Genomic DNA, 55,393 nt, shown 5'->3' with positions numbered 1-55,393 from the left:
CACCAGCCAGCACTACCTGCTGCTCGACGAGTTCTACCGCACCGCCATCTGGCTCGGCGGGCGCACGCCGCTGTGGTGGCTGGTGCCGGAATACGAGGAAGGGCGCTATCGCGACTACGTCGAGCAACTGCTGAGCAAGCGCTTCATCCGCCACGAGGAAGTCCTCGACCTCGGCCACCTGGCGCACATCCCGCCCGGCGAGTTCGTCGGCTCGGGCATGTGGCAGTTGTTCAAGGGCATCACCTCGCCCTACAAGGCGGTACTCAAGCTGCTGCTCAGCGAGGTCTACGCCAGCGAGCACCCGCAGGTCGCCTGCCTGGCCCTGCGCTTCAAGGCCGAGGTCTACGCCGGGCGCCTGGAACTGGACGAGCTGGACCCGTACATCCTGCTCTACCGGCGCCTGGAGGAATACCTCCTCGCGCGCGGCGAGCAGGAACGCCTGGAGCTGGTGCGCCGCTGCCTGTACCTGAAGGTCGGCAAGAAGCTCAGCCGCCGCCCGCAGCAGGGCCGCAAGAGCTGGCAGCGCCTGCTGATGGAGCGCCTGACCGGCGCCTGGGGCTGGGACGGGCGCGTGCTCGGCCTGCTCGACTCGCGCAGCCAGTGGAAGGTGCGCCAGGTCACCCTGGAGCGCCGCGCCCTGGTCAACGAGCTGACCTACAGCTACCGCTTCCTCTCGCGCTTCGCCCGCCAGCAGCAGGCCGCCAGCGGCATCGACCCGCGCGACCTGGGCGTGCTCGGCCGGCGCCTGTACGCCGCCTTCGAACGCAAGGCCGGCAAGGTCGAGCACATCAACCCGGGCATCGCCCCGGACCTGGGCGAAGACCTCCTCACCCTCGCCCGCCTGCCCGCCGGCAACGCCGCCGAGGGCGGTTCCTGGGCGCTGTTCCCGGGCAACCTGACCGGCGCCGAGCTGGCCGACTACGCGCCGCTCAAGCGCGCCCGCGAGCTGATCGAGCTGCTGGCCTGGAGCCACCGCAACGGCGTGATCGATGGCGGCACCCGGCTGTCGCTGCAGCCCGGCGACAGCGACCTGAGCGAACACGAACTGGGCAACCTGCTGCTCGGCCTGCAGCAGGCCATGCCCATGCCCCTGGAAGAAGTGGCCGAAAGCGCCCTGCTGCGCCCCAGCGCCCCGGCCAGCGTGCTGATCCTGGTGAACGTCGGCCTCGACCCGCTGCGCCAGCACAGCCAGGCCAACCTGCACATGACCAGCGGGCGCACCGACTCGCTGGGCTACTCCGGCATGCGCGACAACCTGGTGCTGACCCTCGACCAGGTCACCCTGAACAGCTGGAACGAACTGCTGGTCAGCCGCTACGCCGGCCCCGGCGCGCTGCTCGACTGCCTGCGCGACTACCTCAACGCCCTGCCCGCCGACACCGCGCCGCCGCGCCTGCTGGTGCGCTGCTTCTGCCGCAACCGCGCGGCGGCCATCGCCCAGCGCGTCGAGGAACTGTTCCAGGACGCCTACGCCCAGCTGGCCAGCGGCAACGGCGGGCGCTACCTGCTGCAGATCCGCCAGCAGTACCACCTGCTGCGCCTGCAGCCGGGCCAGGTCAGCCACCAGAGCCTGGCCGACCTGCCGGCCCTGCTCGAACACCTGGGCGAACGCCAGGGCGCCTATAGCCCGCTGCACCTGGACCGCCACGCCCTGGAAGGCGAGGACCTGGCGCTGCTGCTGCCGCTCGGCCGCCCCGGCTGCCTGCAGGTGTTCTACCGCCTGGACGAGGGCCAGGCCACGCTCTACCTGCTGGACGAACGCAACTCCCTGTGGTACGGCCGCCAGGCCTGCGACGACGAGCAGACGCTGCTGGTGCCGCTGCAGCGTTTCCTCCAGGCCATGCTCTACCGGCGCAGCGCGCAACTGCCGCTGGGCGAGGCGCAGCCGGTGCAGGAAATCATTTATTACGAATTGCTACCGGCCGGCCGCGGACGGGCTCGCCGGGTGGAACGCCGCCAGGCGCCGCCCAGCGCGCAGGAGCGGCCCTACTACAACGTCCAGGCGATCGTCGAGCCGGGGGCCGGGCAGCGTTCGCGCATCACCCTGTACTGCAACCACCGCGAGTTTTCCGAACTGGAGTACGGCGCCGGGCTGTTCCAGGCCGTGGCCCGGCACATCCTCGCCCAGCGCCGCGGACAGGAGCGCTACCCCTGCTACATCACCGACCTGGACCTGTCGGCGGTGGCCGCCGAATCGGCGCTGCAGAGCATCCATTACCTGCGCTACAAGCAGCGCCTGGAAAGCGCGCTGAACCAGGCCCTGGCCGAGGCCTGAACCCGGTCCGGGCGGTGCGCAGCAGATCGTGACGGGCGCTTAGCGGTTGTAGTCGCCGGCGGCTTCGGGCTGATAGGTGATGTCCAGCAGGCTCAGCTTGAGGGTCTTGCCGCCCGGGGCCGGCCAGTCGATGCTCTGGCCGACGGTCAAGCCCAGCAGCGCGGTGCCCACCGGCGCGAGGATGGATACCTTGCCTTCGCCGCCAGCGTCCTCCGGGTAGACCAGGGTCAGCAGGTACTCCTTGCCGCTGCTTTCCTCGCGGCAGCGCACGCTGGAATTCATGGTCACCACGCCCGGCGGCACCTCGTCGTGGCCGACCACGTTGGCGCGGGACAGCTCGGCTTCCAGCGCTTCGGCGGCGGGACCGTACTCTTCCAGGCTGTCGAGCAGGCGCTCCAGACGTTGCAGGTCGAGACGGGTAACGGTGATGGACGGTGCGGTGGTCATGATGGCCGGCAGACTCCTTGGCAGTGGATCGAAAAAAGAAAAACCCCGCCCAAGGCGGGGTTTTCAGCGGACACTAACACAGTACCGCGAATAAGCAAGACCACCCGGTCAGGGGCCCGGCCACAGCGGTTTGCGGCGTGCCAGGGCGGCCTCGATTATCTGCCGCCGGCGCATGCCGTCGGCCTCGTTCCATTCGAGAATCTCCGCCAGGCTGCGCCCGCAGCCCAGGCAGACATCGCCCTCGTCCAGGCAGCAGCGCCGGCAGCAGGGCGAGGGGACCGGCGCCTCAGAGGCCGGGGAACTCGACATCCGCGCCCGCCTGCTCCAGGGTCGCCCGGTTGAGCAGCGCGCCCAGCGGCTCGCGGGTGCTGTCGCTCAGCCACAGGCTGCCGGACTCGTCGTAGTCGAAGTGGAAACCGCCGGAACGCGCCGCCACCCACAGCTGGCGCAGCGCCGGCTGGCGGCTGAGGATCAGCTGGCTGCCGTTCTCGAAGCGCACGGTCAGCACGCCGCCGGAATTCTCCAGGTCCACGTCCAGGTCACTGTCATCGAAGGCGTCTTCCACCGTGGTCTGCACCTCGTCGACGAGGTCGTGGAAACGGGCTTCGCTCATGCTGCTCATGCATTGTCCTCAGGAATCTGCCAAAGGCTGCAGTGTACGCCGGTATTGCCCGAGACTCTGCCCCGTCCAGCGGCGGAAGGCCCGCGCCAGCGAGCCGGTCTCGCTGAAGCCGACCAGGCTGGCGACGTCGGCCAGCTCCAGCGCCGGGTCGCGCAGGTGGTGCAGCACCAATTGCTGGCGCGTCTCGTCCACCAGGCGGCTGAACGACAGGCCGCTGTCGCGCAGGCGGCGCTGCAGGGTGCGCGGGCTCAGGGCCAGCTCGCCGGCCAGGGCCTCCAGGTCCACGGCCTGCTCCGGGAGGCGCTCGGCCAGGCACTGGCGGGCCCGTTCGAGCACGCCCTCGCCGCGGCGGATGCTTTCCAGCAGGCGCCCGGCGTAGGCGTCGAGGGTGCGCTGGATCTGGCTGTCGGCCTGGCCCAGGGGCAGCGCCAGCAGGCGCCGGGGGAAGACCAGGGCGTTGTCCGCCTGGCCGAACAGCACCGGGCAGCGGAAGATGCGCCGGTGCTCGGTGGTATCGGCCGGCGCCGGATGGCGGAAGCGCACTTCCACCGGCGCCTGTTCCAAACCGCTGATCCAGTGGCCGAAGCGCAGCCAGCAGGCCAGGGTCTCCTCCGCCAGTTGGCGCTGCTGGCGCGGCAGCAAAGGCTCCCAGCTGTGCCGCACCAGCGGCTCGTGGCCGGCGCGCGGCGGCTCGTCGGCCAGCTCGACGCGGCCCAGGCTGCCCACCAGCTCGGCGTAGCGGGCCTGGCGGTGCAGGGCGTCGCCGAGGGTCGCGCAGCTCATCAGCAGGTAGCCGAGCACGCCGAAGTGACCGGGGCGCACGGCCTCGCCCAAGTGCAGGCCGAGGTCGGCGTCGCCGCTCAGCGCCAGGCCCAGCTCCAGCAGGTCGACATAGACGCTGGCGGCGATGCGCGCCTCGCGCTGGTCGAGGATCGATGGCTCGAGCTGGACGCCGGCCAACAGCCGCTGCGGCGCGACGCCGCGACGCTCGAGGTGGTCCACCAGGCCCTGCACGTAGGCGATGGAAATGGAGCCGGCGAGTGGGACGGGGGCTTGCATGGATCCTCCGTTTTTTCCTACGAATCCTACCCGGAAGGCCCGCCGGGCGGGAGTCCGCTTGCATAGGCAAGGCGCCGGGGGGCCGGTATACTCCGGTCCAATTACGCTTTGAATACAAGGATTCCGCCATGAAGCGACTGCTTCTTCCCTTCGTCGCGCTCGCCGTGCTCAGCGCCGCGCTCGCCGGCTGCGGCCAGAAAGGCCCGCTGTACCTGCCGGACGACCAGCAAGCCCAAAGCAAGCACAGCAAGGACCGCTACGGTCTGTAAGGGAGCAGCACATGGAGGCATTCAACGTCCGTGACGGGCAACTGTTCGCGGAAGGCGTGGCGTTGTCGGCGCTAGCCGAGCGCTTCGGCACGCCCACCTACGTCTATTCGCGCGCTCACATCGAGCAGCAGTTCCGTTCCTATACCGACGCCCTGCAGGGCCTGCCGCACCTGGTCTGCTTCGCGGTCAAGGCCAACTCCAACCTGGCCGTGCTGAATGTCCTGGCGCGCCTGGGCTCGGGCTTCGACATCGTCTCGCGCGGCGAGCTGGAACGCGTGCTGGCCGCCGGCGGCGACCCGGCCAAGGTGGTGTTCTCCGGCGTCGGCAAGAGCCGCGACGACATGCACCGCGCCCTGCAAGTGGGCGTGCACTGCTTCAACGTCGAATCCGCCGTGGAGCTGGAGCGCCTGCAGGAAGTGGCCGCGGAACTGGGCGTGAAGGCCCCCGTGTCGCTGCGGGTGAACCCGGACGTGGACGCCCAGACCCACCCCTACATCTCCACCGGGCTGAAAGAGAACAAGTTCGGCGTCGACATCGACGAGGCCGAGGCCATCTACGCCCGCGCCGCCGAGCTGCCGAACCTGGAAGTGAAAGGCGTGGACTGCCACATCGGCTCGCAGCTGACCCAGCTGGAGCCCTTCCTCGACGCCCTCGACCGCCTGCTGGCGCTGGTCGACCGCCTGGCCGCGCGCGGCATCCTGATCCGCCACCTGGACCTGGGCGGCGGCCTGGGCGTGCGCTACCGCGACGAAACCCCGCCGCCGGCCAGCGACTACATCCGCGCCATCCGCGAGCGCCTGGGCAGCCGCGCGCTGACCCTGGTGTTCGAGCCGGGCCGCTACATCGTGGCCAACGCCGGCCTGCTGCTGACCCGCGTGGAGTACCTCAAGCACACCGCGCACAAGGACTTCGCCATCATCGACGCGGCGATGAACGACCTGATCCGCCCGGCGCTGTACCAGGCCTGGATGGACGTCACCGCGGTGCGCGAGCGCAGCGGCGCCAAGCGTACCTACGACCTGGTCGGCCCCATCTGCGAGACCGGCGACTTCCTCGCCAAGGGCCGCGAGCTGGCCCTGGAGGAAGGCGACCTGCTGGCGGTGCGCTCGGCCGGCGCCTATGGTTTCGTCATGAGTTCCAACTACAACACCCGCGGCCGCGCCGCCGAGGTGCTGGTGGATGGCGAGCGGGCCTTCGAGGTGCGCCGCCGCGAGACCGTCCAGGAGCTTTACGCCGGCGAAAGCCTGCTGCCGGAGTGAGGCCGAAACCATGCTACTGCGCTTCACCAAGATGCACGGGCTGGGCAATGACTTCATGGTCCTCGACCTGGTCAGCCAGCACGCCCACGTGCTGCCCCGCCACGTCAAGACCTGGGGCGACCGCAACACCGGCGTCGGCTTCGACCAGCTGCTGATCGTCGAGCCGCCGGGCAGCCCCGAGGTCGACTTCCGCTACCGCATCTTCAACGCCGACGGCAGCGAAGTGGAACAGTGCGGCAACGGCGCGCGCTGCTTCGCCCGCTTCGTGCTGGACAAGCGCCTGACCATGAAGAAGACCATCCGCGTCGAGACCAAGGGCGGCATCATCGAGCTCAGCGTCGCCAACGACGGCCAGGTCACCGTGGACATGGGCGCGCCGCGCCTGGCGCCGGAACAGGTGCCCTTCGTCGCCGACGCCGAAGCCACCAGCTACGCCGTGGAAGTCGACGGGCAGAGCGTCGAACTGGCCGCCATCTCCATGGGCAACCCCCACGGCGTGCTGCGGGTGGACGACGTCGACAGCGCCCCGGTGCGCACCCTGGGCCCGCAGCTGGAGGTGCACCCGCGCTTCCCGGCCAAGGCCAACATCGGCTTCCTCCAGGTGCTCGACGCCAACCATGCGCGCCTGCGCGTGTGGGAGCGCGGCGTCGGCGAGACCCTCGCCTGCGGTACCGGCGCCTGCGCCGCCGCGGTGGCCGGCATCCGCCAGGGCTGGCTGCGCTCGCCGGTGCAGATCGACCTGCCGGGCGGCCGCCTGAACATCGAGTGGGCAGGCCCCGGCCAGCCGGTTATGATGACCGGGCCCGCCGTGCGGGTGTACGAAGGCCAGGTCCGCCTGTAACCCGAGACGCCAAGCCGAGACGCCCATGACCGAGAACAGCCCGGAACACCGCCCGCCGCTGGATGCCGAACAGGTCGCCGAGTACCTGCGCGAGCATCCCGAATTCTTCGTCGAGCACGACGAGCTGATCCCGGAGATGCGCATCCCCCACGAGAGCGGCAGCGCCGTCTCGCTGGTGGAGCGCCAGGTGCGCCTGCTGCGCGAACGCAACATCGAGATGCGCCACCGTCTGGCGCAACTGATGGACGTGGCCCGCGACAACGACCGGTTGTTCGACAAGACCCGCCGCCTGGTGCTCGACCTGCTCGACGCCACCAGCCTGGAGGAAGTGGTCAGCACCGTGGAAGACAGCCTGCGCCACGAATTCCAGGTGCCCTACGTCAGCTTCATCCTGTTCAGCGACAACAACCTGCCGGTGGGCCGCTCGGTGAGCAGCGCCGAGGCGCACCAGGCCATCGGCGGCCTGCTCTCCGGCGGCAAGACCGTCTGCGGCGTGCTGCGCCCCCACGAGCTGGCCTTCCTGTTCGGCGAAGCCGAGCGCGAGGGCGTCGGCTCGGCGGCGGTGGTCTCGCTGAACTACCAAGGCCTGCACGGCGTGCTGGCCATCGGCAGCCCGGACCCGCAGCACTACAAGAGCTCGCTCGGCACCCTGTTCCTCGGCTACGTGGCCGAGGTCCTGGCCCGCGTCCTGCCGCGCTTCTCCGCGCCGCTGCGGTCGGTACGCTGAAAGCGGCGGCAGGCGGCAGGCTACAGGCGGCAGGCCAGAAGCGGCGGGCCGAGCGCTTTTGCCTGTAGCCTGGAGCCTGCCGCCTGGAGCCTTCCCGTGAAACTTGAAGCCGACCTCGATGCCTTCCTCGAACACCTGCGCAGCGAGCGCCAGGTGTCCGCGCATACCCTCGCCGGCTACCGGCGCGATCTGCTCAAGGTCGTCGCGCTGTGCGAGAAGAACGGCATCGCCGACTGGGCCGACCTGCAGGTGCGCGAGCTGCGCGCGCAGGTCGCCCGCCTGCACGCCCAGGGCCTGGCCAGCCGCAGCCTGGCGCGGCTGCTCTCGGCGGTGCGCGGGCTCTACCAGTACCTGATCCGCGAAGGCCGCTGCCGGCACAACCCCGCCGACGGCCTGGCCGCGCCCAAGGCCGCGCGCAAGCTGCCGCGCACCCTCGATGCCGACCGCGCCGGGCAACTGCTCGACGGCGCCCTGGAGGACGACTTCATCGCCCGCCGCGACCAGGCCATGCTGGAGCTGTTCTATTCCTCCGGCCTGCGCCTGTCCGAGCTGGTCGGCCTGGACCTCGACGGCCTCGACCTGTCCGCCGCCCTGGTGCGGGTGCACGGCAAGGGCAACAAGGTCCGCGAGCTGCCGGTGGGGCGCGCCGCGCGCAAGGCCATCGAGGACTGGCTGCCGCTGCGCGAGATGGTCCGCCCGGCCGACCGCGCGCTGTTCGTCGGCCACAGCGGCAAGCGCCTGACGCCGCGCGCCGTGCAGCTGCGGGTGCGCCAGGCCGGCGTGCGCGAGCTGGGCCAGCACCTGCACCCGCACATGCTGCGGCATTCCTTCGCCAGCCATATCCTGGAATCCTCCCAGGACCTGCGCGCGGTGCAGGAACTGCTCGGCCACGCCGACATCGCCACCACGCAGATCTACACCCACCTGGACTTCCAGCACCTGGCCAAGGTCTACGACAACGCCCACCCACGGGCCAGGCGCGTCAAACGCGATACCGATACAGGAGCCGAGGAATGAGCATCCAGCTGGTCACCTTCGACCTCGACGACACCCTCTGGGACGTCGCCCCGGTGATGAACAGCGCCGAGGCCACCCTGCGCGAATGGCTGGCGGCGAACGCCGCGCAACTGGGCCCGGTGCCCATCGAGCATCTGTGGGAGATCCGCGCGCGGCTGATGCAGCAGGACCCAATGCTCAGGCACCGCCTGAGCGAGCTGCGCCGGCGCATCCTCCTGCACGCCCTGCTCGACGCCGGTTATCCACAGGCGGAAGCGGCGGACCTGGCCGAGACCGGCTTCCAGGTCTTCCTCCATGCGCGCCACCAGGTCAGCCTGTTCCCCGAGGTGCACCCGACGCTGGAGGCCCTGGCCAACCGCTTCATCCTCGGCGTGCTCACCAATGGCAACGCCGACGTGCGCCGCCTGGGGCTGGCCGACTACTTCCAGTTCGCCCTGTGCGCCGAGGAGCTGGGCATCGGCAAGCCCGACCCGAAGCCCTTCCAGGAAGCGCTCAAGCGCGCTGGCGTTGAGCCGCAGCAGGCGGTGCACATCGGCGACCACCCCAGCGACGATATCGCCGGCGCCCGTCGCGCCGGCCTGCAGGCCATCTGGTTCAACCCGGCGCGCAAGGCCTGGGAGGGCGAGGAAGCGCCCAGCGCGATCATCCACAGCCTCGCGGAGCTGCCCGGGGTGCTGGCGCGGCTGTAATCGAAATGCTCCTCGTGGGAGCGCAGTGTCGTTCCCTTAAGAAAAAATGCCGTTTCTCTGCCTGGGAGAAACGGCGTTTTTCATATGGGAGGGGGCTGTGGCTTCGCTTGCGAATCCTGATCCCTCGCTCCGATCCTCACCCCCGTCATTCCCGCGAACGCGGGAACCCAGAGACTTTTGGGTTGGGCTCGGTGTAGCGCGCCGCTCCGAGTGCGTTGATGTCTCTCGTTTCGCCCCCTCGGGCGAGTCCCTTTTGTCAAACGCCACAAAAGGAACCAAAAAGGCTTGCCCCGACATACGGGCCCGATGGAGCCGGGCTACCCTCACGAACTCCCCCGCCACGGAGGCCCGCCCCGAGGGTACGTCCCTGTAGCCCATCGGGGCTCTCGCGACATCCATGTCGCATGACCTCCTGAGCGCCGGTTTCGCTCGGCCTTCTGAAGGGGCGTTTCGGTGCGCGCGGATGTTTCTCTGGAAGCCCCAAGAGCAAAAGCCGCTTTTGCTTTTGCTTTTCGTAGGAGCGAGCTTGCTCGCGAACCTGCCAGTCACTGGGTTATTCCCCTTCGGGCCAGCGCAAGCGCTGTTCGCGATGGAGCCGCGTCCCGCGTTCGCGGGAATGACGAGGTTGTGGGGTCAGGCGTTTCAGGATGACTCAGGATTCTCCCTTCGCTCAGGACCGCCCCCTCTCCCGCTTGCGGGAGAGGGTTGGGGAGAGGGCGCTCTTGACCCCAACACCTACGCCCCCGGCAAACCCCATTCGCGAGCAAGCTCGCTCCTACGAAAAGCCGCACCTGCAGGAACACCCCCCACCGACCCACCCAACAGGCCACCATAAAGAAAAAGCCCGCCGCTCCCCTTCCGGGGAGGGCGGGCCTCTTCACGACGTCGCCGCCCTCAGATGGGCCGGCTGCCGTATTTGCTGTCCGGCTTCTTCGGCGGGTCGGCGACCACGTTGGGCTCGATTTCCTGCACCTTGCCACCGCGAGAGAGGAAGTCCTCCATCGCCTTGGCCAGCGCATCGCGCTCCTTCTGCTTGGCCTCGACCGAGGGCAGTTCCTCTTCCTCTACGGCTGCCTTGGCTTTCTTGCCGCCACCAGAGGAAGCCGGGGCCTCGTCGGCTTCGCCATCGGCGTCGCCATCGTCAGCCGCGGCCAGCTCTTCGCCGTCGTCCTCGTCGGCACCTTCCAGCTCGTCTTGTTCAAGTTCTTCGTCGCTCATCGCTCAACCTCGTGGTGCTGCAAAGCAGGTTAGTTATAGCCCAGCCGCGCGCTTTGACGAACGCTGCCGGAAAAAATTCACAGAGCCTCGCCCTGCAGGGTAGCCAGCACCTTTCGCGGCCCGCCGTGATCGCGGTGTTCGCCCAGGTAGATGCCCTGCCAGGTGCCCAGCGCCAGGCGCCCGGCACTGACCGGCAGGGTCAGCTGGCAGCCCAGCAGGCTGGCCTTGAAGTGCGCGGGCAAGTCGTCCGGCCCTTCGTAATCGTGCTCGTAGCCACCCTCGTCCTGCGGCACCAGGCGATTGAAGAATCGCTCGAAGTCCCGCCGTACCGAGGGGTCGGCATTCTCGTTCAGCGTCAGCGACGCCGAGGTGTGCTGCAACAGCAGGTGCAGCAGGCCGACCCGGCAGCGCGCCAGGTCCGGCAATGCCGCCAGCACCTCGTCGGTGACCAGGTGGAAACCGCGCGACCGCGGGCGCAGGGTGATCAGGGTCTGCTGCCACATGGCGAAGCCTCCGATTGGCTACCGATGCGGGCGCATTCTAGCGAAGCGCAGAAAAAAACAAAGGGCGCCCGTAGGCGCCCTTCGTCGAACTCGCGCGAACCTTACAGGTTGTAGCCGCGCTCGTTGTGCAGGGCCAGGTCCAGGCCCACGGTTTCTTCTTCTTCGGTGACGCGCAGGCCGATGACCAGGTCCAGCACCTTGAGGATCACGAAGCTGACGATCCCGGTGTAGACGATGGTGAAGGCCACGCCCTTGAACTGGATGAACAGTTGGGCGCCGATGTCGGTGACGGTGCCGAAGCCACCCAGGGCGGGCGCTGCGAACACGCCGGTCAGCAGGGCGCCGACGATGCCGCCGACGGCGTGCACGCCGAAGGCGTCCAGGGAGTCGTCGTAGCCGATGGCGCGCTTCAGGCTGGTGGCGGCGAAGAAGCAGATCACGCCGGCGGCCAGGCCGAGGATGATGGCGCCCATCGGGCCGCAGGTGCCGGCGGCCGGGGTGACGGCCACGAGGCCTGCGACCACGCCCGAAGCGATGCCCAGGGCGCTCGGCTTACCGTGGGTGATCCACTCGGCGAACATCCAGCCCAGGGCGGCGGCGGCGGTGGCGATCTGGGTCACCAGCATGGCCATGCCGGCGGTGCCGTTGGCAGCGGCGGCGGAACCGGCGTTGAAGCCGAACCAGCCCACCCACAGCAGGGCGGCGCCGACCAGGGTGTAGCCCAGGTTGTGCGGAGCCATGGCGGCGGTCGGGTAGCCCTTGCGCTTGCCCATCACCAGGCAGGCCACCAGGCCGGCCACACCAGCATTGATGTGCACCACGGTGCCGCCGGCGAAGTCCAGCACGCCCCAGTCCCACAGCAGGCCGCCGTCGCCGCTCCAGACCATGTGCGCGATGGGGGCGTAGACCAGGGTGAACCACAGGCCGGTGAAGATCAGCAGCGCGGAGAACTTCATGCGCTCGGCGAAGGCGCCGACGATCAGCGCCGGGGTGATGATCGCGAAGGTCATCTGGAACATCACGAAGACGCTTTCCGGGAACAGCGCCGCGGCGGAGGTCAGGCCTTCGCTGGTCAGGCCGCTGAGGAAGGCCTTGTCGAAGCCGCCGACGAAGGAGGCGAAGTTGATCACGCCCTTCTCCATGCCGACGGTGTCGAAGGCCAGGCTGTAGCCGTAGACGACCCACAGGATGCTGATCAGCGCGGTGATGGCGAAGCACTGCATCATGATCGACAGGACGTTCTTGGCGCGCACCATGCCGCCGTAGAACAGGGCCAGGCCGGGGATGGTCATCATCAGCACCAGGGCGCTGGAAATCAGCATCCAGGCGGTGTCACCACTGTTCAGGACCGGGGCCGCAGCTTCGTCCGCCATGGCCAGGCCAGGCATTGCGAGGGACAAAAGGGCTCCTAGCCCTGCGAACTTGCGCAGAGTCATTGTTGTTTCTCCTGGGGCGGTGGGGTTCGGTTGGCTTAGATGGCGTCGGTACCGGTCTCGCCGGTACGGATGCGGATCGCCTGTTCCAGATTCACGACGAAAATCTTGCCGTCGCCGATCTTGCCGGTGTTGGCGGCCTTGGTGATGGCTTCGATGACGCGGTCCAGCTGGTCGTCGGCGATGGCCACGTCGATCTTCACCTTGGGCAGGAAGTCGACGACGTACTCCGCACCACGGTACAGCTCGGTGTGCCCCTTCTGCCGGCCGAAGCCCTTGACTTCGGTCACAGTGATGCCCTGCACGCCGATCTCGGACAGCGACTCGCGCACGTCGTCGAGCTTGAACGGCTTGATGATGGCTGTGACTAGCTTCATGAAACTCTCTCCCGTGTTTTGGTGGACTCGCCCCAGGAAAACGAACCCGGGGACAAGTCTAAGCGCAGTGTCTGGCTTTGTAACGCGCCGGCCGCCCTACCTCAGCACTCCGACCTCTTCCAGCCGCTTCCCGCGAAGCGCTCGTCAGCTCCGCCAGCCGCACCGGACCTGCATCGGTGCACGCTATGCCAGCCCCAAAGCAGGAAGCTTGCCAGCTCAGCGAAAAGCCCGGCGATTCAGCCGCTTAGCGAAAAACACCGCGCGCCGGGCGATGGCCGGGTGCCATGTCGCGCACCAGAACCGGGCAGTCCTGCCGCCATGCCTGCGCAAAAATCGTGCAGCGCCCTGCTTTTTCCGGCCAACGCGGGGGCCGACCAGGGCCATCCGGGCGGCGCCATAGGGAAGAGGCTCGACCAGCGCTGGACCAGGGCCATCTATCCGAAGGGATTTTCCGAAAGCCTGAAGGCAAGTTCCTCAGTATCCGAGCGGGCGTCGCCGCAGGAGTCGAAAGACCTATCTTTCGCCGATTTGCGGACAACCAGCGATGAGCCTTCTCCCCAGCCGCCGCGCCTGGCCCGGCCAGGCAACCCCCACGCCCGCCAACCACTTCAGGCAGGACATCAACGGCCTGCGCGCCCTGGCGGTGGTCGCGGTCATCCTCTATCACTTCGACGTCGGCGGACTGGCCGGCGGATTCGCCGGCGTGGACGTGTTCTTCGTGCTCTCCGGCTACCTCATGGCGGGGATCATCGGCACGGGCCTGCAACGCAACGACTTCTCCGTCCTGGCGTTCTACTGGGCCCGGGCCAGGCGCATCCTTCCGGCGTTGCTGGTGGTCTGCGCGGTCGTGCTGGCCGTCGGCTGGCTGCTGCTGGCACCGAACGACTACAAGACCCTCGGCCGGCACGCCCGACAGTCCCTGGCCTTCCTGTCCAATCACCTGTATCTGAAGGAAGCCGGCTACTTCGACAGCGCCAGCCAGGCGAAATGGCTGCTGCACACCTGGTCGCTGTCCGTCGAATGGCAGTTCTACCTGGCGTTGCCGCTCATCCTCGCCCTCGCCTGGAAGCTGCTGCCCCGGCGCGGCACGCTCGTGGGCGTGCACCTGGCGCTGTTCTCCTGCTCGCTGGCGCTGTGCATCACGCTGACCGCCAGCCATCCGCAAAAGGCTTTCTACCTTCTGCCCGCCCGCGCCTGGGAAATGCTCCTGGGCGGGTTGTGCTTCCTGCTCTGCTCGAACCTCGGGCTCCCGGCGACGGCGCGGCGCCTGCTGGAAGCCGGCGGCCTGGCGCTGATAGGGGCGTCGGTGTTCCTGCTCGACGAGTCCGCCGCCTGGCCCGGCGCACTGGCGCTGCTGCCGACACTGGGAACCGCCATGGTGCTGGCGGCCCGGCGGGAAACCTCGCCGTGGTGCACCCATGGCGCCGTCCAGTGGCTGGGCACGCGCTCCTACTCCCTGTACCTGTGGCACTGGCCGCTGGTGGCCTGGCTGTTCCATGCCGGCCACCGGCAAACGCCCCTGTGGATCGCCGCAGCCTTGCTGCTGACGCTATTGCTGGGCGAACTCTCCTACCGGCTGGTGGAACGACCGACGCGACGCTGGCTGAGCACGAGCAGGCGAACGTTCGCCGTGGCCGGCCTGGCCGGGCTGATGATCCTCGCCGGCTACCTGGCGCAGGTGGTGGTCAGGGCGAAAGGCTTCCCGCAACGGATGCCCGCGGACATCCTGGCGATGCGGGAACAGGCTCTGCAGGGCACGCCGCGCAACGGGGAGTGCCTGAGCAAGGGCGCGGGCTGCGTGTATGGCGGGCCGGACATCCAGGCCATGCTCATCGGCGACAGCCACGCCGCCTCCGTGGTCACCGCCGCGCAACTCGCGCTGCCCGACGCCGGCCAGGGCATCTACCTGCGGGCCGCGCCAGCCTGCCTGCCGGTCCCCGGGCTGCACATCCGCGAGCACCCGCGCGACAACCCGGAGGACACCTGCAACCGCCTGCGCCGGCAACTGCCGGCCGAACTCGGCGACGCGCCCGGCCGGGTGCCGCTGATCATCGTCACCCGCACCTCCGTCTACCCACTGGGCTACAACGGCATCGACCAGAACCGCAAGAACCGGCCGCAGGCCTACATCAGCTCGCCCGTGGACGAGCCCAGCAGCGAATGGCTCGAGGCGTTCGCCCGGCTCTACATCGACCACGCCTGCGCCCTGGCGCGGCAGCGCCCGGTCTACCTGGTGCGGCCGATACCGGAAATGCGCGTCGACGTACCGGATGTGATGAGCCGGAAGATGCTCCAGGGGAAGGCGCCGCAAGTCACCCTCAGCCGGGCCGACTACGAGGCGCGCAACGGCTTCGTCTGGAGCGTGCAGGACCGCGCCCGCGAAGCCTGCGGCGTGCAGATTCTCGATCCGCTTCCCTACCTGTGCGACGAAGGGCAATGCTACGGCGGCCGGGAAGGACAGGCCTACTACGCCGACGACAACCACCTGAACGCGGCGGGCAGCCGGCTCCTGGCGCCCATGTTCGCCAAGGTCTTCGCGGACCTGTCCACGGCCCAGGCCGATCCCCCGCGCTAGCGCGGGGCACTCGCGGCGGCTGCCCGGTCCGCGCCAGCGGCACCGGGCAGCGTGATAGACTCCCCACCCAGTCCCAACCGGAAACCCTCGCCATGCTGCCGCCCAAAGCCTTCCTCGACGCCCTCGGCCAACAGGCCAGCCGCCTCTTCGGCGGTGAATCGCCGCTGCCCCACGCCGAGCTGGAGGCGCAGTTCAAGGTCCTGCTGCAGAGCGCCTTCGGCAAGCTCGACCTGGTCAGCCGCGACGAGTTCGACAGCCAGATGGTGGTGCTCGCCCGCACCCGCGCCCGCCTGGAGGCGCTGGAAGCCAAGGTCGCCGAACTGGAAGCCAGACTCACGCCGCCCGCCGAGACCGAATAAGCCGCAGGGGTTGGGAAAGGAGAGAGCGATTCCTCTCCCGCTTTTCTTCCCGTTCGTGTTCACCAACCCGGGCCAACAAGAAACTTCCCACAGGACATCGGCAGCATTACAGCGGCCTCCAGCATGGTCCCGGCTTCCCTGACCTCCTAGACTGGCGGTTTGTGAGGGAAGAGGCTGCCCCCATCCATGTCCCTGGCCATCGTCCACAGCCGCGCCCAGGTCGGCGTCGAGGCTCCCGGTGTCACCGTCGAGGCGCACCTGGCCAACGGCCTGCCGTCGCTGACCCTGGTCGGCCTGCCGGAAACCGCGGTCAAGGAAAGCAAGGACCGCGTGCGCAGCGCCATCCTCAATTCCGGCTTCGAATTCCCCGCCCGGCGCATCACCCTCAACCTCGCCCCGGCCGACCTGCCCAAGGACGGCGGACGCTTCGACCTGGCCATCGCCCTGGGCCTGCTCGCCGCCAACGGCCAGTTGGCCGGCGCCAGCCTGGACGGCCTCGAATGCCTCGGTGAACTGGCCCTGTCCGGCGCCCTGCGCCCGGTGCAGGGCGTGCTACCGGCCGCCCTGGCGGCACGCGCCGCCGGCCGCGCCCTGGTGGTGCCGAAGGAGAATGCCGAGGAAGCAAGCCTGGCCAGCGGCCTGACCGTCTACGCCGTGGGCCACCTGCTGGAGCTGGCCGCGCACCTGACCGGCCAGACGCCCCTGGCGCCCTACCAGGCCCGCGGCCTGCTGCGGGAAACCCCGCCCTACCCCGATCTCGCCGAGGTCCAGGGCCAGGCCGCGGCCAAGCGCGCCCTGCTGGTGGCCGCGGCCGGGTCGCACAACCTGCTGCTGAGCGGCCCGCCGGGCACCGGCAAGACGCTGCTGGCCAGCCGCCTGCCGGGGCTGCTGCCGCCGCTGAGCGAAGACGAGGCATTGCAGGTGGCGGCCATCCACTCCGTGTCCGGGCGCGGGCCGCTGACGCACTGGCCGCAGCGCCCGTTCCGCCAGCCGCACCACAGCGCCTCGGCTGCCGCGCTGGTAGGCGGCGGCAGCCGGCCGCAACCCGGGGAGATCACCCTGGCCCACGAAGGCGTGCTGTTCCTCGACGAGCTGCCGGAGTTCGATCGCAAGGTCCTGGAAGTCCTCCGCGAGCCCCTGGAAGGGGGAGAAATCGTGATCGCCCGGGCCAACGGCCGGGTGCGCTTCCCGGCGCGCTTCCAACTGGTGGCGGCTATGAATCCGTGCCCCTGCGGCTACCTGGGCGACCCCAGCGGCCGCTGCCGTTGCACCCCGGAGCAGATCCAACGCTACCGCGCCAAGCTCTCCGGCCCGCTGCTGGACCGCATCGACCTGCACCTGACAGTGGGCCGCGAAACTACGCGCCTCGTCCCTCAGAGTGGCAGCCTGGGCAGCGCCGAGGTCGCCGCGCAGGTGGCCAGCGCCCGCGAACGGCAACTGGCGCGACAGGGTTGCGCGAACGCCGTCCTCGACCTCAAATCAATGCACCATAATTGTGCGCTGGACAATCAGGACCAGGCCTGGCTGGAAACCGCCGGCGAGCGTCTGGACCTGTCCCTGCGCGCCCTGCACCGCATCCTCAAGGTCGCCCGCACCCTGGCCGACCTGGAAGGCGCCGAACGCATCGCCCGGCCGCACCTGGCCGAGGCCCTGCAATACCGCGCCGGGCACTGAGCCTCAGCAGCGCCAGAACGGCCGCAGCGCCTCGATGCGCGCCTGCTCGCGGGAAATGCCGATGTCACGCAACTGCTCGTCGCTGAGCTCCAGCAGTTGCCTGCGCGTGCGCACCCGCCGCCAGAACTGGCGCCAGCGGCTTTCCGCCGGGCCGCGCGGAGCCAGGCTGCCGTCGTCGATGCCGAGCAGTTCGCGCTGATACAAGGTCAAGCGCACGTCTGTCATGCCGTTCATGTCGTCACTCCTCCTCCGAGCCTGTGGATAGAGTGGCGAAAGGGCAGCCTGCATTACAGATTCAAAGAAATGGAATTTTTTCCATACAGACAGCGGAAAAAACCAACTGAATGGCGTATTTTTGCCCGATCTGTACTGGTCTTTGCCGCCACGATGCGGCACGGGGCATCTGTCATGAAACGCTACGCACAACTGGCCGCCACCCTCGGCGAGCGCATCGAGCAGGGGCTGTACCGCCCCGGCGACCGCCTGCCCTCGGTGCGCTCACTGAGCGAAGAGCACGGCGTCAGCATCAGCACCGTGCAACAGGCCTACCGGGTGCTGGAGGATGCCGGGCTGGTCGAACCGCGGCCCAAGTCCGGCTTCTTCGTCCCCGAACGGCGCCCGCAGCCAGCCATGCCGGCGATGACCCGGCCGGCGCAACGGCCGGTGGACGTGTCGCAGTGGGACCAGGTGCTGGAGCAGGTGCGTCACGCCCCCGGCAGCGACTTCGTCCAGCTCGGCCGCGGCACCCCGGACATCGCCAGCCCCTCGCTCAAGCCGCTGCAGCGCGCCATGGCCAACGCCGCGCGGCGCACCGACCTGCAGGCCCTGGGCTACGAAGGCCTGCAGGGCTCGCTGGCGCTGCGCGAACAGATTTCCCGGCTGATGCTGGACTCCGGCTGCCAGGTGCCGCCCAGCGAAACGATCATCACCACCGGCTGCCAGGAGGCCCTGGCCATCACCCTGCGCGCCATCTGCCAGCCGGGCGACATCGTCGCCATCGATTCGCCGAGCTTCCACGGCGCCATGCAGACGCTCAAGGCCCAAGGCCTGAAGGCCCTGGAAATCCCCACCGACCCGACCAACGGGGTGAGCCTGGAGGCCCTGGAACTGGCCATGGAGCAATGGCCGGTGAAGCTGATCCTGCTCACCCCCAACTGCAACAACCCGCTGGGCTACATCATGCCCGACGCGCGCAAGCGCGCCCTGCTCAGCCTGGCCCAGCGCTACGACGTGCCCATCCTGGAAGACGACGTCTACGGCGAGCTGGCCTATGCCTACCCGCGGCCGCGCAGCATCAAGTCCTTCGACAGCGACGACCGCGTGCTGCTGGCCAGCTCCTTCTCCAAGACCGTGGCGCCGGGCCTGCGCACCGGCTGGGTGGTGCCGGGGCGCTACCTGGACCGCATCCTCCACCTCAAGTACATCGCCAGCGGCACCTGCGCGCCGCAGCCGCAGATGGCCCTGGCCGAATTCGTCGGCGGCGGCCACTACGAGCCGCACATCCGCCGCATGCGCGCCCAGTACCAGCGCCACCGCGACCTGATGACCGACTGGATCGCCCGCTACTTCCCCGAAGGCACCCGCGCCACCCGGCCGCAGGGCGGCTTCATGCTCTGGGTGGAACTGCACCCGCAGTTCGACAGCGTGCGGCTGAACCGCGAACTGCAGGCCGAGCGCGTACAGGTGGCGGCCGGCAGCATCTTCTCGGCCGCCGGCAAGTACCGCAATTGCCTGCGCATGAACTACTCCAACCGCGACCTGCCGCGCATCGAAGAGGCCGTGCGCAAGGTCGGCGCCTGCGCCACGCGGCTGGTGGAGGAGTTGAGCGCCGAGGCTGGGGAGCATGTAGCCCTGGCGTGAAGTGGGCATGACTCCAACGTAGGGCGGAAGGTTCGGCGGCCTGCCCTGTAGGAGCGGATCTCATCCGCGATCCGCGCAGGAACCTCCGGCTATCGCGGACAAGGTCCGCTCCTACGTTGCAGGCGAGCATGGTTTCTCGTAGGAGCGAGCTTGCTCGCGAACGGACTCCGCTGCGGGGCTCATTCGCGAGCAAGCTCGCTCCTACGAAGAGCAATCCCGGTGTGGCCTGCAAGGCGACGGAGAAACGCCGTGCCTGACGGCACGAAACATTTATCCACAGCACTGCTCCCGCCCAGCGGCACGGGGCTGCGATACTCGCGGCCTGCCTCCCGGAGACCGTCATGACCAGCCTGATCCTCGGCCCGCTCGCCATTTCCATGCCACAGGCCCTGCTCTACCTGGGCTTCCTCGCCGCGCTGCTGGGCGGCTGGCTGGCCGGGCGCAGGCGTGGCGGCAACCCCGAGGGGGCGCTGTTCGCCATGCTCCTGGCCGGCCTGCTGGCGGCGCGCCTGGCCTTCGTCGTGCGTTACGCCGGGCAGTACGCGGCGGTGCCCTGGAACGTGCTGGACATCCGCGATGGCGGCTTCCTCGCCTGGCCGGGCGCCCTCGCCGCGACCCTGCTCGGCGCCTGGCTGGCCTGGCGCCGCGAAGGCCTGCGCCGGCCGCTGGCCATCGCCCTGACGGCTGGTATCTGCGTCTGGGGTGGCGGCAAGGCGGTGGTCTCCGCCCTGGACCGCGGCCAGCAACTGCCGGCCCTGGCGCTGAGCGACCTGCAGGGCCGCCCGGTGAACCTCGGCCAACTGGACGGCCGCCCACTAGTGGTCAACCTCTGGGCCACCTGGTGCCCACCCTGCCGACGCGAGATGCCGGTGCTGGAAGCCGCCCAGCAGGCGCGCCCGGACGTGCGCTTCGTGCTGGTCAACCAGGGTGAGTCGAGCGAGGCCGTGGCCAACTTCCTCGCCGGCCAGAACCTGAAGCCCAGGGAAGTCCTGCTCGACCTCGGTAACCAGCTCGGCCAGACCACCGGCGCCTACGGCATGCCGACCACCTTCTTCTACGCCACCGACGGCCGCCTACGCCACAGCCACATGGGCGAGCTGTCCGCCGCCAGCCTGGAGCATGGCCTACGACAATTGATAAATTCTCGCTAATGCATTGCCACAAACCGCACAAAACCAGAAGAACTTCTAAGACGACACAGTGCCAAGCCGATAAGAGCAGAAAGAGATTTTCAATTATCTGAAGTTCCTTCCCCCCTATCTTAAGAGAACAAAACGAGGAAAATTCCTATACAAAAAATCCATATTCTTCATAATATAGAGGAAACGTCCTTATATACAACCCCGGAGTGGCATGCAGAAAATAAGGAACCCCTGAATTCTTTGAAAATCAGGTGACCGCATGGAACTTCAAAAAAACAATAATAGCAAATATCCCTCGTACTTCCGCGAGTGCCGTTGCGGAAAATGTGAAAAGCTTCTAGCTCGCGTCGGAAACTACACCTCGATACAGATAAAGTGCCCACGCTGCGGCACCCTTAATCACCTGAAGACCGAGAGTCTCCCCTCCTTGCCATTGAGCAATCCTGACCAGGCAGAAGAAGAGCCTGAATCTAACAGAGAGCGGAGAACACTCATGAGCCTGTCCAGCGAAGAAATCAATGGTCTAAAAGCAATAGTCAGCAACATCTGGAACACGGGAATCGCGAACAAAATCGATTACAACGAGGAAGTTGCAAAAGTCATTAGAACTGCTGTTGAAGAAATATCCAGATGCTCCGCAGCACTCAAGAACATGTTCGAACTGCTAGCAGACACAGCACTAGGGGCACTCTTCAGCCTCCCTTGGCTTTTGGCCAAAGGCATTTCTATTGCTGGTACACTAGCGAACGCGAAAAACAATCTACAGCATCGGCTCTGTATCAATAGCGTAGCAGCTAACTATCGTACCCGACTGGAGGAAGCATCCCTCGGTATCTGAGCTAACGCCATAGAGGGCCTTGAGCCCCTGCGCCGCCCACGACGGAGTATTCGAAAACAATGAGAAGATGTTATTTCTCAGCTCTATTCTTATTGTGCAGCACTGTCTCGGCAGCAGAGAACTCCGTGCAGAACGAACAAACCAAAGCCTTTATTCTGGCCAATCTGACCAATCCCCAGAGCGCTCAATTCCGCCATGTGTCGGCCCCCTGTGGAGAAGTCCGCTATCGGGATATCTATGGACTAGATTCTGGCTTCAAGCGCTTCATTGCCACTAGCGGCAGCAATGTGCTGATCGAGTTGGCTGGATACGAGCTTGAATTCCGCCGCGAATGGAAGCGTGCCTGTCCATGAGCTCCGGATATGGGCCCAAAGTAAACCTGACTCTACTCGCCGTCGCCGTGGGCCTGGCATCCTTACTTCTCTATTTCGTCGCACATCATGGGTCCTCGCAGGCCCGAATAGCACAAGTGCAGCAGGAAGCTCAGATCAAGCAGGTGCTCCTCGCCAAGTTGCACACCGCTCGCCAGGTGGAGTTCAGGAATCTGCGCGGTAATTGTGGGGAGGTTCGCTACATTGCCTTTAACGGCGTCCACGTGGGTTTCAAGCGATTCGTGCTGGTTTCCGACAACCATGCCTGGATCGAACAGGCGGACTCGCGTGCGCCATTCAGCATTATCTGGCAAGACAGATGCTTGCGTTGAAAACACCTACTCAACCGACGAGTCCACACGCCACCGTGAACTCGCCACATGCCCCCGCTACTGGATCTGCTCGGGCGTCACTATCACCCAGTTCTTGTCCGCGGTGACCGGCTGCCCCAATTTGGCCTGGGCCTCGGCGTTCTGCTTGATCATGCCGTCAAGCTGGTCCATGTACTTGGCCTTGCGGTTTATCCACAGGTGGACGCCGTTCTCGGCGGTGCCGTTGAACAGCATGTAGCCGTCGCTGCTGGGGGTGTCGCCGCCGACCAGGATGGGGCGCTTCCACTGGTCGATGTAGGTGAGGATGGCGGCCTGCTTGCCGGCCATCCAGGTCGCCGGGGTCCACAGGTAGGGGGTGATCTCCAGGTCCAGGTTGGCCTTGGGATCGTATTTGCCCTCGCCGATCTGCTTGCGCGCGGTGGTCAGCGCGCCGGTCTTGCGGTCCTTGAGCAGGGTGGTGACGCCGATGACGTTCTCCGGCTTCACGTTGTAGCCGTACTTCGGATCGCTGGCGACCATGCGCACCAGTTCCTCGTGGGCGGCGGTCATCACGTAGACCTCGATGCCGTTCTCCATCAGCTTGTTGTACAGCTCCTGCTGGCCGGTGAAGACCTTCGGCGGGTTGATCTCGATGGTCTTGACCGCGTCACCCTCGTAGTAGGTGCTGGGGATCGGCTTGCCATAGGCCATCAGCTCGTCGACGTAGCCCTTGAGTTCCTTGAGGGTGAAGCCGGAGAACACCTGGGCGACCCAGGGGTAGCAGACCAGGTCGTCGACCTCGCAGAGGCGATAGTAGTAGCTGTTCAGGCTTTCCTTGTGGCCGCCCACGTCCTTGAAGGGGATCAGCTTCAGCGACGGGTCCAGCTTCTCGCGGGTCAGCACGCCTTTCATTTCCAGGAAGGGCAGCAACGACTCTTCCAGGTCGTAGCGGTAGCTGGTGTTGTCCATGTCGAAGACGGCGAAGGCGCCCTTGTTGGCGTTGGCCGCGATCAGGGCGTCCAACTGCCTGGCGGCCGGCTCCGGCCAGTGCTTGAGTTCGGTGGCGGCGAAAGCGGTGCTGGCCAGGCTGCCGAGCAGCAGCGCGGCGAACAGGGTGCGCATGGGTTTCATCTGGTTTCCCCCGAGGTGGTCTTGTGGGTGGAAGGACCCGGCGCGGGCCGTTCCCTGGACTAGTCCAGCATTCACCCTAGCAAAGCCGTGTTGCAGTCCTGCGATGAACGCGACCTCGGGCGTTGCCTGCGCGCCAGGACTTGGCCAGGAGCGACAGGGCATGCCTGGAAGCGGCGGGCAGCGCAGGGGGCGCCGCCCGCCGCTGGCTCAGAGAATCTCCTCGGGCGTGACCACCAGCCAGTTCTTGTCGACGCGCACCGGCTGGCCGAGCCTGGCCTGGGCCTCGGCGTTCCGCTCGATCATGCCTTCGAGCTGGTCCATGTACTTGGCCTTGCGGTTCACCCACAGGCGCATGCCGTCGTCCGCCGTGCTGTGGAACAGCATGTGGCCGTCATTGCTGGGCGAGTCGCCGCCGACCAGGATGGGCTTCTTCCACGGGTCGATGTAGGTCTGGATGGCCGCCGTCTTGCCGGCCATCCAGGTGCCCGGGGTCCACAGGTAGGGGGTGAATTCCAGGTCCAGGTTGGCCTCGGGATCGTACTTGCCCTCGGTGATCTGCCGGCGCGCGGTGGTCACCGCGCCGGTCTTGCGGTCCTTCAGCAGGGTGCTGACGCCGATGACGTTCTCCGGCTTGACGTTGTAGCCGTACTTCGGGTCGCTGGCGACCATGCGCACCAGTTCCTCGTGGGAGGCGGTGAGGATGTAGACCTCGATGCCGTGCTCCATCATCCGCTTGAACAGTTCCTGCTGGCCGGTGAACAGCTGCGGAGGCTGCACCTCCACGGCGCTCAGGGTGTCGCCGTCGTAGTAGTCGCTCTTGACCGGCTTGCCGCTCGCCATCATGGCGTCGAGGTGGCCCTTGAGCTCGCGCAGGGTCAGGCCGGAAAGCGCCTGGGCGGCCCAGGGGTAGCAGACGCGGTGGTCGAATTCGCAGAGCCGCGTGTAGTAGCTGTTGAGGCTCTCCTTCTTGTCCTTGAGGTCCTTGAAGGGGATCAGCTTCAGCGAAGGGTCGAGCTTGTCGCGGGTCAGCACGCCCTCGTTCTCCAGGTACGGCAGCAACGCCTCGGCGACGTCGTAGCGGTAGCTGGTGTTGTCCATGTCGAAGACGGCGTAGGCGCCCTTGTTGGCGTGGGCCGCGATCAGTTCGTCGAGCTGCTTCGCCACGGGCTCCGGCCAGTGCTTGAGCTCGGTCGCGGCCACGGCGTCGTTGGCCAGGCCGCCGAGCAGCAGGATGCCGAACAATAGTCCATAGGTTTTCATCGAATGTTCCCCCGGTTGCGAATGGCGGGGAAGGCGCGGCGACATGGGCTTTGGCCCATCATTGATGGCCGGGCGTTTTCCCCTCCGCCACGACCGTAGCAAGGGGGAAAAGGACCAGACAGGCGGTCGGGCGTCGCATGCGCATTCCGGCCGCAGGGGCCGCTGAAACGCCCTACAAGCTACTCCAGCATTTCAACCTGCGGCAGTCGCATTGCGCTGACTTCGGCCAGAAGAAAATCCCTCAGACGACGCAGGCGCTCCTGCTGTCGCCGCGCCTTGGGCCAGACCAGGTAATAGCTCTCGCCGCTGGCTACCGCGCTGGGCCAGGGCAGCGCCAGGCGGCCGGCGGCGGCATCCTCGGCGACCATCACCAGGTCGCCGATGGACAGGCCGTAGCCGCGGGTGGCCGCGACTATGCCCAGCTCCAGGGTGTCGAACACCTGGCCGCCCTTGAGCGACACCTGCTCCTCCAGGCCCACGCGCTGCAGCCAGCGGCGCCAGTCGCGGCGGTCCGGCGTGGGGTGCAGCAGCTCCGCGGCGGCCAGCCGCTCGACGTCCCAGGGGCCATCGTCCAGCAGTTGCGGGGCGCCGACCGGGATCAGCCACTCGGGGAACAGCAGGCAGCTCTCCCATTCCGCCGGGAAGCGCCCGGCGCTGAGCAGCACCGCGCAGTCGAAGGGCTCGCGGGCGAAGTCCACCTCGTCGACGTCCATCCAGGCGCTGGTCAGTTGCACCTCGATGTCGCTGTTGGCCATGCGGAACACGCTCAGGCGCGGCAGCAGCCAGCGCATGGTCAGGGTCGAGGGCGCCTTCAGGCGCAGCACATCCTCGTCGCTGTGCAGGCTGGCGCAGGCGCGCTCCAGGGCGTCGAAGCCGTCGCGCAGGCCTGGCAGCAGCAGGCGCGCCGGCTCGGTCAGGCGCAGCTGGCGGCCCTGGCGCTGGAACAGCTGGCAGTCGAAGTGCTCCTCCAGGGTGCGCACGTGGCGGCTCACCGCGCTCTGGGTGATGGCCAGTTCCTCGGCGGCGCGGGTGAAGGAGGCGTGCCGGGCGGCCGCCTCGAAGGCGCGCAGGGCATAGAGCGGGGGCAGGCGACGGGGCATGGCGGGCCTTAAGGCATGAGTATGACTCATGCATTGCATCGCTTTTTTCCTTTTGTGGGAAGGCCCCACGCCCCACCAGAATGGGCGAATCGACCAATCCGGGAGGCGCCAGGCGCCGCCCAAACCAGACTCATGTCATGCCCACGCCCTACCGCACCGAACTGCAGGCCATCCTGCGCCTGGCCGGGCCGCTGATCGCCGCCCAGCTGGCCTATGTCGCCATGGTCTTCACCGACACCCTGATGATGGGCAAGCTCGGCCCCGACGCCCTGGCCGCCGGGGGCCTGGGCGCCTCCACCTATGCGTTCGTCTCCACCGTGTGCAGCGGCGTGGTGGCGGCCACCGGCAACCTGGTGGCGATCCGCCATGGCGCGCGCGACAGCGCCGGCGCGGCCGCCGCCACCCAGGCGGGGCTGTGGGTCGGCCTGGGCCTGGCGCTGCTCGCCGGCGCCCTGCTGTGGAACCTGGAGGCGCTGCTGCTGGCGCTCGGCCAGGCGCCGGCGACGGTGCACGGCACCATGAGTTTTCTGCACAGCATTCTCTTCGCCCTGCCCGGCTACCTGGCCTTCATGGTGCTGCGCGGTTTCACCAGCGCCATCGAGCGGCCCGGCCCGGTGATGGCCATCAGCGTGCTCGGCGCGCTGGCCAACCTGGGCCTGAACTACGCCTTCCTCGACGGCTGGTTCGGCCTGCCGCGCCTGGGCCTGGCCGGCATCGGCCTGGTCACCGCCATCGTCATGAACCTGCTGCCGCTGATCCTCGCGCTGTACCTGCGCTGGCACCCGGCCTATGCCGGCTACCCGCTGCTGCGCGGCCTGGGCCGGCCGCAGCGCCGGGAGATCGCCGAGACGCTGCGCCTGGGCCTGCCGATCGGCGGCACCTACGCGGTGGAATCGGGCATGTTCACCGTGGCCACTCTGTGCATGGGGGCGATCGGCGCCACCGCGCTGGCCGCGCACCAGATCGCCATCCAGTCGGTGTACCTGGCCTTCATGGTGCCGGTGGGGATTTCCTACGCGGTGACCTTCCGCATCGGCCAGCACTACGGCGCCGGGCGCCTGCTCGAGGCGCGCCGCGCCGGGCGGGTGGGCATCGGCTTCGGCGCGCTGTGCATGTTCGCCTTCGCCCTGCTGTTCTGGCTGGCGCCGCGCCAGGTCATCGGCCTGTTCCTCGATCTCGAGCAACCGGCCAACCAGGCGGTGGTGCAACTGGCCGTGAGCCTGCTGGCGATCGCCGCCTGGTTCGAGCTGTTCGACGGCCTGCAGAGCATTGCCATGGGCGCCATCCGCGGCCTCAAGGATGCCCGCATCACCTTCCTGGTGGGCCTGGCCGGCTACTGGCTGGCGGGCGTGCCGCTGGCCTGGCTGCTGGCCTTTCCCTTCGGCTGGGGCCCGCACGGCGTCTGGTGGGGGTTGGCGGCGGGGCTGGCGTGTACCGCGCTGGGCCTGTGCCTGGCCTTCGAGGCACGCACCGCGCGGCTGCTGCAGCCGATGGCGGAACCGGGCTTCAGTTGCCGACCGGGTCCTGCTGCCTGAGCGCGCGTCCGGCGCCGAACACCAGGAAGCGCGCCAGCTCGGGCAACGGCAGCGGGCGGCTGATCCAGTAGCCCTGCACCTGGTCGCAGCCGAACTGGCGCAGCAACTGGCGCTGGTCGGCGCTTTCCACGCCCTCGGCGACCACCTCCAGGTTGAGGTTGTGCGCCAGGTTGATCATGGCCCGCACCAATTGGCGGTTCTCGGCGCGCTCGGACATGCCGCCGACGAAGCTCTTGTCGATCTTCAGCAGGGTGATCGGCAGGCTGTTGAGGTGGACGAAGGAGGAGAAGCCGGTGCCGAAGTCGTCCAGGGAGAAGCGCACGCCCAGTTGCCCCAGCGTCTGCATGGTCTGCAGGACCTGCTCGCTGCGGCGCATCACGGCGGTTTCGGTGAGTTCGAATTCCAGCCAGCGTGCATCCACGCCGCGCTCGGCGATCAGCCGTTGCAGCGTGGGCAGCAGTTGGCTGTCCTGGAACTGGCGGAACGACAGGTTGATGGCCATGTGCAGCGGCGGCAGGCCGCGCCCGAGCAGCCACTGCATGTCGCGCAGGGCGCGGGCGATCACCCAGTAGCCCAGCGGCACGATCAGCCCGCTCTCCTCGGCCAGGGGCACGAAGTCCCCCGGGGTGAGCAGCCCGCGGCTGGGGTGGCGCCAGCGCACCAGGGCCTCGAGGCCGACGATGGTGTCGCTCTCCAGGTCCAGGCGCGGCTGGTAGTGCAGTTCCAGTTCGTCGCGGCGCAGGGCCCGGCGCAGTTCGCTTTCCAGTTCGGCCAGGCTGCGCGCGCCGCGGTTGATGCGCTCGTCGAAGAGGTGGAAGGTGCAGCCCTGGCGCATCTTGGCCTGCTGCATGGCGATGTGCGCGTGCCACATCAGGGCGTCGGCGCTATCGCCGGAGCGGGCATGGGCCAGGCCCAGGCTGCAGCCCAGCAGCAGGCTCTCGCCCTCCACCCAGTAGGGCTCGCCCAGCACTTCGACGATGCGCTCGGCCAGGCGCTCGGCGCGCCGTGGGTCGCGGCGGGTGTCCAGCAGCAGGGCGAACTCGTCGCTGCCCAGGCGCGCCAGGCGGTCGCCGTGCTCCAGGTGCGAGCGCAGGCGCGCCACCACCTGCAGGATCAGGCGGTCGCCGGCCTGGTGGCCGAGAGCGTCGTTGACGTGGCGGAAGTTGTCCAGGTCGAGGTGGCCGAGGGCCAGGCCGCGGCCCTGGAACTCATCCAGCTGCGCGGCCAGCAGGGTCTGGAAGCCCTGGCGGTTGGCGATGCCGGTCAGCGGGTCCTGCTCGGCCAGGCGCTGCAGGGTGGCTTCCAGGCCGCTGCGCTCGCGGGCGTAGCGCAGGGAACGGCGCAGCACCTCGCTGCTCAGCTGCGGCGTCAGCCAGTCGGCCACGCCGGCGGGCGTCTGCGCGGGCTCGTGCTCCAGCAGCAGGATGATCGGCAGCCGGCAGTTGTCCCGCGACGGCAGCCGGCCCGGGGTAGCCAGCACCAGGCCGACCTCGTCCTCGTCGAACAGGCTGCGGGCGGACTCCCAGGAAGGCGCGGTGATCAGCGAATAAGCGTTGCCCAGCGCGGCGAGATGCTCGCGCAGCAGCTGGGCCCACTGTGGCGTTTCAGCCAGCAGGAGCAGGCGCGTGGACTCGACCGACGCAGCCAAGCGACCCCCATGAAAAGAAAAGGAATGCCCCGGGCGCCATCCCATGCCCCGGCCATCCGGATTGGCGTTCCAGCGCCCGGACGATGCCGTCTGTCGGAGCGGAACCAAGGAAACTCTTCAGAGTTTTCTTCAACTAATGCAGCCACAAGCCTAATACAAGTATGAATTTATCCAAAACGGCGAAGCGCGACGGCGTCACAGATCGCCGTTTTTCCGCAGCCCCGGGCGGGGCTGGTAGAATAGCCGCCCGCTTCGCCATCGATACCCTTCCCGAACCATGTCCCGACTCAACCCCCGGCAGCAAGAGGCCGTGAACTACGTCGGCGGCCCCCTGCTGGTGCTGGCCGGCGCCGGCTCCGGCAAGACCAGCGTGATCACCCGCAAGATCGCCTACCTGGTCCAGCAGTGTGGCATCCGCGCCCAGTACATCGTCGCCGTCACCTTCACCAACAAGGCCGCGCGCGAGATGAAGGAGCGCGTCAGCACCCTGCTGCGCCCCGGCGAAGGCAAGGGCCTGACCGTCTCCACCTTCCACAACCTGGGCCTGAACATCATCCGCAAGGAATACGCCGCCCTGGGCTACAAGCCCGGCTTCTCGATCTTCGACGAGAGCGACGTGAAGGCGCTGATGACGGACATCATGCAGAAGGAGTATTCCGGCGACGACGGCCTGGACGAGATCAAGAACCTGATCGGCGGCTGGAAGAACGACCTGATCCTGCCCGACGAGGCCCTGGCCCAGGCGCGCAACCCCAAGGAAAAGACCGCCGCGATGGTCTACCTGCACTACCAGCGCACCCTGCGCGCGTACAACGCGGTGGACTTCGACGACCTGATCCTGCAGCCGGTGAAGCTGTTCCAGGACAACCCGGACATCCTCGAGAAGTGGCGCAACCGCGTGCGCTACATGCTGGTGGACGAATACCAGGACACCAACGCCAGCCAGTACCTGCTGGTGAAGCTGCTGGTGCAGCAGCGCGCGCACTTCACCGTGGTCGGCGACGACGACCAGTCGATCTACGCCTGGCGCGGCGCGCGCCCGGAAAACCTGATGCAGCTGAAGGACGACTTCCCCTCGCTGAAGGTGGTGATGCTGGAGCAGAACTACCGCTCCACCAGCCGCATCCTCAAGTGCGCCAACGTGCTCATCGCCAACAACCCCCACGTGTTCGAGAAGCAGCTGTGGAGCGAGATGGGCGAAGGCGACCCGATCCGGGTGATCCGCTGCCGCAACGAGGAAGCCGAGGCCGAGCGGGTGGCCATGGAAATCCTCACCATCCACCTGAAGACCGAGCGGCCCTACAGCGAATTCGCCATCCTCTACCGCGGCAACTACCAGGCCAAGCTGATCGAGCTGAAGCTGCAGCACCACCAGATTCCCTATCGCCTGTCCGGCGGCACCAGCTTCTTCGCCCGCCAGGAAGTGAAGGACCTGATGTCCTACTTCCGCCTGCTGGTGAACCCGGACGACGACAACGCCTTCCTGCGAGTGATCAACGTGCCGCGCCGGGAGATCGGCTCGGCGACCCTGGAGAAGCTCGGCAACTACGCCACCGAGCGCGGCTGCTCGATGTTCGCCGCCAGCGGCGAGCTGGGCCTGGCCGAGCACCTGGACGCGCGCTTCGTCGAGCGCCTGCAGCGCTTCAAGCGCTTCATCGACAAGGTCCGCGAGCAGTGCGCGGGCTCCGACCCGATCGGCGCGCTGCGCAGCATGGTGATGGACATCGACTACGAGAACTGGCTGCGGCAGAACGCCTCCAGCGACAAGGTCGCCGACTTCCGCATGGGCAACGTCTGGTTCCTCATCGAGGCGCTGAAGAACACCCTGGAGCGCGACGAGGACGGCGACATGACCATCGAGCAGGCCATCGCCAAGCTGGTGCTGCGCGACATGCTCGAACGCCAGCAGGAGGAAGAGGAAGGCGCCGACGGCGTGCAGATGATGACCCTGCACGCCTCCAAGGGCCTGGAATTCCCCTACGTGTTCATCCTCGGCGTGGAGGAGGAAATCCTCCCCCACCGCTCCAGCATCGAGGCCGACAGCATCGAGGAAGAGCGGCGCCTGGCCTACGTCGGCATCACCCGGGCGAAGAAGAACCTGGCCATGACCTTCGCCGCCAAGCGCAAGCAGTACGGCGAGATCATCGACTGCTCGCCGAGCCGCTTCCTCGACGAACTGCCGCCGGAGGACCTGGTCTGGGAAGGCCAGGAAGATGCCCCGGTGGAGGTCAAGGCGGCCAAGGGCAACGCGGCCCTGGCGGACATCCGCGCGCTGCTCAAGCGTTGAGCCTGCGCGCCGACGCGCTCTTCGTAGGATGGGTTGAGCTTGCGAAACCCATGCGGTCGTGGCGATGGGTATCGCTTCGCTCAACCCATCCTACGATGCTGGCACGGACGGGAAATGCACCGCCAACCTGTAGGAGCGGGCCCTGCCCGCGATTCGCGCGCAGGGCGCGCTCCTACAATGGAATGCCACGGCGACGGCCAGCCGAAGCTGTCCATCCGATCAACTTCTTCTTTTGTCGGAAGGTCGCGCAGGCCGGCGCTTACGAGGTAGAATTGCGCGCTTCATCAGCGGCCTCAGCTCCGCCAGGAAGCCCCCAATTGAACACCCTCAAAGACAAAATCCGCAGCGAAGGCATCGTCCTGTCCGACCAGGTCCTCAAGGTAGACGCCTTCCTCAACCACCAGATCGACCCGCTGCTGATGAAGCAGATCGGCCACGAGTTCGCCGAACGCTTCAAGGGCCAGGGCATCACCAAGATCGTCACCATTGAGGCCTCGGGCATCGCCCCGGCGGTCATGGCCGGCCTGGAGCTGGGCATCCCGGTGATCTTCGCCCGCAAGTTCCAGTCGCTGACGCTGAAGAACGACCTGCTGATCTCCAAGGTGTTCTCCTTCACCAAGCAGACCGAGAGCACCATCGCCATCTCCGCGCGGCACCTGACCGCCGCCGACCACGTGCTGGTGATCGACGACTTCCTCGCCAACGGCCACGCCGCCAAGGCGCTGATCGACCTGATCCAGCAGGCCGGGGCGAGCATCGCCGGCCTGGGCATCGTCATCGAGAAGTCCTTCCAGGACGGCCGCAACCTGCTGGAAAGCGAAGGCTACCGCGTCGAATCCCTGGCCCGGGTGAAGTCCCTGGCGGGCGGCGAGGTCGAGTTCCTCGACTGACTCAGGCTGCGCTGTGAAAAAGGCGGGCGCCCGGCAAGGGTTCCCGCCTTTTTCATGCCCTTCGTTCTCTTCGTAGGAGCGAGCTTGCTCGCGAAAGGGTCTGGCGCCGAAGCGGTTCGCGAGCAAGCTCGCTCCTACACGAAGGCGTCCCGGGTGGCGTGCAGGCCGGCGAGGATCAAGCGCTGGTAGAGCTCTTCGCGCAGGCCATCCGGCTGCTCCAGGCCCATGCGTTGCAGGTGCGCCGGGAAGGCCGCCGGCTCCGGCGCGTCCAGGGTGGCCTTGCCCAGTTCGAGGATCTCGCTGAGCCGGAGCTTGCTCTTCAGCCAGGTCAGCGCCCGCAGCAGATCGCGCTCCTCCGGGGTGAAGTCGCAGCCCAGCGGGTATTCCGGCAATGCCTCGCGATGCTGCGCACAGACCACCTGCAGGCGTTCGGGAAGGTTGTCGCGGTAGCGCCGCTCCAGCTCGAAATCCGCCGGCAGCTTGCCCGTCGCCTTTGCCTCGGCGATGAGGCCGTCCTGGAAGCGTGAATCGGCGATGGCCAGCAGCGCTTCGATCACCTCGGCGTCGTTCTTCCCGCGCAGGTCGGCGATGCCGTACTCGGTCACCACGATGTCGCGCAGGTGCCGCGGGATGGTGGTGTGGCCATAGCTCCAGACGATGTTCGAGCTGACCTCGCCGCCGCTCTCGCGCCAGCTGCGCAGCAGCAGGATGGAGCGCCCGCCGTGCAGCTCGTGGGCCTGGGCGACGAAGTTGTACTGGCCGCCGACGCCGCTGACCACGCGACCGTCCTCCAGTTGGTCGGCCACCCCGGCGCCGAGCAGGGTCACGGTGAAGGCGCTGTTGATGAAGCGCGCATCGCGACGCTGCAGGCGCTTGAGTTCCTCGTCGCGGTAGAGGTTGTTGACGAAGCCGATGCCGGTCATGGCGATGCCGGCCAGGCGCTCGGCCGGCAGTTCGCGCAGGCGCTGGTAGAAGGCCTGCGGGCCGAGGAAGAAGCCAGCGTGCAGCCAGATACCGCCGGCGTCCGCGCGCGGCCGTTCCACCTGTGGATAAACCTGCCGCTTGAGTACGCCGGCCTCGGCCAGGTCCAGCAGGCCCGGCACGAACATCTCGCTGCAACCGTAGAGGCCCTGGCTGAAGGTACCCAACCCACCTTCGCGTTCGATCACTCCGGCGTGGCGCTCGGCGATCTCCAGTTCGGCGAGTAGCGAGCAGTATGCAGCGTTGTCGCGCTGGCGCAGCAGCAGCGCCGAGGTCACCGCATCGCCCATGGCGCCAATGCCGACCTGCAGGGTGCCGCCGTCGCGCACCAGGGCGCTGGCGTGCAGGCCGATGCAGTGGTCCTGCCAGCCCACCGGCATGTAGGGCGTGGAGAACAGCGTGCTGGCGTCCTCCGGCTGTTCCACCAGCAGGTCGAAGATATCTTCGTCGACCTCGGCGTCGCCCGGCATGTACGGCAGGTCACGGTGCACCACGCCGATGCAGAGGATGCGCTCACCGGCCGCGCGGCGGCGGCGCAGCATGGGCAGCAGGTCGAGGGTGATGTCCGGATTGCACGCCAGGCTCAGCCTGCCGGGCCGCGCCGGGTCGCAGGCGACCAGCTGGGCCACGGCGTTGATGCCCTTGGCGTCAAGGTCGCGGGCGACGTGGCTGTAGTTGCAGCTGATGTAGTTCTGTTGCGCCGGCGCGCTGTCCAGCAGGCTGCCCGGTTGCAGGTAGAACTCCTCGACGCGCACGTTCGGCGGCAGGCAGCCCTGGCGCAGGTCGCGCAGGTAGTCGAGCTCCGGGTAGTCGCCGTACAGGCGTTCGACGAAGGGTTCGAGGAAGCGCCGCTGCAGCTCGCTGCCGGCCTGGGGCCGGCCCAGCGACAGTGCGGTGTAGAGCGTCAACTGGCGCGCCGGCTGCTCGCCCAGGCGCCGGTAGAGAAGGTTGACCAGATGGTTGGGCTTGCCCAGGCCCAGAGGCAGGCCCAGGCGAATCGGGCCATCGAGTCCGGCCAGCAGGTGGTCGACGGCTTCGTCGAGGGTGCAGCGGTGCGCCAAGGTACGATCCTCCGTGGTTGCCTGTCCAGTTTGGACCGGAAACCGGCGGGGAGGCTCCGGCGTCTTTTCATTTAAGCGATGCGGTGGTTCAGCGAAGGTGGCCACGCCTGGCTCCGCTCCCTCACCCCAGCCCTCTCCCGGAGGGAGAGGGGGTCGTTCGGAGTGGGTGGGGAATTTGGAGTCATCCTGAAACGCCTACACCTCCTCGTCATTTCCGCGAATGCGGGAATCCAGTGTTTTGCATATGGATTCAGGGAGCTTCGTGATTCCGCTTCACGCCGAACGGTCCCCTCTCCCGCTTGCGGGGGAGGGTTAGGGAGGGGGAGCGGAGTCAGGGTTGGCAGAGGTGTGTGGGTGGGAGTTCGTAACCCTCTCCCCAGCCCTCTCCCTGAAGGGAGAGGGGGCTGTCCTGAGCGAAGGGAAAATCCTGAGTCATCCTGAAACGCCTAACCCTACCCCGTCATTCCCGCGAACGCGGGAACCCAGTGACTGCGGGGTTCGCGAGCAAGCTCGCTCCTACGAAAAGCAAAAGCAAAAGCAAAAGCAAAAGCGCGTTTGCTCTTGGGATTTCCAGAGAAATAGCCGAGCGCACCGAAACGCCCCTTCAGAAGGCCGAGCGAAACCCGCGCTCAGGAGGTCATGCGACATGGATGTCGCGAGAGCCCCGATGGGCTACAGGGACGTACCCTCGGGGCGGGCCTCCGTGGCGGGGGAGTTCGTGAGGGTAGCCCGGCTTTATCGGGCCCGTATGTCGGGGCAAGCCTTTTTGGTTCCTTTTGTGGCGTTTGACAAAAGGGACTCGCCCGAGGGGGCGAAACAAAAAATCTCCGCAGACTCGGTGCGACGCGGTACACCCAAACAAGAAGGCAGCTGGGTTCCCGCGTTCGCGGGAATGACGGGGTGGAGATCGGAGCGCGGGACCAAAGTTCGCAAGCCAAGCCCCAGCCCATACGAAAAATGCCGTTTCCCCAACCAGAGAAACGGCATTCTTTCTTAAGCCGACAGCATCAGCCCGTAAGCGGCTTTTCCTGCCAGCCCGTGGCTCAGAGACCGGACATGTGCTTGATGGCAGCCTTCAGCTCATCGTCCGAACAGTCAGCGCAGGTGCCTTTCGGCGGCATGGCATTGATGCCGGAAATAGCCTTGGCCAGCAGACCATCGAGGCCCCCCTGGTCCTTGGCGCGCTTGTCCCAATCGCCCTTGTCGCCGACCTTGGGCGCGCCCAGCAGGCCAGTACCGTGGCAGTTGGTGCAGACCTTGCCGACGATCTCTTCGCCCGAACGCGGCGCACCGCCACCTCCGGCGGAAGCGACAGCGCCGACGCCTTCGCACTCCTTGCCCTGGACGCAGACCTTGCCCACCGGTTCCAGGCGCTTGGCGATGTCGTCATTGGTCGTGGCTTGGGCGCCAGCGGCCATCAGGGCCAGTACGGCGGCCTGGGCCACCAGGATTTTCTTTATCAGGTTCACCCTTTTACCCTCATCGTGGCTTGTACGCCCGGGCACGGTTTCCATCGCAGTCTAGGTAGCGCGGGCGGCCGCAAGTATAACGGAAGAGCGCGCGTCTGAAACAATTGCAGGGCCCGCGGGGGCCTTGCGTCATACGGTCGCAGGCGGCTCAGCCGCCTCTAAAAATTTGCCGGAGTCGTCGCGCTTATGAGCCTCGCCGGCGCATCGAAGGGGTTGCGGAAGCGATGCGGGCGGGTGCTGTCGAAATAGTAGCTGTCGCCGCTCTCGAGGACGTAGACCTCGTCGCCGACGGTCAGCTCCAGGCGGCCTTCGACCAGCACGCCGGTCTCCTCGCCTTCGTGGGAGTACATGTCGTCGCCGGTGTCGGCGCCTGGCGGGTAGGTCTCGTCGAGCAGCGTGATGGCGCGGCTGGGGTAGGCCTTGCCGATCAGCTTCATGATGATGTCGCCGTCGGACAGGTCGCTGAGCTCGTCCGCCTTGTAGACCACCTGGGTGTTGCTGTCCTGCTCGATGTCCAGGGAGAAGAATTCCACCAGGGACATGGGAATGCCGCCCAGCACCTTCTTCAGGGAGCTGATCGACGGACTCACGCTGTTCTTCTCGATCATCGAGATGGTGCTGTTGGTGACGCCCGCGCGCTTGGCGAGTTCACGCTGGGACAGCCCTTTGAGTTTACGGATGGCTTGTAGGCGAGCGCCAACGTCCAAGGGTGGGGTCCTCCTTATCTTATTTCTTGTTCTGCCAGGCTCTAACGGGCGGAACCCGCCTGCGCCTTGCGGCGAGCGGGTTCCGAAGTGCCCGTATCATGGCAACACCGTTCAGTATTTACAACAGATCGGCCTCGGATACTGCGCAAACTTTACGCAGTTCGTCGCTCAGTCGCCGCTGTAGACCCGCGGTACGCGCTTGAGGTTGCAGAACAATTGATAGGGGATGCTGCCGCACAGGCTGGCGAGTTGGCTGGCCGGGACGTTCGGCCCCCACAGCTCGACGCGGCTGCCCAGGCCGGCGCCGGGCAGGTCGGTGAGGTCGACGGTGAGCATGTCCATGGACACCCGGCCGATGATGCGGCTGGCCTGGCCGTCGATGAACACCGGGGTGCCATCCGGCGCGTGGCGCGGGTAGCCGTCGGCGTACCCCATGGCGACCACGCCGACGCGCACCGGGCGCTCGGCGACGTAGCGCGCGCCGTAGCCCACCGGCTCGCCGGCCGGCAGTTCGCGCACGCCGATGATCTTCGATTCCAGGGTCATCACCGGGCGCAGCTGGTCGGCCAGCGGCTGGGCCTGTTCGAAGGGGGTGGCGCCGTAGAGCATGATGCCCGGGCGCACCCAGTCGCTGGGCACGCTCGGCCAGCCGAGGATGCCGGGGGAGTTGCGCAGGCTGACCTCGTAGGGCTGGCCCAGGCCGGCGCGCACGGCCTCGAAGGCGGCGACCTGCTCCTCGGTGCGTGCGCAGTCCAGCTCGTCGGCGCGGGCGAAGTGGCTCATCAGCACCACCTTGGCCACGTGCGGCAGGGCCTGCAGGCGCGCCAGGGCGGCAGCGTAATCCTGCGGGAAGAAACCGACGCGGTGCATGCCCGAGTCCATCTTCAGCCACAGCGTCAGCGGCTTGGCCGGGCGGGCGCGCTCGATGGCCTCCAGTTGCCAGGCCGAGTGCACCACGCACCAGAAGTCATGGCGCTCGATCAGTTCCAGCTCGCTGGCCTCGAAGAAGCCTTCCAGCAGCAGGATGGGCGCGCGGATGCCGGCTTCGCGCAGCTCCACGGCCTCCTCGATGCAGGCCACGGCGAAGCCGTCGGCCTCCGCCTCCAGGGCCTTGGCGCAGCGCACCGCGCCGTGGCCGTAGGCATCGGCCTTGACCACCGCCAGCGCACGCGCGCCGCTGACTTCGCGGGCCAGGCGGTAGTTGTGGCGCAGGGCCTGGAGGTCGATCAGGGCACGGGCTGGACGCATGGCGGGAACTCTCTGTTATTCGGGTACGGCGCAGCCGCGGGCGAACCCGCGCCGACGAAGACCGTGAAGCAAAAAAAGGCCTGGCAATCCGACCAGGCCCCACGCAAAGGTTTACGGCAGGGCCGCGACCACCGACATCTCCACCAGGATCTCCGGCTCGCAGAGCCTGGCTTCCACGGTGGCGCGGGCCGGGGCGGTGCCTTGCGGCAGCCACTGGTCCCAGACGGCGTTCATGCCGGCGAAGTGCGCGTCGATGTCCTTCAGGTAGATGGTCACCGAGAGGATGCGCGTCTTGTCGGTGCCGGCCTCTTCGAGCAGGCGCTCGATGCTGGCCAGGACTTCGCGGGTCTGCTGTTCGACGCCGGCGGCCATGTCGTCGCCCACCTGGCCCGCCAGGTAGACGGTGCCGTTGTGGACGACGATCTGGCTCATGCGGCCATTAGTGTGCAGGCGCTGGATGGCCATTCTGAGCCTCCGAGGCGTTGCTGTAGCGGGAAATGTCCAGGCCGTCGGTGCTGATCTGCGGGCGCTTCTTCGCCATCAGGTCGGCCAGGTAGCGGCCCGAGCCGCAGGCCATGGTCCAGCCCAGGGTGCCGTGGCCGGTGTTCAGGTACAGGTTGCGGTAGCGGGTGCCGCCGACGATCGGGGTGCCGTCCGGGGTGGCCGGGCGCAGGCCGGTCCAGAAGGTCGCCTGGCTGACGTCGCCGCCCTCGGGGTAGAGGTCGGTGGTGATCATTTCCAGGGTTTCGCGGCGGCGCGGGTTCAGCGACAGGTCGAAACCGGCGATCTCGGCCATGCCGCCGACGCGGATGCGCTGGTCGAAGCGGGTGATGGCGACCTTGTAGGTCTCGTCGAGGATGGTCGAGGTCGGCGCCATGTCCAGGTTGGTGATCGGCACGGTCAGCGAGTAGCCCTTGAGCGGGTAGACCGGGGCGTTGATGCCCAGCGGCTTGAGCATCTGCGGCGAGTAGCTGCCCAGGGCCAGCACGTAGTGGTCGGCGGTGACCAGTTGGCCATCGATCCACACGCCGTTGATGCGGTCGCCGGCAAAGTCCAGGCGCTGGATGTTCTGGTTGAAGCGGAATTCCACGCCCAGGCCCTGGGCCAGTTCGGCCAGCTTGGTGGTGAACATCTGGCAGTCGCCGGTCTGGTCGTTGGGCAGGCGCAGGGCGCCGACCAGCTTGTCGGCCACCTTGGCCAGGGCCGGCTCGACGCGGGCGATGCCGGCGCGGTCGAGGACTTCATAGGGCACGCCGGAGCTTTCCAGCACGGCGATGTCCTTGGCGGCGGAGTCGAGCTGGGCCTGGGTGCGGAACAGCTGGGTAGTGCCCAGGGTGCGGCCTTCGTAGGCGATGCCGGTTTCGGCGCGCAGTTCGTCGAGGCAGTCGCGGCTGTACTCGGACAGGCGCACCATGCGCTCCTTGTTCACCGCGTAGCTGGCGGCGTTGCAGTTGCGCAGCATCTGCCACATCCAGGCGTACTGGCTGGGGTCGCCGGTGAGCTTGATGGCCAGCGGCGCGTGCTTCTCCAGCAGCCACTTCATGGCCTTGAGCGGGATGCCCGGGGCGGCCCAGGGCGAGGCGTAGCCGGGGGAAACCTGGCCGGCGTTGGCGAAGCTGGTTTCCAGGGCCGGGCCGGGCTGGCGGTCGACCACCACCACTTCGAAACCGGAACGGGCCAGATAGTAAGCACTGGCGGTGCCGATCACACCGCTGCCAAGAACCAGAACGCGCATCGCTGCCTCCCACGTCGCGTGGGGCACGCGACGTTTCTTATTTTGAACGTCAGTTGCGCGCAGTATAGGAATTCGACCGCAGAAATAATCACTATTTAACAGGCGGTAATTGAAGGAAATTCTTGGTGAAAACACCTTTCACGGAGGCGCATCCACCAGATAACCAGCAAAAACACCTGAAAAACCCATAGCCATGCAAGTATGTCGGATCGCGGTTTTCAGCAACTAATTCGGCGCACTTCGGCGAACACGGGATTTACTCCCGCCAGGGCCGGGGCCGGCAGGAATAAGCGCTGCCGCGACGCCGGGTCGCAGGCGCCGCCCGACAGGCGGCGGCGCCAGGGAAATCCCCTTACTTGCGTACCCACTTGCCATTGAGCTGGATGTATTGCCCGGACGGGGTGCGGTCCATGGCCTTCTTGCCGGCCAGGGCCTCCACGTCGCCGAGCTTGGCGCCGCTCTGGCCGGCCACCTTCTGGTACTCGGCACGACGCGCGGCGTTGATCTGGGCGGCGATGTCCGCCGCCTGGCCGCTGTTGCTGACCACGCCGAGGTAGCCGTCGGGCTGCTCGCCGACCAGGCCCTGGGCCTTGGCCCCGCCAAGGGCCGACATGGCCTGCTCCAGGCTCATGGCCAGGGCCGGCAGGCTGACGCAAAGGGCCAGCAGGGCGATGCCGAGTTTGCTGCGCAGTGTCATGTAGAAGCTCCTCAGAACAGACCGCTGTTCTCGTTGATGATGCCATCCAGGGCCTTGTCGACCTTGATGTAGATCTCGTGCTCGATCTTCACGTTGAGGTTGATGTTGATCGGCTCCTTGGGCGCCGCCAGCTGTACCGTTGGCGTACAGCCCTGGCTGAGCCCGAGCAGGGCCAGGACGGCGATGAGTGCGCATGGGCGCATGCGGTGTTCTCCTTGCGATCAGGGCGCGGCAGGTGACTGGTTGCGCAGGCGTTCCTGCACGCGCTTGCGGATGGTGTCGCTGACCCGGTCGCTCAGCTGCAGGCTGGTCAGCAGGTCCGGGATGTTCTCCTCCAGGTTGACGTTGAGGTTCACCGGCCGCCCCTGCTCCAGCGCCGGGTTATGGCCGCTGATGGCCAGGGCCAGGAGCAGGCGGCCGCCCTCAGCATAATCCACGCGGCTGGCCAGGCGCTCGTAGCGGAAGTCGTCGAGCATGGTCGCCACCAGTTGCATGGCCGGGTTGCTCTGGCCGAGGGCGCGGATCTTCTCCGAGCGGAACTGCAGGGTGCCCGGCAGCCGCGCGGCGACCTGGCCGCCCTGGATGCGCAGCCCGCCCGGGCCGAGCAGCAGCGGCAGCTCGCCGTCGAGGATGCCGTTGCCGGCAAGGCCCTCGGCGGGATAGGCCTTGAGGATTTCCTCCAGCAGCACGCCTTGCAGATGCAGGCTCTGCGCGGGGTTTTCGCGGGCCAGTTGCAGCGTGCCGCCGTCCAGCCAGGCGCGGCCGCCGAACAGCTTCAACTCGGCCTGGCGCCAGTCCAAGCGGCCGGCCAGCGGCTGGTCCAGGCTGGCGCTGTAGCCGCCCTGGAACTGCAGGGGCCCGAGCAGCACGCCGGGGTTGAGCTGTTCCACGCGCAGGCCGGGCAACTGCAGCGTCAGCTGCGAGCCGCGCAGCTGCAGCTTCGCCTCGCCGTCCAGGCCGTGGATCTCGCTGCGGTCGTAGACGCCTTCCAGGCCCCGGCCGTTCAGCGTCAGGTCCAGCTGCTGGGCGCCCTGCCCCGGCGGCAGGCGCCATTGCGCGCGTGCCTGCAGGCGGCCGTTGTTCAGGCTGAGCAGCGCCGGCCAGTCGGCCAGGCTGGCCGCCAGCGGGTTGCCGCTGCGCAGGAAGAACTCCGGCAGCTGCGCCGTCAGCTCCAGGCTGCCATCGGCCTGGTGGCGCAACTCGACGTCGGCGGCCAGGCCACCGCTGTTCTGCAGCCGGCCCTTGAGCTGCTGCTGTGCCAGGCCGGCGCCGAGTTGGCCCTGGTAGCTCCAGGCGAGCGGCTTGAGGTGCGCCTGGCGCAGCTCGCCAACCGACAGCTGCACGGCGCCGTCGAAGCCCAGGCTGAAGGGCTGGCCGGCGGCGTAGCCCAGCGCCAGGCTGGCCTTGTCCGCCGTCGCGCCGAGCTTGGCGGCCTTCAGCCCCTGGGGCCCGGCCAGGCTGCCCAGGCTCAGCTTGGCGCCCTTGCCCAGGCGCAGGCTGGCCGCGGCCTGGCCAATCTCGCCGTCCAGCGGCAGGTCGAGCGCCGCCTTGCCCAGGCGCAGGCCGGGCAGTTGCAGGTCCGGCACCTGGGCCTGCAAGCGGGCCTGGCTCAGGGCCAGGGACAAGGATTCGCCCTCCACCAGCGCCAGCACGCCTTGCAGGCGCAGGTCGCTGGCGCCCTTGCCGCGCAGGTCCAGGCGTACCGCGCCGGGAGCAGTGTCGTCGGGTTGCAGGCCCAGGCGCAGGTTGGCCGGGCGCAGGCCCACCGGCAGCGTCTGCAGCCAGTCGCCGTAGAGGTCGGCCAGGTAGAGGTCGCCGTCCAGCACCCGCGGCCGCCATTGCCCCGGCGCGGTCGCGGCCGCCTGCAGCTGCAGGTCGCCCTGCAAGGTGCCCAGGCCCGGTAGCGGCCAGGGCTGCGGCAATTGCATGGCCAGCTCCAGTTCGCCCTGGCTGTCGCGCAGTGCGGGCCAGTCCGGCCAGGGGCCATCGCCGCCCAGGGTGCTGTCCCAGCTCAGGCGCAGGCGCCCGGCCTCGGGCAGGGAAACCGGCAGGGTCGGCGTCGGCAACCAGGGCGCCAGCCAGGCGCGCACGGCGTCCAGCGGCGGCACTCCGGGGCTGGCCAGGCTGCCGCGCCAATGGCGCCCGGTCGGCGCCCAGCTGGCGTCGAGGTCGGCCAGGCGTTCGCCATCCAGATCGGCCTTCAGCTCCAGCCGCCAGGCGTCCTGTTCCGGGCGCAGGGTGCCGTCGAGGGCCAGGCGCTGGCCACCCTGCTGCAGTTCGGCGGCCAGGGACGCGGCATTGCCGGGCAGCTGCCGCCAGTGCAGGCTGCCAACCAGGGTGCAGCGCTGCTGCCCGGCGCAGGGCAGTTCGAACTCGGCGTGCTGCAGGACGGTCTGCTGCGGCAGCAGGCCGAGCCACAGGCCCACCTGGTCGGGCGTCGGCCATTCCCCCGCCTCTTCCGTCGTCGCGGCGGCGGGCCAGGAACTCACATGCAACCGCTGCAGCTCCAGGCCACCCAGGCGCCAGCGCCCATCGATGCGCCGCGGCCAGCCCAGGCGCAGCTGATCGGCCTGGATTTCCAGGCGCGAAGCGGATTTTTCCCGCGTTACGGCCAGCCGTTGCAGCGTCAGACCGTCCAATGAAATGCCCGGCCCCTGCCAGTCCAGGCCGGTGATGCCCTGCTCCGCGAGCAGCCGCTGCCAGGCCTGCCCCGCCCAGACGGCGAGCAGCGCGATGAGCAGCGCCAGCAACAGCAGGATTCGGGTACGGGTCGAGCGCATGCCAGGCTCCGGCGGCGAAGTGGAAGGCCCGCGCATCCGGCGCGGACCTGGGAACAGGCTGGCGGCGTGCCCGCAGAAGATCAAGGGGCAGTGATATCCACTGGCTTAACGTCTATATTTGGCGACAATCACCAACCATAAGCACCGCCCCCGAGCAGCCTCCATGAGAACCCAGCACCAAAGCCGCCGCGAACTGGACAAGATCGACCGCAACATCCTGCGCATCCTCCAGGAAGAAGGGCGCATTTCCTTCACCGAGCTGGGCGAGCGCGTCGGCCTCTCCACCACGCCCTGCACCGAGCGGGTGCGCCGCCTGGAGCGCGAAGGCATCATCATGGGCTACAACGCCCGGCTGAACCCGCAGTACCTCAAGGCCAGCCTGCTGGTGTTCGTCGAGATCAGCCTGGACTACAAGTCCGGCGACACCTTCGAGGACTTCCGCCGCGCCGTGCTCAAGCTACCCCACGTGCTGGAATGCCACCTGGTGTCCGGCCACTTCGACTACCTGGTGAAGGCGCGCATCTCGGAGATGGCCTCCTACCGCAAGCTGCTCGGCGACATCCTGCTGAAGCTGCCCCACGTGCGCGAGTCGAAGAGCTACATCGTGATGGAAGAGGTCAAGGAGAGCCTGACCCTGCCGATTCCCGACTGATCGCAACAGCTTGTCGAGTTTTTACGGCTTCCCCCCTTGGCGTGGCGGGAAGCCGGCGTTTATCCTGCGTAAAATTTTAACAACACAACAATCAGGATATCGCACATGAACGCCCGCGTTCGCCTCCCGGTGCACACCGACCAGCACGCCCCTTCCTACTACGCCGCGACCCTCAACCGTCGCATCCAGTGCCCTCCCCTGGCCGGCGAGGAAGTGGCCGACGTGTGCATCATCGGCGGCGGCTTCTCCGGGCTGAACACCGCCATCGAGCTGGCCGAGCGCGGCTTCTCGGTGGTCCTGCTGGAGGCCCGCAAGATCGGCTGGGGCGCCAGCGGGCGCAACGGCGGCCAACTGATCCGCGGCGTCGGCCATGGCGTCGAGCAGTTCGAGCCGGTGATCGGCAAGGACGGCGTGCGCCAGCTCAAGCTGATGGGCCTTGAGGCGGTGCAGATCGTGCGCCAGCGCGTGGAGAAGTACGGCATCGACTGCGACCTGACCTGGGGCTACTGCGACCTGGCCAACAAGGCCGCGGACCTCGAGGGCTTCCGTGAGGACTACGAAGAGCTCAAGAGCCTGGGCTACACCCACGAGCTGCGCCTGGTCCCGCAGGAGGAAATGCGCAGCATCGTCGGCGCCGACTGCTACGTCGGCGGCATGGTGGACATGGGTTCCGGCCACCTGCACCCGCTCAACCTGGCCCTGGGCGAGGCGGCCGCCGCGCAGTCCCTGGGCGTGCGCCTGTTCGAGGACTCGCAGGTCACCCACATCGACTACGGAGCCGAAGTGCGGGTGAGCACCGCCAAGGGCAGCGTGCGCGCCAAGACCCTGGTGATCGGCTGCAACGCCTACCAGAACGGCCTGAACAACTACCTCGACGGCAAGGTGCTGCCCGCCGGCAGCTACGTCATCGCCACCGAACCGTTGCCGGCGGACCTCGCTCACGAGCTGCTGCCGCAGAACATGGCGGTGTGCGACCAGCGCGTGGCCCTGGACTACTACCGCCTTTCCGCCGACAACCGCCTGCTGTTCGGCGGCGCCTGCCACTATTCCGGGCGCGACCCGGCGGACATCGCCGCCTACATGCAGCCGAAGATGCTCAAGGTATTCCCGCACCTGGCCGACGTGCGCATCGACTACCAGTGGGGCGGCATGATCGGCATCGGCGCCAACCGCCTGCCGCAGATCGGCCGCCTGCCCGGCCAGCCCAACGTGTATTTCGCCCAGGCCTATTCCGGCCACGGGGTGAACGCCACCCACCTGGCCGGCAAGCTGCTCGCCGAGGCCATCGCCGGGCAGCAGGGCAGCGGTTTCGAGCTGTTCGCCAAGGTCCCGCACATCACCTTCCCCGGCGGCAAGCTGCTGCGTTCGCCGCTGCTGGCGCTGGGCATGGCCTGGTATCGCTTCAAGGAGGCGCTGAGCGGCTAGAATCTCCGGCAGTTCCGCTGCGGCGGACGGCCTGGAGACTCCCGCTTGCTACAACGCTTCCTGTTGCTGGCGCTGCTGCTGCTCGGCGGTTGCGCCAGCGTTCCCCTGCCCACGCCCTCGCACGCCCTGTCGCCGGGCGGCACGGCCCTCGGCGACGCCGTGCAGCAGCGCGCGGCGGCGCACCCCGGCGCCTCCGGCTTCCGCCTGCTGGCCTCCAGCAGCGACGCCTTCCTCGCCCGTGCCGAGCTGATCCGCGCCGCCCAGCGCAGCCTGGACATCCAGTACTACATCGTCCACGACGGCCTCACCACCCGCGCGCTCATCCACGAGCTGCTCAAGGCCGCCGACCGCGGCGTGCGCGTGCGCGTGCTGATCGACGACACCAGCAGCGACGGCTGGGATTACGAGATCGGCGTGCTGGCCGCCCACCCGAACATCCAGGTGCGCCTGTTCAACCCGCTGCACCTGGGCCGCAGCACCGGCATCACGCGCAACCTCGGGCGCCTGTTCAACCTCGCCGAGCAGCACCGGCGCATGCACAACAAGCTGTGGCTGGCCGACAACAGCGTGGCCATCGTCGGCGGGCGCAACCTGGGCGACGAGTACTTCGGCGCCAAGGCGGAAATGAACTTCAGCGACCTCGACCTGCTCGGCGTCGGACCAGTGGCCACGGAGCTGGGGCAAAGCTTCGACCAGTACTGGAACAGCGCCATCAGCCGCCCCATCGAGGACTACCTGTGGGGCAAACCCGAGCGCGCCGACCTCGAACGCGCCCGGCGCGGCCTGGACAGCTACCTGGAGAAGAGCCGGGTTCGCCACTCCGCCTACCTGCAGCGCCTGCACCTGCGCGAGGCCTCGTCGAACCTGGACACCTGGCTCGACGACCTGGTCTGGGCCCCGGGCCGCGCCATCTGGGACGATCCGCTGAAGGTCCTGGACCGCGGCCAGAGCCGACCGCTGCAGCAGCTGAGCACTCAGCTCGAACCGCTGTTCCGCCAGGTGTCGAAGGAACTGATCCTGGTCTCGGCCTACTTCGTGCCCACCGACAGCGGCGTCACCTACCTTACCGGCCGCGCCGACAACGGCGTCAGCGTGCGCCTGCTGACCAATTCCCTGGAGGCCACCGACGTGCCCGCCGTGCACGCCGGCTACGCGCCCTACCGCATGGCCCTGCTGGAGCACGGCGTGCAGCTCCACGAACTGCGCGCCCAGCCGGACCAGCGCCTGGCCGGCGCACCCTGGACGGTGCGCGGTTCCAGCAGCGCCAGCTTGCACAGCAAAGCCATCGTCTTCGACCGGCGCCAGGTGTTCATCGGCTCCTTCAACTTTGACCCGCGCTCGATCATCTGGAACACCGAGGTCGGCATCATCGTCGACAGCCCGGAGCTGGCGGAGCAGACGCGCAAGCTGGCGCTGGCCGGGATGTCGCCCAGCGTCAGCTACCAGGTACGCATCGACCGTAGCGGCAGCCGACCGAGGCTGACCTGGGTCGACGAGCGCGGCGGCCATCCGCACGTGCTGCACCACGAGCCGGGCAGCCTGTGGCGCCGCTTCAATGCCTGGATTGCCGGCGCCATCGGGCTGGAGAGGATGCTGTAGGAGCGCGCCCTGCGTGCGAAATCGCGGGCAGGGCCCGCTCCTACATGATGGGGCCCCGCTTTTCGTAGGAGCGAGCTTGCTCGCGAACCCTGGGTTCCCGCGTTCGCGGGAATGACGAGGTGGGGTTAGGCGTTTCAGTTTGACTCCAAACTCCCCACCCACTCCGAACAGCCCCCTCTCCCTTCAGGGAGAGGGTTGGGGAGAGGGCGCTCTCAAACCCAGCACCTAAAGCCCCCTTCGCGAGCAAGAACCAGGCATCCCCTCGCCCCTCCGAAGAGCAATGAGCCCCGAACCTAACGCCCGCTAGCCTCCGGCAGCTCATCGCCCTGCAACTCCGCCGGCGGCAAGCCCTTGCGCCACACCAGCACAACGAAGCCAAAGGCACCCAAGGCCATCATCAACGGCAGCGCATGGCCGCTCACCCACTGGCTGACCGCGCCAGTGGTCAGCGGCCCTATCAGGCAGCCGATGCCCCACAGCTGGGCGATGTGCGCGTTGGCGCGGACCAGCGCATCGTCGCGGTAGCGCTCGCCGATGAGGATCAGCGAGAGGGTGAACAACCCGCCGGCGCTCGCGCCGAACAGCACCAGCACCGGCCAGATCGCCGGCCCGTGCAGCAACAACGGGATGCCCAGGCTGCTCAGCAGCAGGACGATGCCGCAGCCCTTGAACAGCGTCTGCCGCGACACCCGGTCGGCCAGCCAGCCGATGGGCAGCTGCAGCAGCGCGTCGCCCACCACCACCACCGTGACCATGGTCAGCGCCACCGCCTGGGTGAAGCCCTGGCGCACGCCGTAGACCGGCAGCAGGGTGAGGATCATCGCCTCGAAACCGGCGAACAGCACCACCGCCCAGGCGATGGCCGGCAGCTTGGCGCAGAAGGCGAACAGCCCGCGCCCCGAGGCGCTGTGCGGGTCCACCCTGGGCGCGCCGCCGCGACCGACGAGCAGCAGCGAACCGCACACCAGCAGGCCGACGCCCAGCCAGAAGCCGCGGTCGTCGGCGGTGCCGATGAAGGTCAGCAGCACCGGGCCGGACAGCTGGCTCAGCGCATAGCCGGTGCCGTACAGGGCCACCAGGCGGCCGCGCCATTTCTCCACGGCCAGCTGGTTGATCCAGCTTTCGCCGAGGATGAACACCACGGTCAGTTGCACACCGATCAGCAGGCGCAGCGCCAGCCACACCGGGTAGTTCTGCAGCAGCGCCAGCAGGCCGACGGAAAAGGCCCCGCTGAGCAGACACCAGCGCATCAGCCGCGGCGTGCCCAGGCGGGCGGCCAGGCGCCCGGAAATGAGCGCGCCGAGCAGTACGCCGACGGCTGGCGTGGCGGCCATCACGCCGATGGCGAAGCTGCCGTAGCCCCAGCCTTCCAGGCGCAAGGACACCAGCGGCATGGTCAGGCCGAGGGCCAGGCCGATGCTGATGACCGACAGGCAGACAGCAGAATAGGCACCCCAACGCATTGTCGTTCTCCCGTTCCATCCGGAGCGCACTCCGGGCCAGATGCCGAGCCCGGTGCGCAATGCAAAGCGGCCGGGCTCCCCAAGGGAAACCCGGCCGCGGGTATGGCTCTTTGTCAGAGCCGGCCCCGGCGAGGGGGCCGACCTAGCCTGGACAGCTTACAGCTTGATCCAGGTGGCCTTCAGTTCAGTGTATTTATCGAAGGCGTGCAGCGACTTGTCACGGCCGTTGCCCGACTGCTTGAAGCCACCGAACGGAGCGGTCATGTCGCCGCCGTCGTACTGGTTGATCCACACGCTGCCGGCGCGCAGGGCCCTGCCGATCAGGTGGGCCTTGGACAGGTTGCTGGTCCAGACCGCGGCGGCCAGGCCGTACGGGGTGTCGTTGGCGATGCGCACGGCTTCCTCGGCGTTCTCGAACTCGATCACCGACAGCACCGGCCCGAAGATTTCCTCGCGGGCGATGCGCATGGCGTTGGTCACACCGTCGAAGATGGTCGGCTCGACGTAGGTGCCGCCGGTCTCTTCCAGGGTGCGCTTGCCGCCGGCCACCAGCTTGGCGCCGTCGTCGTGGCCGGCCTGGATGTAGCTCAGCACGTTGTTCATCTGGGTGGTGTCGACCAGCGCGCCGACGTTGGTTTCCGGGTCCAGCGGGTTGCCCGGCTTCCAGGCCTTCAGCGCTTCGACCACCAGCGGCAGGAACTCGGCCTTGATGGATTTCTCCACCAGCAGGCGGGAACCGGCGGTGCACACTTCGCCCTGGTTGAAGGCGATGGCGCTGGCGGCGGACTCGGCGGCGGCCTTCAGGTCAGGCGCGTCGGCGAAGACGATGTTCGGGCTCTTGCCGCCGGCTTCCAGCCATACGCGCTTCATATTCGACTCGCCGGCGTAGACCATCAGTTGCTTGGCGATCTTGGTCGAGCCGGTGAACACCAGGGTGTCGACGTCCATGTGCAGGGCCAGGGCCTTGCCCACGGTGTGGCCGAAGCCCGGCAGGATGTTCAGCACGCCTTTCGGGATACCGGCCTCGACGGCCAGCTGGGCGACGCGGATGGCGGTCAGCGGCGACTTCTCGGACGGCTTGAGGATCACCGAGTTGCCGGTGGCCAGGGCCGGGCCGAGCTTCCAGCAGGACATCAGCAGGGGGAAGTTCCACGGCACGATGGCGGCGACCACGCCCACGGCTTCGCGGGTGACCAGGCCCAACTGGTCATGCGGGGTGGCGGCGACTTCGTCGTAGACCTTGTCGATGGCTTCGGCATTCCAGCGGATGCTGTTGGCGGCGCTGGCGACGTCGATGTTCAGCGCATCGCTGATCGGCTTGCCCATGTCCAGGGTTTCCAGCAGGGCCAGCTCTTCGGCGTGCTGCATCATCAGCTCGGCGAAGCGGATCATGACCTTCTTGCGCTTGGCCGGCGCCTGGCGCGACCACACGCCGGACTCGAAGGCGGCACGGGCAACCTGCACGGCGCGCTCGGCGTCGGCGGCGTCGCAGCTGGCGACCTTGGCCAGGAAGCGACCATCCACCGGGCTGATGCAGTCGAAGGTGGCGCCATCGGCGGCATCGACGTACTGGCCGTCGACGAAGGCGCGGCCTTCGATCTTCAGGTTCTGGGCGCGAGCTTCCCAGTCGGCGCGAGTGAGGGTACTCATGACAACTTGTCCTCTTATTGAATTACTTATCGAAGTCCCGGCGCCCCGGGGATGGGCGCGCTGTCAGAAATTCTGCAAGGCGGCGCGAGGGCCACGCTGTCCGCCACCCTAAACCGGGATGGGCGAATTTTCAATATTTTTGACACTTTGGCGCCAAAACGCCTTGTCACGTTCGTTTTATTAAACATAGACTCGATCGATTCCGCCTCCGTCCGGGCCCGCCCGCAGTGGCGGGGGCACTCGCACAACCCACAATAAAACGAGAGTCAGCATGAACATCGAGCAGATCGTCGACTTCGCCCAGGCCGGCACCGCCGCCGAGCACTACCGCCCGGCGCCGGAGAAGGTCCTCAAGGGCGATCCCGAGCAAAGCGTGCGCAACCACTACGCCAGCCCCTGCGGCCAGTTCAACGTCGGCATCTGGGAAGGCGCGGTCGGCCACTGGACCGTCAGCTACACCGAGCACGAATACTGCGAGATCCTCCAGGGCGTGTCGGTGATCCGCGACGCCGACGGCGACGCCAAGACCGTGCGCACCGGCGATCGCTTCGTCATCCCGGCCGGCTTCAAGGGCACCTGGGAGGTGCTGGAGCCTTGCCGCAAGGTTTATGTGATCTTCGAACAGAAGGCTTGATAGCTGTTTGACGAAAAACGCCGCTTTTCCGGTGAGGGGAAGCGGCGTTTTTGTTTCTGCGTGGTGCTCGCATTTCGTAGGAGCGAGCAAGCTCGCTCCTACAAAAAAACCCACCACCCCCAACGCGCAGACATGAAAAAACCCGCCAATTGGCGGGTTTCTTCGCAAGGGCCGGATCAATTACTTGATCTTGGCTTCCTTGTAGATCACGTGCTTGCGAACGACCGGATCGAACTTCTTGATCTCGATCTTCTCAGGCTTGGTGCGCTTGTTCTTGTCGGTGGTGTAGAAGTGGCCGGTACCGGCACTGGACACCAGACGGATCAGTTCACGCATGATTGCAGCTCCTTAGAATTTTTCGCCGCGGGCGCGCAGGTCGTTCAGGACGGCCTCGATGCCACGCTTGTCGATGATACGCATGCCCTTGGCGGAAACGCGCAGGCGTACGAAGCGCTTCTCGGACTCAACCCAGAAACGGTGGTGCTGCAGGTTCGGCAGGAAACGGCGGCGGGTTTTGTTGTGTGCGTGGGAAATGTTGTTCCCGGTAACCGGACCCTTACCGGTCACTTGGCAAACTCTCGACATGGCTCAGCCCTCTATAAACCACATGCCAAACCCGGCATGGGTTGGCTGCTTGAACTCGTTGATACTCGGTTTCCACCCGGGTCTTACCTGCCCGACCGCCACCCGATTCCGAGTCGACGGGGCAGGGCCCCAGAAAAGAGCGCAGCTTTATATCAGAAAGCCGCTTAGTGTCGCAAGGGAGCAAGCGGCTTATCCACATGCCGGCGCAGCGCGGCCGCGGCTCGGCGCCCTTGCCGTTCGTCGCCTTTCACCGTTGTCGCCGGCGGCGGCTTGGTCTAGGGTAGCCGGTTCAAGGCCGACAACGGCCTTGCATGACTGCGCCCAGCCCACGGGACGGGCATTTTCCCACTATTTCCGGAGTCCGTCATGCGTCTGCTGCTTCCCCTCGCCCTGCTGCTCGCCCCCGCCCTGGCCGGCGCCAGCACCCTCAGTGTCTGCACCGAGGCCAGCCCCGACGGCTTCGACGTCGTGCAGTTCAATGCCCTGACCACCACCAACGCCTCGGCCGACGTGCTGATGAACCGCCTGGTGGAGTTCGACGCGGCGCAGGGCAAGGTGGTGCCAAGCCTGGCCGAGAGCTGGACGGTCTCCGCCGACGGTCTGACCTACGACTTCAAGCTGCGCGGCGGGGTGAAGTTCCACCATACCGACTACTTCAACCCCAGCCGCGAACTGGGCGCCGACGACGTGCTGTTCAGCTTCCGGCGCATGCTCGACCCCGCCGCCCCCTGGCACAAAGTGGCGCAGAGCGGCTTCCCCCACGCCCAGTCGCTGCAGCTGCCGGCCCTGATAAAAGGCCTGGAGAAGGTCGACGAACACCAGGTGCGCTTCACCCTGAGCCACCCCGACGCCACCTTCCTGCCCATGCTCAGCATGGGTTTCGCCTCCATCTATAGCGCCGAGTACGCCGACCAGTTGATGAAGGCCGGCACCCCGGAGAAGCTCAACGCCCAGCCCATCGGCAGCGGCCCCTTCGTCTTCAAGCGCTTCCAGAAGGACGCGCAGATCCGCTACACCGCCAACCCGGACTACTTCGCCGGCAAGCCGGCGGTGGACAATCTGCTGTTCGCCATCACCCCCGACGCCAACGTGCGCCTGCAGCGCCTGAAGCGCGGCGAATGCCAGATCGCCCTGTCGCCCAAGCCGCTGGACGTCGAGGCCGCGGCCAAGGACCCGGCCCTGCGCATAGAGCAGACGCCGGCATTCATGACCGCCTTCGTCGCCCTGAACAGCCAGCACCCGCCGCTGGACAAGCCCGAGGTGCGCCAGGCGATCAACCTCGCCTTCGACCGCCAGACCTACCTGAAGTCGGTGTTCGAGGGCAGCGCCACTGCCGCCGAGGGCGTCTACCCGCCGAACACCTGGAGCTACGCCAAGGACATCCCCGGCTACCCCCACGACCCGGCCCAGGCCAAGGCACTGCTGGAAAAGGCCGGCCTGAAGGACGGCTTCAAGACCACCATCTGGACGCGCCCCAGCGGCAGCCTGCTCAACCCCAACCCGAGCCTGGGCGCGCAGCTGCTACAGGCCGACCTGGCCAAGGTCGGCATCCAGGCCGAGATCCGCGTGATCGAGTGGGGCGAACTGATCCGCCGCGCCAAGGCCGGCGAGCACGACCTGCTGTTCATGGGCTGGGCCGGCGACAACGGCGACCCGGACAACTTCCTCACCCCGCAGTTCTCCTGCGCCAGCGTGAAGTCCGGGCTGAACTTCGCGCGCTTCTGCGGCACGAAGCTGGACGGCCTGATCAGCCAGGGCAAGGCGCTGAGCGAGCAAGACAAGCGCAGCGCGCTCTACCACGACGCCCAGCAGCTGATCCACGACCAGGCCTTGTGGCTGCCGCTGGCGCACCCCACAGCCTCGGTGCTGCTGCGCAAGGAGGTCAAGGGCTACGCCGTGAACCCGTTCGGCCGCCAGGACTTCTCCAAGGTCAGCCTCTGAGGCGCCGTTCAACGTGGGGCCGGCGCGATACCGGCCCCACGGCGAGCCTCACACCCAGCCCATCTCCGCCATCGACAGCGGCTCGCCGTCGCCGACGATGAAGTGGTCGAGCACGCGCACATCCACCAGCGCCAGGGCATCCTTCAGGCGCTGCGTCAGCCTGCGGTCGGCCTGGCTCGGCTCGGTGATGCCCGAGGGATGGTTGTGACTGAGGATCAGCGCCGCGGCGTTGTGCGCCAGGGCGCGTTTGACCACCTGGCGCGGGTAGACGCTGGCGCTGTCGATGGAGCCGTGGAACAGCACCTCGAAGGCCAGGACGCGGTGGCGGCCGTCGAGGAACAGGCAGGCGAACACCTCGTGGGCCTCGTGGCGCAGCCGCGCCTTGAGGAAGTCGCGCACCGCCTGCGGGCTCTCCAGGGCGGAATCGCGGCGCAGCTGCTCGGCCAGGTGGCGGCGGGCCATCTCCAGCACCGCCTGCAGTTGGGCGTACTTGGCGCGGCCCAGGCCCAGGTGGCTGCTGAAGCTCGCCTGGTCCGCCTCCAGCAGCGCGCGCAGGCTGCCGAACTCGTGGAGCAGGCGCCGCGCCAGTTCCACCGCGCTGCAACCGGCCACGCCGGTGCGCAGGAAGATGGCCAGCAGCTCGGCGTCGCTGAGGCTGGCCGCGCCGCGTTCGAGGAGTTTTTCCCGCGGGCGTTCCGCCGCGGGCCAGTGACGAATGCTCATGCAACCTCCCTGTCGAGCCGCCCGCTGTGCCGGGGCGGGCGCTGTGCTATCTTAGCCCGTCCCTTTCGCGCGACCGGAGGCCTGGGGAGGCGTCTCCGGCCCTGACGCGCGTCATCCAATTCCGAAGATAAGGCGGGCCTATGCAGCGGCTCTATCGAAAACGCATCGTCCTCGGCGTGGGCGGCGGTATTGCGGCCTACAAGAGCGCCGAACTGGTCCGCCGCCTGCGCGACCAGGGCGCGGAAGTCCGCGTGGTGATGACCCAGGGCGGCCGTGAGTTCATCACCCCGCTGACGCTCCAGGCGCTGTCCGGCCACCCGGTGCACCTGGACCTGCTCGACCCCGCCGCCGAAGCGGCCATGGGCCACATCGAGCTGGCCCGCTGGGCCGACCTGGTGCTGATCGCCCCGGCCACCGCGGACGTCATGGCGCGCCTGGCCCAGGGCGTGGCCAACGACCTGCTGACCACCCTGGTGCTGGCCACCGACGCCCAGGTCGCCCTGGCCCCGGCGATGAACCAGGCCATGTGGCGCGACCCGGCCACCCAGGCCAATGCCGAACTGCTGCGCGGCCGCGGTTTGCACTTCTTCGGCCCGGCCGCCGGCAGCCAGGCCTGCGGCGACGTCGGCCCCGGGCGCATGCTCGAGGCCGAGGAGCTGGCCCAGTGCGCCGCCGACTGCTTCCAGTTCCTCTCGCTGACCGGCCAGCACGTGCTGATCACCGCCGGCCCGACCCAGGAAAACATCGACCCGGTGCGCTACATCACCAACCACAGCTCCGGGAAGATGGGCTTCGCCCTGGCCGAGGCCGCCGCCGAAGCCGGCGCGCGGGTGACCCTGGTGACCGGCCCGGTGCACCTGCCGACGCCCGACCGGGTGAGCCGCGTCGACGTGGTCAGCGCCCGCGACATGCTCGCCGCCTGCGAAGCGGCGATGCCGGCCGACCTGCTGATCGCCGCCGCCGCGGTGGCCGACTACCGCCCAGAGCTGGTCGCCACGCAGAAACTCAAGAAGGACCCGACCACGGGCGACGGCCTGCTGCTTCAGCTGGTGCGCAACCCGGACATCCTCGCCACCCTCGCCCAGCGCGCCGACCGGCCGTTCAGCGTGGGCTTCGCCGCGGAGACCGAGAACCTGCTGGAGTACGCCTCGCGCAAGCTCAAGGACAAGAACCTCGACCTGATCGTGGCCAACGACGTGGCCAATCCCTCGATCGGTTTCAACAGCGAAGAGAACGCGATCACCGTGATCGACCGCGAATTGCACGAAACTGCCTTCGCCCAGACCAGCAAGGGCAAGATCGCCCGCCAGCTGATCGCCTTCATCGCCGACCGCCTCAACCAGCACTGAGAACCCGATGCATTCCCTGCAAGCCAAGATCCTCGACCCGCGCCTGGGCGCCGAATTCCCCCTGCCGCAGTACGCCACCCCCGGTTCCGCCGGCCTGGACCTGCGCGCCATGCTCAAGCAGGACACCGTCCTCGAACCCGGCCAGACGCTGCTGATCCCCACCGGCCTGTCCATCTACATCGCCGACCCGGGCCTGGCCGCGCTGGTGCTGCCGCGCTCCGGCCTGGGCCACAAGCACGGCGTGGTGCTGGGCAACCTGGTCGGGCTGATCGACTCGGACTACCAGGGCGAGCTGATGGTCTCCTGCTGGAACCGCGGCAACACCCCCTTCACCATCGCCATCGGCGAGCGCATCGCCCAGCTGGTGCTGGTGCCGGTGGTGCAGGCGCATTTCGAGCTGGTCGACAGCTTCGACGAAAGCCAGCGTGGCGCCGGCGGTTTCGGGCACTCGGGCAGCCACTGACACAATCCTCCAGGACGATTCGCCGAGGAGATGTTGCATGAAACTTTTCCAACGCAGTGCCAAGGGAACGGCCGACCTGCCGGAAGTCGCCCCGCCGCCGAAGGCTTCGGCGGGCCCGGCGTCCCGGCCGGAACTCAAGTCGCTGCTGCCGGCCCTCGGCGTTGCGACCCTCGGCGTTGCCGCCGCCGGCGTCCTGCTGTGGCTGACGCTGTTCGGCAGCGCCGAGCAGATGCACCGCCAGCAGTTGGCCAGCGCCTGGGGCGAAAGCCAGTCCGGCGTCCTGCGCCAGGCCCTGCTCCAGCTCGCCGCCGATACCCGTAGCGCCGCCGCCAACCCCGCGCTGCTGCCGGCGCTGGCCGACGCCAACAGCGCCCGCGCCCTGGAGGCCACCCTCGCCCACTGGCACCAGGACGGCCTGGTGGACGTCCACCTCAACGCCAGCGGCCAGGCCAGCCAGGACAACCAGCGCCCCGGCCCGCTGAACTACGCCGCCCTGGACATGCTGCGCCGCGCC

At 67.6% G+C, this 55,393-nt stretch carries 52 protein-coding genes and 2 pseudogenes (2 of these 54 running past the window's edge); 27 read left to right on the top strand and 27 right to left on the bottom strand.

The genetic code is table 11. From position 1 onward, the window contains the following. On the top strand, positions 1-2,275 hold the 3' portion of the coding sequence (locus tag M8R19_RS17315) for a class I adenylate cyclase (RefSeq protein ID WP_249918424.1). The gene continues 569 nt to the left of window position 1, outside the view; only the last 2,275 of its 2,844 coding nucleotides appear in the window; its start codon lies off the left edge, out of view; its stop codon occupies positions 2,273-2,275. A 39-nt stretch (positions 2,276-2,314) separates the two neighbouring features. On the opposite strand, the gene rnk is transcribed toward M8R19_RS17315, so the two are convergent. The 4 genes from rnk to M8R19_RS17295 form a co-directional block, all read right to left on the bottom strand. Continuing rightward, entirely contained in the window at positions 2,315-2,722 is a 408-nt protein-coding gene (gene rnk, locus M8R19_RS17310) for a nucleoside diphosphate kinase regulator (protein WP_074983162.1), read from the bottom strand. Between the two features lie 108 nt (positions 2,723-2,830). After that, positions 2,831-3,031 (bottom strand): DUF1289 domain-containing protein, encoded by a 201-nt coding sequence (locus M8R19_RS17305; protein WP_249918423.1) that lies wholly within the window; start codon positions 3,029-3,031, stop codon positions 2,831-2,833. Next, a complete protein-coding gene (gene cyaY / locus M8R19_RS17300; RefSeq protein ID WP_064584849.1) occupies positions 3,009-3,344 on the bottom strand; it encodes an iron donor protein CyaY in 336 nt (111 codons plus the stop codon). The genes M8R19_RS17305 and cyaY overlap by 23 nt, the downstream gene beginning before the upstream one ends. Before the next feature lie 9 nt (positions 3,345-3,353). Beyond that, complete coding sequence (locus M8R19_RS17295) at positions 3,354-4,403, bottom strand: AraC family transcriptional regulator (RefSeq protein ID WP_009614050.1); 1,050 nt, start codon at positions 4,401-4,403, stop codon at positions 3,354-3,356. 128 nt (positions 4,404-4,531) lie between these two features. Between M8R19_RS17295 and lptM the strand changes: the two genes are divergently transcribed. From lptM to M8R19_RS17265, 6 genes are all read left to right on the top strand, one after another. Beyond that, entirely contained in the window at positions 4,532-4,672 is a 141-nt protein-coding gene (lptM, locus tag M8R19_RS17290; protein ID WP_009614052.1) for an LPS translocon maturation chaperone LptM, read from the top strand. 11 nt (positions 4,673-4,683) lie between these two features. Further along, positions 4,684-5,931, top strand: coding sequence for a diaminopimelate decarboxylase (gene lysA / locus M8R19_RS17285; RefSeq protein ID WP_249918422.1), 1,248 nt, complete (start codon positions 4,684-4,686; stop codon positions 5,929-5,931). Positions 5,932-5,941: 10 nt separating this feature from the next. Beyond that, a complete protein-coding gene (gene dapF / locus M8R19_RS17280) occupies positions 5,942-6,772 on the top strand; it encodes a diaminopimelate epimerase (protein ID WP_249918421.1) in 831 nt (276 codons plus the stop codon). Positions 6,773-6,797: 25 nt separating this feature from the next. Then, positions 6,798-7,499, top strand: a complete 702-nt coding sequence (locus tag M8R19_RS17275; RefSeq protein WP_074983174.1) for a DUF484 family protein — start codon at positions 6,798-6,800, stop codon at positions 7,497-7,499. Between the two features lie 96 nt (positions 7,500-7,595). Next, entirely contained in the window at positions 7,596-8,516 is a 921-nt protein-coding gene (gene xerC / locus M8R19_RS17270; RefSeq protein ID WP_249918420.1) for a tyrosine recombinase XerC, read from the top strand. Further along, the gene (locus M8R19_RS17265) at positions 8,513-9,205 is read left to right on the top strand and encodes an HAD family hydrolase (protein WP_249918419.1); all 693 of its coding nucleotides are present in this window, start codon (positions 8,513-8,515) and stop codon (positions 9,203-9,205) included. Before xerC ends, M8R19_RS17265 begins: the two co-directional genes overlap by 4 nt. A gap of 894 nt (positions 9,206-10,099) precedes the next feature. On the opposite strand, the gene sutA is transcribed toward M8R19_RS17265, so the two are convergent. The 4 genes from sutA to glnK form a co-directional block, all read right to left on the bottom strand. Beyond that, positions 10,100-10,423 carry a transcriptional regulator SutA gene (gene sutA / locus M8R19_RS17260; RefSeq protein WP_249918418.1) on the bottom strand — a complete coding sequence of 108 codons (324 nt, stop codon included), beginning with the start codon at positions 10,421-10,423 and terminating at the stop codon, positions 10,100-10,102. Between the two features lie 77 nt (positions 10,424-10,500). Further along, a complete protein-coding gene (locus M8R19_RS17255; RefSeq protein ID WP_043268164.1) occupies positions 10,501-10,926 on the bottom strand; it encodes a secondary thiamine-phosphate synthase enzyme YjbQ in 426 nt (141 codons plus the stop codon). Between the two features lie 101 nt (positions 10,927-11,027). Further along, positions 11,028-12,362 (bottom strand): ammonium transporter, encoded by a 1,335-nt coding sequence (locus M8R19_RS17250; RefSeq protein ID WP_074983180.1) that lies wholly within the window; start codon positions 12,360-12,362, stop codon positions 11,028-11,030. Between the two features lie 35 nt (positions 12,363-12,397). Then, positions 12,398-12,736 carry a P-II family nitrogen regulator gene (gene glnK / locus M8R19_RS17245; protein WP_003457590.1) on the bottom strand — a complete coding sequence of 113 codons (339 nt, stop codon included), beginning with the start codon at positions 12,734-12,736 and terminating at the stop codon, positions 12,398-12,400. 544 nt (positions 12,737-13,280) lie between these two features. On the opposite strand from glnK, the gene M8R19_RS17240 reads away from it, so the two are divergent. From M8R19_RS17240 to M8R19_RS17230, 3 genes are all read left to right on the top strand, one after another. Next, positions 13,281-15,311: an acyltransferase family protein gene (locus M8R19_RS17240; RefSeq protein ID WP_249918417.1), complete on the top strand. Its 2,031-nt coding sequence runs from the start codon at positions 13,281-13,283 to the stop codon at positions 15,309-15,311. 92 nt (positions 15,312-15,403) lie between these two features. Then, a complete protein-coding gene (locus M8R19_RS17235; RefSeq protein ID WP_249918416.1) occupies positions 15,404-15,670 on the top strand; it encodes an accessory factor UbiK family protein in 267 nt (88 codons plus the stop codon). 186 nt (positions 15,671-15,856) lie between these two features. After that, positions 15,857-17,344, top strand: a complete 1,488-nt coding sequence (locus tag M8R19_RS17230; RefSeq protein WP_249918415.1) for a YifB family Mg chelatase-like AAA ATPase — start codon at positions 15,857-15,859, stop codon at positions 17,342-17,344. Between the two features lie 3 nt (positions 17,345-17,347). On the opposite strand, the gene M8R19_RS17225 is transcribed toward M8R19_RS17230, so the two are convergent. Beyond that, complete coding sequence (locus M8R19_RS17225) at positions 17,348-17,578, bottom strand: DUF1127 domain-containing protein (RefSeq protein ID WP_058488049.1); 231 nt, start codon at positions 17,576-17,578, stop codon at positions 17,348-17,350. Positions 17,579-17,752: 174 nt separating this feature from the next. Here M8R19_RS17225 and M8R19_RS17220 point away from each other — a divergent pair, with 174 nt between their 5' ends. The 6 genes and pseudogenes from M8R19_RS17220 (at position 17,753) to M8R19_RS17195 (ending at position 21,887) form a co-directional block, all read left to right on the top strand. Beyond that, on the top strand, positions 17,753-19,204 hold the full coding sequence (locus M8R19_RS17220; protein WP_249918414.1) for an aminotransferase-like domain-containing protein: 1,452 nt from the start codon (positions 17,753-17,755) through the stop codon (positions 19,202-19,204). Positions 19,205-19,545: 341 nt separating this feature from the next. Then, positions 19,546-20,355: a TlpA disulfide reductase family protein gene (locus tag M8R19_RS17215; RefSeq protein WP_249918413.1), complete on the top strand. Its 810-nt coding sequence runs from the start codon at positions 19,546-19,548 to the stop codon at positions 20,353-20,355. A gap of 250 nt (positions 20,356-20,605) precedes the next feature. After that, positions 20,606-20,785: pseudogene (locus M8R19_RS17210) on the top strand (Com family DNA-binding transcriptional regulator); the annotation flags it as partial. Between the two features lie 54 nt (positions 20,786-20,839). Next, positions 20,840-21,184: a hypothetical protein gene (locus M8R19_RS17205; protein WP_249920264.1), complete on the top strand. Its 345-nt coding sequence runs from the start codon at positions 20,840-20,842 to the stop codon at positions 21,182-21,184. A gap of 125 nt (positions 21,185-21,309) precedes the next feature. Beyond that, entirely contained in the window at positions 21,310-21,537 is a 228-nt protein-coding gene (locus M8R19_RS17200) for a hypothetical protein (protein ID WP_249918412.1), read from the top strand. Further along, positions 21,534-21,887, top strand: a complete 354-nt coding sequence (locus tag M8R19_RS17195) for a hypothetical protein (protein WP_249918411.1) — start codon at positions 21,534-21,536, stop codon at positions 21,885-21,887. The genes M8R19_RS17200 and M8R19_RS17195 overlap by 4 nt, the downstream gene beginning before the upstream one ends. Before the next feature lie 57 nt (positions 21,888-21,944). On the opposite strand, the gene M8R19_RS17190 is transcribed toward M8R19_RS17195, so the two are convergent. The 3 genes from M8R19_RS17190 to M8R19_RS17180 form a co-directional block, all read right to left on the bottom strand. Continuing rightward, positions 21,945-22,997: a haloacid dehalogenase-like hydrolase gene (locus M8R19_RS17190; RefSeq protein WP_502942899.1), complete on the bottom strand. Its 1,053-nt coding sequence runs from the start codon at positions 22,995-22,997 to the stop codon at positions 21,945-21,947. Between the two features lie 207 nt (positions 22,998-23,204). Continuing rightward, positions 23,205-24,257: an HAD family hydrolase gene (locus M8R19_RS17185; protein WP_074983193.1), complete on the bottom strand. Its 1,053-nt coding sequence runs from the start codon at positions 24,255-24,257 to the stop codon at positions 23,205-23,207. A 179-nt stretch (positions 24,258-24,436) separates the two neighbouring features. Then, positions 24,437-25,357, bottom strand: coding sequence for a LysR substrate-binding domain-containing protein (locus M8R19_RS17180; RefSeq protein WP_074983195.1), 921 nt, complete (start codon positions 25,355-25,357; stop codon positions 24,437-24,439). A 137-nt stretch (positions 25,358-25,494) separates the two neighbouring features. Here M8R19_RS17180 and M8R19_RS17175 point away from each other — a divergent pair. Further along, a pseudogene (locus M8R19_RS17175) lies at positions 25,495-26,963 on the top strand (NorM family multidrug efflux MATE transporter). Here the strand turns inward: M8R19_RS17175 and M8R19_RS17170 are convergent. Continuing rightward, positions 26,864-28,585 carry a putative bifunctional diguanylate cyclase/phosphodiesterase gene (locus M8R19_RS17170; RefSeq protein WP_370311013.1) on the bottom strand — a complete coding sequence of 574 codons (1,722 nt, stop codon included), beginning with the start codon at positions 28,583-28,585 and terminating at the stop codon, positions 26,864-26,866. The pseudogene M8R19_RS17175 and the gene M8R19_RS17170 overlap by 100 nt on opposite strands. A 232-nt stretch (positions 28,586-28,817) precedes the next feature. Between M8R19_RS17170 and rep the strand changes: the two genes are divergently transcribed. Beyond that, the gene (gene rep, locus M8R19_RS17165; protein WP_249918409.1) at positions 28,818-30,827 is read left to right on the top strand and encodes a DNA helicase Rep; all 2,010 of its coding nucleotides are present in this window, start codon (positions 28,818-28,820) and stop codon (positions 30,825-30,827) included. Positions 30,828-31,144: 317 nt separating this feature from the next. Then, a complete protein-coding gene (locus tag M8R19_RS17160) occupies positions 31,145-31,717 on the top strand; it encodes a xanthine phosphoribosyltransferase (RefSeq protein WP_249918408.1) in 573 nt (190 codons plus the stop codon). A gap of 134 nt (positions 31,718-31,851) precedes the next feature. Here the strand turns inward: M8R19_RS17160 and M8R19_RS17155 are convergent, their stop codons facing one another. From M8R19_RS17155 to M8R19_RS17115, 9 genes are all read right to left on the bottom strand, one after another. Further along, complete coding sequence (locus M8R19_RS17155) at positions 31,852-33,690, bottom strand: acetyl-CoA hydrolase/transferase C-terminal domain-containing protein (RefSeq protein WP_249920190.1); 1,839 nt, start codon at positions 33,688-33,690, stop codon at positions 31,852-31,854. Positions 33,691-34,802: 1,112 nt separating this feature from the next. Further along, the gene (locus M8R19_RS17150) at positions 34,803-35,228 is read right to left on the bottom strand and encodes a c-type cytochrome (RefSeq protein WP_074983207.1); all 426 of its coding nucleotides are present in this window, start codon (positions 35,226-35,228) and stop codon (positions 34,803-34,805) included. 158 nt (positions 35,229-35,386) lie between these two features. Then, a complete protein-coding gene (locus tag M8R19_RS17145) occupies positions 35,387-35,935 on the bottom strand; it encodes a cupin domain-containing protein (protein WP_009614094.1) in 549 nt (182 codons plus the stop codon). A gap of 168 nt (positions 35,936-36,103) precedes the next feature. Beyond that, positions 36,104-37,183, bottom strand: coding sequence for an alanine racemase (alr, locus tag M8R19_RS17140; protein WP_249918407.1), 1,080 nt, complete (start codon positions 37,181-37,183; stop codon positions 36,104-36,106). 111 nt (positions 37,184-37,294) lie between these two features. After that, positions 37,295-37,648 (bottom strand): RidA family protein, encoded by a 354-nt coding sequence (locus M8R19_RS17135; RefSeq protein ID WP_043268137.1) that lies wholly within the window; start codon positions 37,646-37,648, stop codon positions 37,295-37,297. Continuing rightward, positions 37,623-38,918, bottom strand: coding sequence for a D-amino acid dehydrogenase (gene dadA / locus M8R19_RS17130; RefSeq protein ID WP_249918406.1), 1,296 nt, complete (start codon positions 38,916-38,918; stop codon positions 37,623-37,625). Before dadA ends, M8R19_RS17135 begins: the two co-directional genes overlap by 26 nt. A 352-nt stretch (positions 38,919-39,270) precedes the next feature. Beyond that, a complete protein-coding gene (locus tag M8R19_RS17125; RefSeq protein WP_249918405.1) occupies positions 39,271-39,615 on the bottom strand; it encodes a YdbL family probable chaperone protein in 345 nt (114 codons plus the stop codon). An 11-nt stretch (positions 39,616-39,626) separates the two neighbouring features. Beyond that, on the bottom strand, positions 39,627-39,818 hold the full coding sequence (locus tag M8R19_RS17120) for a YnbE family lipoprotein (RefSeq protein ID WP_009614103.1): 192 nt from the start codon (positions 39,816-39,818) through the stop codon (positions 39,627-39,629). An 18-nt stretch (positions 39,819-39,836) separates the two neighbouring features. Beyond that, positions 39,837-42,395 carry an intermembrane phospholipid transport YdbH family protein gene (locus tag M8R19_RS17115; RefSeq protein ID WP_249918404.1) on the bottom strand — a complete coding sequence of 853 codons (2,559 nt, stop codon included), beginning with the start codon at positions 42,393-42,395 and terminating at the stop codon, positions 39,837-39,839. A 163-nt stretch (positions 42,396-42,558) separates the two neighbouring features. Here M8R19_RS17115 and dadR point away from each other — a divergent pair, with 163 nt between their 5' ends. The 3 genes from dadR (at position 42,559) to M8R19_RS17100 (ending at position 46,071) form a co-directional block, all read left to right on the top strand. Continuing rightward, a complete protein-coding gene (gene dadR, locus M8R19_RS17110) occupies positions 42,559-43,047 on the top strand; it encodes a transcriptional regulator DadR (RefSeq protein ID WP_009614106.1) in 489 nt (162 codons plus the stop codon). A gap of 105 nt (positions 43,048-43,152) precedes the next feature. Further along, positions 43,153-44,472, top strand: a complete 1,320-nt coding sequence (locus tag M8R19_RS17105) for an NAD(P)/FAD-dependent oxidoreductase (RefSeq protein WP_249918403.1) — start codon at positions 43,153-43,155, stop codon at positions 44,470-44,472. A 45-nt stretch (positions 44,473-44,517) separates the two neighbouring features. Further along, positions 44,518-46,071 carry a phospholipase D family protein gene (locus M8R19_RS17100; RefSeq protein WP_249918402.1) on the top strand — a complete coding sequence of 518 codons (1,554 nt, stop codon included), beginning with the start codon at positions 44,518-44,520 and terminating at the stop codon, positions 46,069-46,071. A gap of 293 nt (positions 46,072-46,364) precedes the next feature. Here M8R19_RS17100 and M8R19_RS17095 read toward each other — a convergent pair whose 3' ends face one another. Together M8R19_RS17095 and M8R19_RS17090 are read right to left on the bottom strand one after the other, a co-directional pair. Then, positions 46,365-47,534: an MFS transporter gene (locus M8R19_RS17095; protein WP_249918401.1), complete on the bottom strand. Its 1,170-nt coding sequence runs from the start codon at positions 47,532-47,534 to the stop codon at positions 46,365-46,367. Positions 47,535-47,690: 156 nt separating this feature from the next. After that, entirely contained in the window at positions 47,691-49,184 is a 1,494-nt protein-coding gene (locus M8R19_RS17090; protein ID WP_074983226.1) for an aldehyde dehydrogenase, read from the bottom strand. A 271-nt stretch (positions 49,185-49,455) separates the two neighbouring features. Between M8R19_RS17090 and M8R19_RS17085 the strand changes: the two genes are divergently transcribed. Next, on the top strand, positions 49,456-49,818 hold the full coding sequence (locus tag M8R19_RS17085; protein WP_249918400.1) for a cupin domain-containing protein: 363 nt from the start codon (positions 49,456-49,458) through the stop codon (positions 49,816-49,818). Positions 49,819-49,998: 180 nt separating this feature from the next. Here the strand turns inward: M8R19_RS17085 and rpmG are convergent, their stop codons facing one another. Continuing rightward, positions 49,999-50,154, bottom strand: a complete 156-nt coding sequence (gene rpmG, locus M8R19_RS17080; protein ID WP_009614117.1) for a 50S ribosomal protein L33 — start codon at positions 50,152-50,154, stop codon at positions 49,999-50,001. Positions 50,155-50,166: 12 nt separating this feature from the next. Further along, complete coding sequence (gene rpmB / locus M8R19_RS17075) at positions 50,167-50,403, bottom strand: 50S ribosomal protein L28 (RefSeq protein WP_009614118.1); 237 nt, start codon at positions 50,401-50,403, stop codon at positions 50,167-50,169. Positions 50,404-50,769: 366 nt separating this feature from the next. Between rpmB and M8R19_RS17070 the strand changes: the two genes are divergently transcribed. After that, entirely contained in the window at positions 50,770-52,344 is a 1,575-nt protein-coding gene (locus tag M8R19_RS17070; RefSeq protein ID WP_249918399.1) for an ABC transporter substrate-binding protein, read from the top strand. Positions 52,345-52,392: 48 nt separating this feature from the next. Here M8R19_RS17070 and radC read toward each other — a convergent pair whose 3' ends face one another. After that, positions 52,393-53,067 carry a RadC family protein gene (radC, locus tag M8R19_RS17065; RefSeq protein WP_074983232.1) on the bottom strand — a complete coding sequence of 225 codons (675 nt, stop codon included), beginning with the start codon at positions 53,065-53,067 and terminating at the stop codon, positions 52,393-52,395. A 140-nt stretch (positions 53,068-53,207) separates the two neighbouring features. On the opposite strand from radC, the gene coaBC reads away from it, so the two are divergent. The 3 genes in view from coaBC to M8R19_RS17050 are tightly spaced (at most 37 nt apart) and all read left to right on the top strand, a layout consistent with a single transcriptional unit that may run on beyond the window. After that, positions 53,208-54,416, top strand: a complete 1,209-nt coding sequence (coaBC, locus tag M8R19_RS17060; RefSeq protein WP_249918398.1) for a bifunctional phosphopantothenoylcysteine decarboxylase/phosphopantothenate--cysteine ligase CoaBC — start codon at positions 53,208-53,210, stop codon at positions 54,414-54,416. A gap of 7 nt (positions 54,417-54,423) precedes the next feature. Next, entirely contained in the window at positions 54,424-54,879 is a 456-nt protein-coding gene (dut, locus tag M8R19_RS17055) for a dUTP diphosphatase (RefSeq protein ID WP_009614122.1), read from the top strand. A gap of 37 nt (positions 54,880-54,916) precedes the next feature. Further along, positions 54,917-55,393, top strand: the 5' end (the start) of a protein-coding gene (locus M8R19_RS17050) for a phosphomannomutase/phosphoglucomutase (RefSeq protein ID WP_249918397.1). 2,130 nt of this gene lie beyond the right edge of the window; the window shows 477 of its 2,607 coding nt (coding positions 1-477); it begins with the start codon at positions 54,917-54,919; its stop codon lies beyond the right edge, outside the window.

This window comes from Pseudomonas sp. R3.Fl (genome assembly GCF_023516765.1).
Taxonomy (GTDB): Bacteria; Pseudomonadota; Gammaproteobacteria; order Pseudomonadales; family Pseudomonadaceae; genus Pseudomonas; species Pseudomonas citronellolis.
The sequence above is the reverse complement of the archived record's forward strand: the minus strand, read 5'-3'. Positions and strand labels throughout refer to the sequence as shown.

What these genes read in the sequence shown, in the direction of transcription:
- rpmB (WP_009614118.1), bottom strand. Translation starts at nt 50,403, where the DNA reads ATGTCGAGAGTTTGCCAAGTGACCGGTAAGGGTCCGGTTACCGGGAAC.
- lysA (WP_249918422.1), top strand. Translation starts at nt 4,684, where the DNA reads ATGGAGGCATTCAACGTCCGTGACGGGCAACTGTTCGCGGAAGGCGTG.
- dut (WP_009614122.1), top strand. Translation starts at nt 54,424, where the DNA reads ATGCATTCCCTGCAAGCCAAGATCCTCGACCCGCGCCTGGGCGCCGAA.
- M8R19_RS17215 (WP_249918413.1), top strand. Translation starts at nt 19,546, where the DNA reads ATGACCAGCCTGATCCTCGGCCCGCTCGCCATTTCCATGCCACAGGCC.
- M8R19_RS17085 (WP_249918400.1), top strand. Translation starts at nt 49,456, where the DNA reads ATGAACATCGAGCAGATCGTCGACTTCGCCCAGGCCGGCACCGCCGCC.
- sutA (WP_249918418.1), bottom strand. Translation starts at nt 10,423, where the DNA reads ATGAGCGACGAAGAACTTGAACAAGACGAGCTGGAAGGTGCCGACGAG.
- dapF (WP_249918421.1), top strand. Translation starts at nt 5,942, where the DNA reads ATGCTACTGCGCTTCACCAAGATGCACGGGCTGGGCAATGACTTCATG.
- M8R19_RS17305 (WP_249918423.1), bottom strand. Translation starts at nt 3,031, where the DNA reads ATGTCGAGTTCCCCGGCCTCTGAGGCGCCGGTCCCCTCGCCCTGCTGC.
- M8R19_RS17265 (WP_249918419.1), top strand. Translation starts at nt 8,513, where the DNA reads ATGAGCATCCAGCTGGTCACCTTCGACCTCGACGACACCCTCTGGGAC.
- M8R19_RS17105 (WP_249918403.1), top strand. Translation starts at nt 43,153, where the DNA reads ATGAACGCCCGCGTTCGCCTCCCGGTGCACACCGACCAGCACGCCCCT.
- M8R19_RS17115 (WP_249918404.1), bottom strand. Translation starts at nt 42,395, where the DNA reads ATGCGCTCGACCCGTACCCGAATCCTGCTGTTGCTGGCGCTGCTCATC.
- M8R19_RS17295 (WP_009614050.1), bottom strand. Translation starts at nt 4,403, where the DNA reads ATGCAAGCCCCCGTCCCACTCGCCGGCTCCATTTCCATCGCCTACGTG.
- M8R19_RS17125 (WP_249918405.1), bottom strand. Translation starts at nt 39,615, where the DNA reads ATGACACTGCGCAGCAAACTCGGCATCGCCCTGCTGGCCCTTTGCGTC.
- lptM (WP_009614052.1), top strand. Translation starts at nt 4,532, where the DNA reads ATGAAGCGACTGCTTCTTCCCTTCGTCGCGCTCGCCGTGCTCAGCGCC.
- M8R19_RS17135 (WP_043268137.1), bottom strand. Translation starts at nt 37,648, where the DNA reads ATGGCCATCCAGCGCCTGCACACTAATGGCCGCATGAGCCAGATCGTC.
- cyaY (WP_064584849.1), bottom strand. Translation starts at nt 3,344, where the DNA reads ATGAGCAGCATGAGCGAAGCCCGTTTCCACGACCTCGTCGACGAGGTG.
- M8R19_RS17235 (WP_249918416.1), top strand. Translation starts at nt 15,404, where the DNA reads ATGCTGCCGCCCAAAGCCTTCCTCGACGCCCTCGGCCAACAGGCCAGC.
- M8R19_RS17180 (WP_074983195.1), bottom strand. Translation starts at nt 25,357, where the DNA reads ATGCCCCGTCGCCTGCCCCCGCTCTATGCCCTGCGCGCCTTCGAGGCG.
- glnK (WP_003457590.1), bottom strand. Translation starts at nt 12,736, where the DNA reads ATGAAGCTAGTCACAGCCATCATCAAGCCGTTCAAGCTCGACGACGTG.
- M8R19_RS17225 (WP_058488049.1), bottom strand. Translation starts at nt 17,578, where the DNA reads ATGAACGGCATGACAGACGTGCGCTTGACCTTGTATCAGCGCGAACTG.
- M8R19_RS17195 (WP_249918411.1), top strand. Translation starts at nt 21,534, where the DNA reads ATGAGCTCCGGATATGGGCCCAAAGTAAACCTGACTCTACTCGCCGTC.
- M8R19_RS17120 (WP_009614103.1), bottom strand. Translation starts at nt 39,818, where the DNA reads ATGCGCCCATGCGCACTCATCGCCGTCCTGGCCCTGCTCGGGCTCAGC.
- M8R19_RS17230 (WP_249918415.1), top strand. Translation starts at nt 15,857, where the DNA reads ATGTCCCTGGCCATCGTCCACAGCCGCGCCCAGGTCGGCGTCGAGGCT.
- alr (WP_249918407.1), bottom strand. Translation starts at nt 37,183, where the DNA reads ATGCGTCCAGCCCGTGCCCTGATCGACCTCCAGGCCCTGCGCCACAAC.
- M8R19_RS17220 (WP_249918414.1), top strand. Translation starts at nt 17,753, where the DNA reads ATGAAACGCTACGCACAACTGGCCGCCACCCTCGGCGAGCGCATCGAG.
- dadR (WP_009614106.1), top strand. Translation starts at nt 42,559, where the DNA reads ATGAGAACCCAGCACCAAAGCCGCCGCGAACTGGACAAGATCGACCGC.
- dadA (WP_249918406.1), bottom strand. Translation starts at nt 38,918, where the DNA reads ATGCGCGTTCTGGTTCTTGGCAGCGGTGTGATCGGCACCGCCAGTGCT.
- coaBC (WP_249918398.1), top strand. Translation starts at nt 53,208, where the DNA reads ATGCAGCGGCTCTATCGAAAACGCATCGTCCTCGGCGTGGGCGGCGGT.
- M8R19_RS17240 (WP_249918417.1), top strand. Translation starts at nt 13,281, where the DNA reads ATGAGCCTTCTCCCCAGCCGCCGCGCCTGGCCCGGCCAGGCAACCCCC.
- M8R19_RS17170 (WP_370311013.1), bottom strand. Translation starts at nt 28,585, where the DNA reads ATGGGATGGCGCCCGGGGCATTCCTTTTCTTTTCATGGGGGTCGCTTG.
- M8R19_RS17190 (WP_502942899.1), bottom strand. Translation starts at nt 22,997, where the DNA reads ATGAAACCCATGCGCACCCTGTTCGCCGCGCTGCTGCTCGGCAGCCTG.
- M8R19_RS17275 (WP_074983174.1), top strand. Translation starts at nt 6,798, where the DNA reads ATGACCGAGAACAGCCCGGAACACCGCCCGCCGCTGGATGCCGAACAG.
- radC (WP_074983232.1), bottom strand. Translation starts at nt 53,067, where the DNA reads ATGAGCATTCGTCACTGGCCCGCGGCGGAACGCCCGCGGGAAAAACTC.
- M8R19_RS17070 (WP_249918399.1), top strand. Translation starts at nt 50,770, where the DNA reads ATGCGTCTGCTGCTTCCCCTCGCCCTGCTGCTCGCCCCCGCCCTGGCC.
- M8R19_RS17090 (WP_074983226.1), bottom strand. Translation starts at nt 49,184, where the DNA reads ATGAGTACCCTCACTCGCGCCGACTGGGAAGCTCGCGCCCAGAACCTG.
- rpmG (WP_009614117.1), bottom strand. Translation starts at nt 50,154, where the DNA reads ATGCGTGAACTGATCCGTCTGGTGTCCAGTGCCGGTACCGGCCACTTC.
- M8R19_RS17205 (WP_249920264.1), top strand. Translation starts at nt 20,840, where the DNA reads ATGAGCCTGTCCAGCGAAGAAATCAATGGTCTAAAAGCAATAGTCAGC.
- M8R19_RS17250 (WP_074983180.1), bottom strand. Translation starts at nt 12,362, where the DNA reads ATGACTCTGCGCAAGTTCGCAGGGCTAGGAGCCCTTTTGTCCCTCGCA.
- M8R19_RS17185 (WP_074983193.1), bottom strand. Translation starts at nt 24,257, where the DNA reads ATGAAAACCTATGGACTATTGTTCGGCATCCTGCTGCTCGGCGGCCTG.
- rnk (WP_074983162.1), bottom strand. Translation starts at nt 2,722, where the DNA reads ATGACCACCGCACCGTCCATCACCGTTACCCGTCTCGACCTGCAACGT.
- rep (WP_249918409.1), top strand. Translation starts at nt 28,818, where the DNA reads ATGTCCCGACTCAACCCCCGGCAGCAAGAGGCCGTGAACTACGTCGGC.
- M8R19_RS17255 (WP_043268164.1), bottom strand. Translation starts at nt 10,926, where the DNA reads ATGTGGCAGCAGACCCTGATCACCCTGCGCCCGCGGTCGCGCGGTTTC.
- M8R19_RS17095 (WP_249918401.1), bottom strand. Translation starts at nt 47,534, where the DNA reads ATGCGTTGGGGTGCCTATTCTGCTGTCTGCCTGTCGGTCATCAGCATC.